36 protein-coding genes (1 of these 36 running past the window's edge) are annotated in these 57,671 nt (G+C 74.0%); 20 read left to right on the top strand and 16 right to left on the bottom strand.

The window, feature by feature from the left end; translation table 11 throughout:
• The 3 genes in view from QP089_RS11475 to QP089_RS11465 are tightly spaced (at most 8 nt apart) and all read right to left on the bottom strand, a layout consistent with a single transcriptional unit that may run on beyond the window.
• Window positions 1-8,718: the 5' portion of a WXG100-like domain-containing protein gene (locus QP089_RS11475; protein WP_285911508.1), read on the bottom strand. It extends 1,680 nt beyond the left edge of the window; only the first 8,718 of its 10,398 coding nucleotides appear in the window; the start codon lies at window positions 8,716-8,718; its stop codon lies beyond the left edge, outside the window.
• Between the two features lie 8 nt (window positions 8,719-8,726).
• A complete protein-coding gene (locus QP089_RS11470) occupies window positions 8,727-9,029 on the bottom strand; it encodes a WXG100 family type VII secretion target (protein ID WP_285911507.1) in 303 nt (100 codons plus the stop codon).
• Window positions 9,026-9,433 carry a YbaB/EbfC family nucleoid-associated protein gene (locus QP089_RS11465; RefSeq protein WP_285911506.1) on the bottom strand — a complete coding sequence of 136 codons (408 nt, stop codon included), beginning with the start codon at window positions 9,431-9,433 and terminating at the stop codon, window positions 9,026-9,028. Before QP089_RS11465 ends, QP089_RS11470 begins: the two co-directional genes overlap by 4 nt.
• 269 nt (window positions 9,434-9,702) lie before the next feature.
• Between QP089_RS11465 and QP089_RS11460 the strand changes: the two genes are divergently transcribed.
• The gene (locus QP089_RS11460) at window positions 9,703-9,948 is read left to right on the top strand and encodes a hypothetical protein (RefSeq protein WP_285911505.1); all 246 of its coding nucleotides are present in this window, start codon (window positions 9,703-9,705) and stop codon (window positions 9,946-9,948) included.
• Window positions 9,949-10,025: 77 nt separating this feature from the next.
• Here the strand turns inward: QP089_RS11460 and QP089_RS11455 are convergent, their stop codons facing one another.
• Window positions 10,026-10,742: a flagellar basal body-associated FliL family protein gene (locus QP089_RS11455; RefSeq protein WP_285911504.1), complete on the bottom strand. Its 717-nt coding sequence runs from the start codon at window positions 10,740-10,742 to the stop codon at window positions 10,026-10,028.
• A 336-nt stretch (window positions 10,743-11,078) separates the two neighbouring features.
• Between QP089_RS11455 and QP089_RS11450 the strand changes: the two genes are divergently transcribed.
• Both QP089_RS11450 and QP089_RS11445 read left to right on the top strand, forming a co-directional pair.
• Complete coding sequence (locus QP089_RS11450) at window positions 11,079-12,785, top strand: CpaE/TadZ family protein (protein WP_285911503.1); 1,707 nt, start codon at window positions 11,079-11,081, stop codon at window positions 12,783-12,785.
• Window positions 12,782-13,261, top strand: a complete 480-nt coding sequence (locus QP089_RS11445; RefSeq protein WP_285911502.1) for a hypothetical protein — start codon at window positions 12,782-12,784, stop codon at window positions 13,259-13,261. Before QP089_RS11450 ends, QP089_RS11445 begins: the two co-directional genes overlap by 4 nt.
• Window positions 13,262-13,301: 40 nt before the next feature.
• On the opposite strand, the gene QP089_RS11440 is transcribed toward QP089_RS11445, so the two are convergent.
• Together QP089_RS11440 and QP089_RS11435 are read right to left on the bottom strand one after the other, a co-directional pair.
• Window positions 13,302-14,729, bottom strand: coding sequence for a DUF1266 domain-containing protein (locus tag QP089_RS11440; RefSeq protein WP_285911501.1), 1,428 nt, complete (start codon window positions 14,727-14,729; stop codon window positions 13,302-13,304).
• A gap of 134 nt (window positions 14,730-14,863) precedes the next feature.
• The gene (locus QP089_RS11435; RefSeq protein WP_285911500.1) at window positions 14,864-15,808 is read right to left on the bottom strand and encodes a DUF6177 family protein; all 945 of its coding nucleotides are present in this window, start codon (window positions 15,806-15,808) and stop codon (window positions 14,864-14,866) included.
• 137 nt (window positions 15,809-15,945) lie between these two features.
• Between QP089_RS11435 and QP089_RS11430 the strand changes: the two genes are divergently transcribed.
• Both QP089_RS11430 and QP089_RS11425 read left to right on the top strand, forming a co-directional pair.
• A complete protein-coding gene (locus QP089_RS11430; RefSeq protein WP_285911499.1) occupies window positions 15,946-17,385 on the top strand; it encodes an LCP family protein in 1,440 nt (479 codons plus the stop codon).
• A gap of 260 nt (window positions 17,386-17,645) precedes the next feature.
• Window positions 17,646-18,740, top strand: coding sequence for a glycosyltransferase (locus QP089_RS11425; protein ID WP_285911498.1), 1,095 nt, complete (start codon window positions 17,646-17,648; stop codon window positions 18,738-18,740).
• 76 nt (window positions 18,741-18,816) lie between these two features.
• Here the strand turns inward: QP089_RS11425 and QP089_RS11420 are convergent, their stop codons facing one another.
• From QP089_RS11420 to QP089_RS11410, 3 genes are all read right to left on the bottom strand, one after another.
• Window positions 18,817-22,110 carry a beta propeller repeat protein gene (locus QP089_RS11420; protein ID WP_285911497.1) on the bottom strand — a complete coding sequence of 1,098 codons (3,294 nt, stop codon included), beginning with the start codon at window positions 22,108-22,110 and terminating at the stop codon, window positions 18,817-18,819.
• 112 nt (window positions 22,111-22,222) lie between these two features.
• Entirely contained in the window at window positions 22,223-23,347 is a 1,125-nt protein-coding gene (locus QP089_RS11415) for an alpha/beta hydrolase (RefSeq protein ID WP_285911496.1), read from the bottom strand.
• A gap of 55 nt (window positions 23,348-23,402) precedes the next feature.
• A complete protein-coding gene (locus tag QP089_RS11410; protein WP_285911495.1) occupies window positions 23,403-24,965 on the bottom strand; it encodes a sulfatase family protein in 1,563 nt (520 codons plus the stop codon).
• A 242-nt stretch (window positions 24,966-25,207) separates the two neighbouring features.
• On the opposite strand from QP089_RS11410, the gene QP089_RS11405 reads away from it, so the two are divergent.
• Window positions 25,208-26,629 (top strand): family 43 glycosylhydrolase, encoded by a 1,422-nt coding sequence (locus QP089_RS11405; RefSeq protein ID WP_285911494.1) that lies wholly within the window; start codon window positions 25,208-25,210, stop codon window positions 26,627-26,629.
• On the opposite strand, the gene QP089_RS11400 is transcribed toward QP089_RS11405, so the two are convergent.
• Genes QP089_RS11400 through QP089_RS11385 form a run of 4 tightly spaced genes read right to left on the bottom strand, consistent with a single transcriptional unit; the run spans window position 26,626 to window position 31,778 of the window.
• Complete coding sequence (locus tag QP089_RS11400) at window positions 26,626-28,305, bottom strand: glycosyltransferase family 39 protein (protein WP_285911493.1); 1,680 nt, start codon at window positions 28,303-28,305, stop codon at window positions 26,626-26,628. The two genes, QP089_RS11405 and QP089_RS11400, sit on opposite strands and share 4 nt — an antisense overlap.
• Window positions 28,283-29,284, bottom strand: a complete 1,002-nt coding sequence (locus tag QP089_RS11395; RefSeq protein ID WP_285911492.1) for a glycosyltransferase — start codon at window positions 29,282-29,284, stop codon at window positions 28,283-28,285. Before QP089_RS11395 ends, QP089_RS11400 begins: the two co-directional genes overlap by 23 nt.
• Window positions 29,281-30,477 carry a hypothetical protein gene (locus QP089_RS11390; RefSeq protein WP_285911491.1) on the bottom strand — a complete coding sequence of 399 codons (1,197 nt, stop codon included), beginning with the start codon at window positions 30,475-30,477 and terminating at the stop codon, window positions 29,281-29,283. The genes QP089_RS11395 and QP089_RS11390 overlap by 4 nt, the downstream gene beginning before the upstream one ends.
• A 2-nt stretch (window positions 30,478-30,479) precedes the next feature.
• On the bottom strand, window positions 30,480-31,778 hold the full coding sequence (locus QP089_RS11385) for a hypothetical protein (RefSeq protein WP_285911490.1): 1,299 nt from the start codon (window positions 31,776-31,778) through the stop codon (window positions 30,480-30,482).
• Window positions 31,779-31,912: 134 nt separating this feature from the next.
• Here QP089_RS11385 and glf point away from each other — a divergent pair, with 134 nt between their 5' ends.
• From glf to QP089_RS11335, 10 genes are all read left to right on the top strand, one after another.
• Window positions 31,913-33,082: a UDP-galactopyranose mutase gene (gene glf, locus QP089_RS11380; protein ID WP_285911489.1), complete on the top strand. Its 1,170-nt coding sequence runs from the start codon at window positions 31,913-31,915 to the stop codon at window positions 33,080-33,082.
• Entirely contained in the window at window positions 33,079-35,163 is a 2,085-nt protein-coding gene (locus tag QP089_RS11375; protein WP_285911488.1) for a glycosyltransferase, read from the top strand. The genes glf and QP089_RS11375 overlap by 4 nt, the downstream gene beginning before the upstream one ends.
• On the top strand, window positions 35,160-36,029 hold the full coding sequence (locus QP089_RS11370) for an ABC transporter permease (protein ID WP_285911487.1): 870 nt from the start codon (window positions 35,160-35,162) through the stop codon (window positions 36,027-36,029). The genes QP089_RS11375 and QP089_RS11370 overlap by 4 nt, the downstream gene beginning before the upstream one ends.
• A gap of 3 nt (window positions 36,030-36,032) precedes the next feature.
• Entirely contained in the window at window positions 36,033-36,797 is a 765-nt protein-coding gene (locus QP089_RS11365; protein ID WP_285911486.1) for an ABC transporter ATP-binding protein, read from the top strand.
• 73 nt (window positions 36,798-36,870) lie between these two features.
• A complete protein-coding gene (locus QP089_RS11360; protein ID WP_285911485.1) occupies window positions 36,871-39,531 on the top strand; it encodes an HAD family hydrolase in 2,661 nt (886 codons plus the stop codon).
• A complete protein-coding gene (locus tag QP089_RS11355) occupies window positions 39,521-41,398 on the top strand; it encodes a class I SAM-dependent methyltransferase (RefSeq protein WP_285911484.1) in 1,878 nt (625 codons plus the stop codon). Before QP089_RS11360 ends, QP089_RS11355 begins: the two co-directional genes overlap by 11 nt.
• Before the next feature lie 261 nt (window positions 41,399-41,659).
• Window positions 41,660-43,720 carry a hypothetical protein gene (locus QP089_RS11350; RefSeq protein WP_285911483.1) on the top strand — a complete coding sequence of 687 codons (2,061 nt, stop codon included), beginning with the start codon at window positions 41,660-41,662 and terminating at the stop codon, window positions 43,718-43,720.
• A gap of 79 nt (window positions 43,721-43,799) precedes the next feature.
• On the top strand, window positions 43,800-46,934 hold the full coding sequence (locus tag QP089_RS11345) for an ATP-binding protein (protein ID WP_285911482.1): 3,135 nt from the start codon (window positions 43,800-43,802) through the stop codon (window positions 46,932-46,934).
• 110 nt (window positions 46,935-47,044) lie between these two features.
• Complete coding sequence (locus tag QP089_RS11340; protein ID WP_285911481.1) at window positions 47,045-48,934, top strand: AbeC-like domain-containing protein; 1,890 nt, start codon at window positions 47,045-47,047, stop codon at window positions 48,932-48,934.
• Between the two features lie 16 nt (window positions 48,935-48,950).
• Window positions 48,951-49,307, top strand: a complete 357-nt coding sequence (locus QP089_RS11335) for a DUF5955 family protein (protein WP_285911480.1) — start codon at window positions 48,951-48,953, stop codon at window positions 49,305-49,307.
• 69 nt (window positions 49,308-49,376) lie between these two features.
• Here QP089_RS11335 and QP089_RS11330 read toward each other — a convergent pair whose 3' ends face one another.
• Together QP089_RS11330 and QP089_RS11325 are read right to left on the bottom strand one after the other, a co-directional pair.
• Window positions 49,377-50,336 carry a hypothetical protein gene (locus tag QP089_RS11330; RefSeq protein WP_285911479.1) on the bottom strand — a complete coding sequence of 320 codons (960 nt, stop codon included), beginning with the start codon at window positions 50,334-50,336 and terminating at the stop codon, window positions 49,377-49,379.
• Between the two features lie 249 nt (window positions 50,337-50,585).
• A complete protein-coding gene (locus QP089_RS11325) occupies window positions 50,586-52,331 on the bottom strand; it encodes a hypothetical protein (protein WP_285911478.1) in 1,746 nt (581 codons plus the stop codon).
• A 430-nt stretch (window positions 52,332-52,761) separates the two neighbouring features.
• Between QP089_RS11325 and QP089_RS11320 the strand changes: the two genes are divergently transcribed.
• The 4 genes from QP089_RS11320 to QP089_RS11305 all read left to right on the top strand — a co-directional run bounded on the left by QP089_RS11320 (window position 52,762) and on the right by QP089_RS11305 (window position 56,751).
• Window positions 52,762-54,012, top strand: coding sequence for a Mur ligase family protein (locus QP089_RS11320; protein ID WP_285911477.1), 1,251 nt, complete (start codon window positions 52,762-52,764; stop codon window positions 54,010-54,012).
• A complete protein-coding gene (locus QP089_RS11315) occupies window positions 54,002-54,712 on the top strand; it encodes a type 1 glutamine amidotransferase (RefSeq protein WP_285911476.1) in 711 nt (236 codons plus the stop codon). The genes QP089_RS11320 and QP089_RS11315 overlap by 11 nt, the downstream gene beginning before the upstream one ends.
• A gap of 87 nt (window positions 54,713-54,799) precedes the next feature.
• On the top strand, window positions 54,800-56,236 hold the full coding sequence (locus tag QP089_RS11310) for a purple acid phosphatase family protein (RefSeq protein ID WP_285911984.1): 1,437 nt from the start codon (window positions 54,800-54,802) through the stop codon (window positions 56,234-56,236).
• Window positions 56,237-56,337: 101 nt separating this feature from the next.
• Window positions 56,338-56,751: a hypothetical protein gene (locus QP089_RS11305; protein ID WP_285911475.1), complete on the top strand. Its 414-nt coding sequence runs from the start codon at window positions 56,338-56,340 to the stop codon at window positions 56,749-56,751.
• Here QP089_RS11305 and QP089_RS11300 read toward each other — a convergent pair.
• Complete coding sequence (locus QP089_RS11300; protein WP_285911474.1) at window positions 56,736-57,410, bottom strand: TetR/AcrR family transcriptional regulator; 675 nt, start codon at window positions 57,408-57,410, stop codon at window positions 56,736-56,738. The genes QP089_RS11305 and QP089_RS11300 overlap by 16 nt on opposite strands.
• Window positions 57,411-57,671 lie beyond the last annotated feature (261 nt).

Below are 57,671 nucleotides of genomic sequence, written 5' to 3'. Positions count from 1 at the left end.
GCCCTCGCGCGGGTGGCCGGGGGCGTATCCGTCCTGGCCGCCGGGCGTGGTGGCGCCGTCGGGGTGGTGGACGGTCCAGGAGCCGTCCGGCGGCAGGCCGGGACGCAGCTGGCCGTCCGCGCCGGCATGGCCCGACGAGGCGTACACGTTGCCGTCGCCGTCCGACCAGGCGAGGCCGTGCGGCGCGATGACCGGGACGCCGAGCCGCTCGGCCAGCCGGGCGGCGAAGTCGCCGTCGCCGGTGTGGCAGCCCAGCAGCAGGACCTCGCGGCGGCCCCACGCCGGGTCGTTGCCGATCAGGTCGGCGAGGTCGTCCACGCCGAGCCGGCGCCCGCCGCCGAGCCGCAGCCCGTCCGCGTCCGCGTGCCCGTCGATGACGAAACGCTGCGGATCGGCCGGGACCCGGCGCGCCAGGTCGCGCATCGCCGGGTCGGACGGATCGTGGAACGACCGGCCCGCCGGGGTCTCGTCGCTGCCGCGGAACACCTCGTGCAGGTGCGGGGGCAGGCCCTCCGGGATCTCGACGTCGTGCGGCGAGCCGGACTCGTGCTCCTGGTCCCGGTCGTGCGCCGGCCCGTCCTCGTGGCCCGGTCGGTGTTCTTCTCCGGCGGGCTGCCTGACTTCGTGTCCGGTGCCGTCGGCAGGCGCGTGCTCGGGCGGTGCGGTGCCTCGGGAGGCGGTGTCCGGGCCGTCCGTACGGTGCGGGGCATCCGGTGGGGCCGCCGCGTCGCCGCTCCGCGGAGGCGGCGCCAGCGCCTGATCCAAGGCCTCGTTGAAGCGCTCATTGAGGCGTGCGTTGATCGCGAGCCGGACGGCTCGCTCCTCCGGCGTCAGCCGCGGCTCGCGCTCACCTCGGGCGGCCCCTTCTTCGGCCACGTTCGGGAGGTCGCGCGAGACCTCGTACAGCGAGTGCTCGTGGTCGGCGACCGCGTCGAACGACTTCAGGTGCAGGCGGAGCTCGCCGATGTGCCCGTTCGGCATCCGCACGGTCATGCGGATGTCCCGGTAGCCGCTCGGCTGCGGGCTCCGCAGCCGGTCCTTGATGGACACGACCTGCACGCCGTGCCGGCGGGTGACCTCCTGCACGCGGTCGAGCGCGCGGTACAGGTCCGAGACGCTGCCGAACTGGACCTTGCCGCCCAGCAGGTCGTTGAGCGTGGAGGCGTCGCCCTCGTTCTCGTTGATGATCTTGTCGAGCGCGCGGACCCGGTCCTTGCGGCCCGGCCGCATCTTGGCGTCCTCGGGTTCGTTGGCCAGTTCCCTGAGGACGGCGTGCAGCGTGTCCTTGTGCTCGTCGGCGGCGCGGTAGAGCTCGTCCAGGTAGTCGTTGACGAACTGGTTGTCCTTCGCCAGCGGCCGGTCCTCGCCCGCCCGTGCCCGCTCGGCGGCGAGGGCCTCGTGGTCGAAGCCCGGCTGGCCGGGCGCCTGGGACGTGCCGATCTCGCGGATAAGGCGGTCGCTGATCTCGGTCTGCCACTCCTCCAGCGGCGTCTCGGCGGGCCGGGTGGGACCCTCGTCCACGATGACCTCGGCGCCGCGCTCGTTCACCTCCCGGATGGACTCCTCCAGGATGTGGACGGCCTCCGGGTGGGTCAGCAGGCTGTGCAGCGTCCGGGGCCGGGCCAGCAGCGAGTCGTGGATCGCCTGCTCGGCCTTGGTCAGCGGCGGCGGGCCGTTCCCCTCGATGATCCGCGCCAGCTCCGGATGGTCGGGCAGCCGGGTGCGCAGGTCGTCGTCCAGGAGGTCGCCGAGCCGGTCGCCGCGGTCGTTGACCACGGTGTCGCGCGCCTGGTCCACGATCTGCCGGATCTGCTCGTTCTCGTGGACGCGGCGCATCAGCTCCGGATCGGCAGTGCGAGGACGCTCGCCCTCCGGCTCGGCCGCCCGCGCCCTGGGCGCCGCCGCCTCCGTGCGCGTCGCGGTCTCCGGATGCGGCGCGGCATCGGATCGGGACGCCGCGTCCGCCAGCCGCGTCCCGTCCTCGCCGGGCGTCGTCCCGCGCGTGGGCGGCGCGTTCTCCGCGGGCCGGGGACCGCTGTCGGCGCGCGTCCCGTCCCCGACGGAGGACGGCGGAGTCTCCGGACGCGGGCCTCCCGTCCCGGTGACCGGCTCGGAGGCGGGACGGGCGCTCTCGCCGCGGACGTCCCCCTCAGGCCGGGGCGCGGTCTCCTCAGGAGCACCGAGCGTGGCGTCCCGCCGAGGCCCCGTCTCCCCACCCGCACCGCTCTCGGTACGGGGCGCCGTGCCCTCGGCGCGCGGCGTGGTGCTCTCGCTGCGCGGCGCGGTGCCCTCGGCCGGCGCGTGGCTCTCCGGGCGGGGAGTGCCGACCGTGTGCTGTCCGCCAGTGGCGGGAGCGGCCTCCGGGCGCGGCGCGGTGGCCGGTCCCTCCGACTCGTACCAGCCGTAGTGCGAGCGGGCGTCGGGGCGGGCGGCCTCCGTCGTCCCCGCCTCGCGGCCGGTGGGCGTGCCGGGCGGGGGCGCAGTCTCGGCGGGTCGCCCGTCGGCCGCCGGTGCCTCCGGTTCGGGGGTCGTGGTCGGTTCGGGCGACGGTGTTGGTTCGGGGGCGGGGGTGCGCTCGGGGGTCGGGGCCACTCGCTCGTCGCCCGGTTCGGGGCGCGGGGCGCGCATGCGGCGTTGCGGCTCGTCCGGCCCCGGGGACGTCGGCGTGGACGGTCCGGAGCCGCTGCCCGGCGGGATCGATCCCGGCGGGGGAGGGGTGCCCCGCAGCGACGGGTCGACGTTGTGGAAGCTGCGGTAATGCGTGTACAGCTCGGGTTCCCCGTCGGGGGTGCGCGGCGGGACCATCTCCGTCCAGCGGACGTGGACGACCTCCGGCGTGACCCGCGGATCGTTCGGTTCGGGGAAGAAGTCGATCCGCTGGATCGTGTGGCCGGCCTCCTGCTGGGCGTAGAGGTGCGCCTCGAACGAGTGGCGCCAGGTCTCGCTCGGCGTGAAGCCCGTGCCGTGGTTGCCGCGGTTGGTCCTGCTCTCCTGGGGGAAGTAGTTGATCTTCTCGCCGGGTCCGCGCGCCTCGTGCGGGAAGATGTGGCCGCCGTCGAATTCGCCGCCGTGGTACTCGCCGACGCGCTTGGGGTCGGTACGTCCGGGCGGGTGATGGCCGCCGCCGGTGCGGCCGACGTCCGTCTGGACGCTTTCGTTCCGCTGCGCCTTGCCCGCGTCGTACTCCGGGCGTCCGCTGGCCGTCTGCGCCTGGCCGCGGTCGTTCGTGTGGTAGGCGAACGTGCCCGGCTTGACGCTGCCGTCACCGAAGTCGCCGGTGCGGGCGCCGCTGGGCGGATCGAGCTGGGTGTTGTTCTCCACCCTGAACCGCTCGTGCGGTTCGATCAGGTAGTGGGTGTTCGGCTTGGGGACGCCCGCGGCCTTGGCCTTCGCCGGCTTGTCGCCGAGTTCGGGGTTGAACCCGTGCGTCTTGTCGCCGTACCAGGTCCGGACGTGCGTGACGTTGCCGTTGCCGTCGGTCCAGAAAACGCCGTGGAGCTTGCCTCCCGGGCCGAGGACCTCGATGCGCGCGTTCGCGGGCCTCTGCAGGTCCGTCCGGGTGGCGAAGGGCCCTTCCCTGCGGACGTCGTACGTGTCGGGCCACGTGTGGTGGACGGCGTCGGCCGGCGGATCGAACCTGGTGGCCGACGGGGCGGCGCCGTGACCGGTGGAGACCTCTTCACCGGGGAAGATGTGCGGGTTGTCGTGGCCGAGGTCGACCCTGTGCGTGACGCCCGGTTCCGGACGGGTGACGTCGACGTTGTCGTTCGGCGGGACGACGCGGACGTTCGGGTCGTCCGAGGTGAAGTTCGTGACGTGCGTGACGCGGCGGTCGCCGTCCGTGTAGACGACGCTTCGGGGAAGCCGCTCACCCGTGACCGGATCGGTCTGGTACACCGTGTACCGGGTGTTGGCGGCGAGGTCCGGATGGTCCGCCACCCGCTCGTCCGGGGCGAGCGAGAGGTCGCCCTCGCGGGTGTGCTGCGGTGGGTTCCAGTCGGCCTGCTGGTGCGGCATCCGGGGAGCGGGCGGCTCCTCACCCGGGGTCGCGGCGGGCGAGTCGGGCGGCGGCGGGTTGGAGTCGTCACCGCCGGTCGGGTCGGGGTCGTCATCGCTGGAGCGGGACCGCCGGTACTGCGGCCCTTCCTCGCCTTCGCCGGGACGCGTGTGTTCGTCCGGGCGCGGACGGCTTTCGTCGGGGCGTAGTTCGCCGCTGTCGTGGCGCAGGGGCTCCTCGCCCCGGGTGTGGGTCGGCTCGCCTTCGCGCGGACGGCCGTCGTCCGGACGCGGTTCCGTTTCGTTGGAGCGCGGACGCCCGTCGTCGGGACGGGGTTCGGTCTCGTTGCGCGGGCGGCTTTCGTCGAGGGGGAGTTCGCCGCTGTCGTTACGGCGTGGCTGCTCGCCTTCGCCGGGCTCGCGGTCGTCGCGGCGTGGTGCGGTTTCGTCCGAGCGCGGCTGTCCCTCGTCGGTTCGGGGTTCGGTTTCGTTGTGGGGGCGGGTTTCGTCGAGGGGGAGTTCGCCGCTGTCGTTACGGCGGGGCTGTTCGCCCTCGCCGGGGGCGCGCTCGTCGGGGCGCAGTTCGCCGCTGTCGTGGAGTGGGGGTTGCTCGCTTCGGGCGTGGCTCGGCTCGCCTTCGCGCGGGCGGGCGTCGTCGGGGCGCATCTGGCCGTCGTCGTGGCGAGGCGGGCCCTCACCGGGCGTGCGCGAGGGCTCGCCGGGCGTCCCGTTGTCGTGCGGCTGGTGGGGGAGCGTCGTGCGGCTGTGGGGTGCGCCGTCGTTGCCGGTGGACGGGGTGGGTTCCGGGGTCTCGGCGCGGAGGTGGCGGTCCATGACGCCGCCGATGGCGCGGGCCAGGTCGCGCGGGTTCTCGGCGAGGCGGTACTCGGTGAACGCCTCCGCCATCATCTCGTGCGGCGTCGTCGCGCCGTACTGCGAGAGGGCGTCCTCGATGCGGGCCTTCATCGCGGCGTCGTGCGGCTGGGTGGCGTCGTAGGGGACGCCGAGCGCGTCGGAGATCGCCTGGTTCAGGTCGGCCCGCATCTGCGGGTCCTCGAGGAGCCGCTGCCCGAGCTGGTGGCCGAACTCGTGGGTGAAGACGCCCTCGGTCGACCCGCCGCCGGGGACGGTGAACCCGTCCTCCTCCTCGGCCACGCCCTCCTCGTTGCGCGCCGCGTTGTCGTCGAACTCGGACGCGTTGATGTAGATGCCCTGGTCGTCGCCGTGCAGCCGCGCGTAGGCGAGGGTGTCGCCCTCGCCGGGCATGTCGATCGACGCGATGCGGTTGAGCCGCTGCATCGTGCCGGGGTAGTCGGCGGCGAGCTGCCCGAGGGCGCGGTTGATCTCCTGGACGGCGGCCGGGTCGATCGGCCGGGAGGAGAAGTCGACGGCGGGCGCGTCGTCGCCGAACCGGTCGAGGATCTCGCGCGCCTGCTGCTCGGCGTCCGCGAGGTTCTGCGGCTCGTCGTGGCCGCCCGGCGTGTCGTCGCCGGACGGCTGGTCGTGGTCGCCCGCGTCGCCGCTTTCCTTGTTGTGCTGCTCCGGCTCGCCGTCCTGCGGGGCGGCCTCGCGGTGCTCCGGTTCCGTGTCGCCGTGGACGACGCCCTGGTCGTCCACGTCCTGGATGGGGCTTTCGCCCGGAGCGTTGTCCTCGGTCAGCGGACGTTCCGGCGGCGCGTTCTCGCCGCTGGACGGCGTCTGCTCCGGCTGTCCCGGCTCGGCGGGCGGGGCGTCTGATCGGACGACGCCCTGGCCGTCGACGTCCTCGATCGGCCGGTGCGCCGGGTCGGCGGCGGCGTTGTCGTCGGTCAGCGGACGCGACGGCGCGGACCGTCCGCCCTCGTCGCCCGGCGTACCCGCGTTCTCGGTCGGGGTCGGTGTCTCGTGCGCGGGCTGCGGCCCGTTCTCCGTGTGCGGTGCCGGGGTGCCGGTGTGCGGCTCGTTCTCGCGGACGGAGCCGTCGGACGGCCTCGGAACCCTGCGCCCGTTCTCGTTGGGAGAGCGGGTCGTGGTCTCGGGACGTCCCGACCCGGGGGTCGACGTGCGGACCCTGGTGCCACCGGACGGCGCGGGCGACCCGCCGCCGCGCACGCCGGAGCCGCCGCCCATCGAGCCCATTCCGCCCATCGGCATGGGCACGCCCGCGATGATGCCGGGCTGGCCGCCGTCCGACGTCCCGGACCCGTCGTGCTGCGGTTCCGCCATGGCGTCGGGCTGGTCGGCGGCCGTGTGGTCGGACGCGCCGGCCGTGCTGGTCGGCGGGGCCTCGCCGCCTTCAGGCGCCGGGGATCCGGTGCCCTCGGGAATCGAGCCGCCGTCCGCCGAGGTGGAACCGCCGCCTCCGGAATCGGTGCCGGTTCCGTCGGTCGAGGCCGACGGGGAGCCGCCGCTGGACGGTTCCGTACCGGCGCTCTCGGGTGCCGTGCTGCTGCCTTCGCCGGTGGCGGGCGCGTCGGTGCGACCCGTCGGCGGCGTGCCGTCGTTGCCTGCGGAAGGCGCGTCGGTGCGGCCTGCCGGAGGCGTGCTCTCGCCGCCCGTTGCAGGGGTGTGCTCGCTGCCGGTGGACGGCGTGGTGCTCTCGCCTGCGGGTGGCGTGTTGTGGTCGCGGGTCGGCGCGGTGTTGTTCTCGCTGGTGGACGGCGTGTGCTCGCCGGGCGGTGTGCTGCCTTCGCGCGGGGCGGACGTGTCGCCGCGGGCCGCCGGGGCGCTGCCGTCGCCCGCGGTGGGGGTGTGCTCGTCGCCGGTGGACGGCGTGCCGCCTTCGTGCAGCGGGGACGTCTCGTTGTTGCCGCCCGGAGCCGGAGTGTGCTCGTCGCCGGAGGGCGTCGTGCTGTCGCCGGGCGCGGGGGGCGTTTCGGTGTGGGCAGCCGGGTCGGTGTGGCCGCCCGCTGCGGGGGTGTGTTCGTCGCCGGTGCCTGGGGTGGTGGGCGAGGAGGACGGGCCGTCGCTGCCGGTGGAGGACGGCGTCGCGCCCTCGGTGGGGGCGCCGTCGCGGCCTCGGCCGGAGCCGCCGCCGGACGAGCCGGAGCCGGTGGACGGGCTGCCACCCACCGGGGAGGACGGTGTGCCGCCGGGAACGCCGCCGCCCGCCGCGGGGCGCGCGCCCGGGGCGCCGCTGCCAGAACTGCCGGAGCCGCCCGAACCGCCGGAGCCGGTGGAACCCGAGCCCGCGCCGGAGCCTGGGGAGCCGGTCCCACCGGCGCCCGTGGACGGGGCCGGGGCCGCGCCGCCGGGGACGCCGGCGCCGCCCGCCGCGGGCGCGCCACCGGGGGCCGTCCCGCCGCCCATGGGGACGGCGCCGCTCGGGGCACCGCCGCCCAACGGCGAGGACGAGCCCGGGCCGCCGCCGTCCGCGCCGGAGGGAGCGCCGCCGCTGTAGGCGGCGGGGTTGGAGCCGAGGCCGCCGCCGGACGAGCCGCCGCCCGAGTAGGACGAGCCGCCGCCGCCTTCCGGGGCCGCCGATGCGAGCGTGGCGCCGTGGCTGGAGCCGCCGCCGCCACCGCCGCCGGTGTCGCCCAGCAGCGTGGAGATGCGGTTTCCACCACCGCCGCCCCCCGAGCCACCGCCGTCGTTGGAACCGCCACCGCCGTGGGAGCCGCCGCCACCACCCGACGAGCCGCCCCCGTAGGAGCCACCGCCGCCGGTGGCGTGCGTCCCGCCACCACCGCCCGAGCCGCCGCCCGAAGAACCGCCGCCGTCGGAACCACCGCTGCCACCGCCGTCGCCGCCGTCGCCGACTGACGGCGTGTGCGTCGTCGTCGGGGTGACGTTCGTGGTGGGTTCGACGCCCGGGGTCGGGACGTCGAAGTCGTTCAGGCCGCCCTTACCGCCGCCGACCGCGCCGCCGAACGCGCCGGAGGTGGCGCCCTTGGCGATGGCGTCCCAGGTCAGCGGGTCGCCGTGGATCGCGGACGTGGCGACCGTGCCGGCCACGCCGCTGATGGCCTCGGACGCGCCCTCGCGCGCCATGCCCTTGAACATGTTGCCGAGCGGGGTGGCGGCGGCGTCGCCGACGCCCGGGATCTTGCCGGCGCCGTGCGCGATGCCGCCGGAGAAGGCGCCGCCGATCGCGCCGTCGAAGGTGGCGCCGGCGGTCTTGCCCCAGTCGACGCCCTTGCGGTTGCCCTCGGCGATCTGGACGCCCTGGACCAGCAGGTCGAGCCCGCCGCCCTGCAGCGCGCCGAACGCGGCGCCCTTCAGCACGGAGGCGAGCAGCTTCTCCCCGAGCTTCTCGCTGAGCTTCTGCATCAGCTCCTTGAAGATCAGCCGTGAGGAGGTCTGGGCCGCGGCCTCCGCCACCGGGATGCCCGCCGTGGACGCGCCGAACGTCTCGAACGCCGCCGCGATCAGCATCGCGATCTCGATCGCCGTGACGATCAGCAGCGCGATGAACATGTACTTGGCGTACTCGATGTCCAGCGCGCCGTTGTCGAGGACCTCGGCGAGCTTCTCGCAGGACTCGGCCATGCTGGGCAGCAGCCGCGGGTCCGTGGTGATCCACTGCTCGACGTTCTTCTGGAACTTCTCGGCCGCCTCGGCGTCCAGGGTGCCGCGGACGTTGTTGACGGTTCCGGTGACGTCGCCGACGAGCTCGTTGATGGACGTCGCGGCCTGCCGCCAGGCCGCCGCGCAGCGCCGCATCGCGGTCTCGTCGCCCTCGGGCCAGTCGGAGCCGACGATCCACGACAGCCACTGGACCTCGGCGGGGATTTCCAGACCCACGGATCAGCTCACTTCAGCCTCGAGGCGTCTTCGGCCTTCTTGTATTCCTTGGCCATCTCGTCGACGCCCTTCTTGATGCCGTTCAACCCCGTCTTGAGCTTGGGGAAGGCCTCCAGGACGCTCTTGCTGGGCTCGCCGTAGCCCTCTTCGAACTTCTGTCCGGTCTCGTCGGCGCCCCAGCACTTGCCCTCCGCCTGCAGCGCCGAGTTGAGGGTGTCGAAGATCTGCTGCAGCGTGTTGGCGTTGGTGTCGAATCCGCCGCCGGCGCGTTTGAGGGCCTCGGTGTCGACCTCGTAGCCGTCGAACGTCATAGCGGCGGGATCCCGAGGCGCTGCCGGACGGCCTCGATGTCGTCCGGCCGTTCGGGAAGCAGCTTGGCGAGGTCGAACCCGCCGCCCTGACCGGACCCGCCCTCGGGCGCGAGGCCCTGCATCGCCTCGCGCACCTGCTCCGCGACGTCCGACTGGGCCTTCTTGGACGCCTCCATGACGGCGCCGGCGAGCTCCTCGCTGCCGAGCTTGCGGGACGCCCGCGGGTCGAACTCCAGCGACGTCAGCCGGCCCTGCCGGTCGACCTTGACGCGGACCATGCCGTCGGCGGCCTCGGCCGACGCCTCGATGGTCTCCAGCCGGGACTGCATCTCCTGGATCTGCCGGCGCTTCTCCTGGTAGGTCTGCAGGAGTTCGTCGATATGCGCCTGCCATTCAGCGCGCACAGGGGACCCCTCTGTTCGTCGGGAGCTGAACGAGCCCGCGACCGCGCACGATCACAGACACACAGAGAGCGATCATTATGATGATTTCCTCGCTCATGTCGCAACCCGTTCCATGGTGATCGCGGACGGGCCGGAAGGCGTTACCGCGGGTGTGGAACACTGCGGCGTGGCCGCGGGCGGCGCGCCCGGCGGCGCGAGCGGACGGCAGGGCGAACAGCGGAGAGGACGGCCGGACCATGCGCAGGAGACCCAGCATCTGTGACGCGTGCGTGCGTCTCCAGCAGCGGGCCAACCCCGACGCGACGACGTCGATGGACACCTGGATCCCGTACTGCGACGCCTTCCCCGACCGGGTGCCCGCCGAGATCTACACCGGCGGCTTCGACCACCGCGAGCCGTTCGAGGGCGACCGCGGCGTCCGCTTCGAACTGCGGCCCGGCGGCGAGCGCGCGCTGGCCTCCTACGAGCGGGCGCAGGCCCGCAAGCGCGAGGCGGCGCAGCGCCGCGAAGGCTGACCGCTCCGCCGCCGCGGGACGCGGCGGGCCGGGACGGGGGCTCGCGCGCCCGTCCCGGCCCCGCGCGGAGCGCTCCATCAGTTCGACCAGAGCAGGGTGTTGGTGACCTCGACGCCCAGCTCGCCGGCGGTCGCGAAGACCTGGCCGGTGCGGCCGCCGGTCGGGCCGCCGCTCTTCCAGTACGACTGCGCGTAGATCACGTTGCGGCCCTGCGACCAGGTCCGCGTCCAGTACGCCGGGTTCGCCCGCGGCTGGGGGAGCCCGCTGGCGTCCGACGGGGTGAGCAGCTTCGGCCAGCCGCTCTGGTCGGTGACGCCCTTGACGCTGATCGCCGCGGAGCTGCTGCCCAGCGTCATGATCGACACCGAGGTGATGATCGTCCTGCCGGGGTTGGCGTAGACCGCGGAGTGCATGAGCCCGACGCACGGGTGCCGGCGCAGCGCGGTCAGCAGCTTGGTGTTGGCGCGGGTGACGCACGACTCGGTCCGGGTGCCCGCCTGGGTGAAGGTGTTGCCCTTCGCCGTCCGGATCGTGCGGGACAGGACGCTCGCCGGGTCACCGGTGCCGCCGCCCCCGACGGACGCGCGCGGCGACGGCAGGGAGCTGGTCTCCGTGGACGGGGTGATGTGGGTCAGCGTCGGCATGGCGACCGGCGGGTCGTCGGTCTCGTCGTCGCCGCTGAGCAGGAAGAACGCGCTGACGCCGACGATGGCGAGCACCGCGACCACACCGATGATCAGCAGCGGCACGAGCGCGCCGCCGCCGCTGCGCCGCGGCGGGGGCGGGAAGCCCATCGGGGGACCCGGCGGGCCGGGCATCGGGGGGCCGGGCATCGGCGGGCCGGGCGGGGCCGGCGGGAATCCGGGCCCGCCGGGAGGCTGGCCGGGCCATTGAGGGGGGTTCATGCTCGCTCCGGGCGGATGTTCACAGGGCGGGGTGCCGTTTGAGGTCCGGCAAGACTAGCGGGCAGGTCATGGTGATTTCAGGGGAGATCGCCGGTCTGGTGCCGTCTGTGCCGGTGAGGGCGGTGTGCACGGTGCCCCGGCCCCCGCCGGACAGGCCCCGCCGGACCCGTGGCGGTGCGTGGGGCGACGGGCGTCTCGTAGGCTTGGCGGGGAGAGAGGAGGCAGGTGTCCGACTCCAGCTGGCAACAGGCGGTTTTGCGCGAGATCGGCGTTTCCCGGCGGGGCCTCCAGGTCCTCGACGCGACGCCGTCCGGCCCCGCGCAGGGGTCGTGGGGCGCCGACGCGCCGCCCCGGCCTGCCCAGGAAAGGGCGCCGTCCGCGTCCGTCCCGCCGCAGGTGGCCCAGGCCTCCGCCGAACCCGTCCAGCCCGTGCAGCAGTCGGCCCAGCCGGTGGCGCAGCAGCCCGCCACCCAGCCCGCCGCCCAGCCCGCCCAGCCGGCGCCCGAGACGTCGCCTCCCGTCCCTGAGGCTCCGCCGTTCCCGCAGGTCGCGCAGGTTTCGCAGGACGTGCAGGACGAACCGGCGCCGCTGCTCCCCGAGCCGCCGGCGCCTGACCCGGTGCCGTCCCCCCAGCAGCCGCCCGTCCAGCCGTTCGCCGCCCAGCAGCAGATGTCCGCCCAGCAAGCGGCGGCTCAGCAGGCAGCGCAGCAGGCCCTTCAGGAGCAGGTGGCCGCACAACAGGCGGCGGCGCAGCAGCAAGCGGCGCAGCCGGGAGCGGACGCCCCCGCCGAGCCGCAACAACAGCAGCAGGCCGACCCGCTCGTCCACTCCGACTTCGACTGGGAGGCCGCGGTCAACCCGGTCCTCGGCGCGATCCCCGCGGCCGGTGACCAGGCGGCGCAGCAGGGACGGCAGACCGGGCAGCAGGCCGCGTGGCCCGACCCGGCGGCCGCCGCGGGGCAGCCCGCCGCGCCCGTCCATCCCGGCGTGACCGGCCAGCCCGCCGCCCCCGGCCCCGCGGGCGGCCAGCAGATCCCGCCCACCGACCTCGTCCGCCGGAACCAGCACGGCGACGTGCTGGCCCGCCGGGTCGGGCGCGGCGTGCTGAAGGCGGTCGGCGGCGGCGCCCGCGAGGCCCGGCTGCTGGCCGCGTTCGCCGAGCTGATGCAGCGGTCCGTGGCGAGCTCCCGGCAGATCGCGGTGGCGAGCGTGCGCGGCGGCGCGGGCAAGACGACGATGGCCGCGCTGGTCGCGACCGAGCTGGCCCGGCACCGCGCCGACCGGGTGCTGGCCGCCGACGCCGACGCCGAGCTGGGCTCGCTGCCGCTGCGGCTCGGCGTCCGCTCGCAGCTGTCGCTGTTCGACCTCGCCGGGCAGCAGCCGCAGTCGTTCGAGGAGGCGGCGCGGTTCCTCACCCGCACGCCCGACGGCCTGTGGGTGCTGTCGTCCACCCGCGGCGGCCGCATCGCCGGCGAGTTCACGCTGGAGACGTTCGAGGCGGCGCTGAGCGCGGTGAGCCGGTACGTCGCGGCGACGGTCGTCGACTGCGGCGCGGGCATCCTCACCGAGGTCAACCGCGGGGTGATCGCGGGCTCGCACGGCCTGGTGCTGGTGACGCCGGGCACGGTCGACGGGGCGCTGAGCGCGCGCGGCGCGCTGGAGTGGTTCGTCTCCAACGACCAGCAGGACGTGCTGCGCCGCACCGTGATCGCGATGGTGTCGCACGCCCCGCAGGTCGGCGCCGACCTGCAGCGCGCCCACCAGATGCTGGCCGCGTGGGGGCTGCCGGTGGTGGCGGTGCCCTACGACCGGCACCTGGCGACGGGCAGCTCGCTGGAGCTCGGCCGGGTGTCGGCCGCCGCGCGGATGGCGGGGATCCAGGTGGTGCACGAGGTGTTCGCCCGCTCGCTCGGCGCGGGGGTGGCCCGGTGAGCAGTGACCTGGTCGCGCTGGTGCGCCGCCGCCCGGACGTGCACGCGGTCGCCGACGGCATGATCGCGATGGGCGAGCCGCTGGAGCTGCGCGGCGGCGAGCCGGAGCCGACGCTGCTGTACGACGCGGAGGGCCGGCTGCTCGTCGCGATCGAGGACGCGGTGCAGGTGTCGGTGCAGGGCGAGATCGGCCGGCTGCTCGGCGCCGAGTTCGCGGCGCGGGTCGTCGCGCCGGTGTGGTGGGTCGACATCCGCGCGGTCACCGACCTGCCGGACGCGCCGCGCGTCGCCCGCACGTTCGCCGACTCCCTGGTGCACTGGCTCGGCGGCACCGTGTACCCCGACGGGGAGAGCGACGCCCCGGCGCGGAGCTGGAGGGCGTCCGGCGAGGACGGCGGCGCGGCGGCCGAGGTGCCCGGAAGCGGGCGGAACGCGCCGGACGGCGCCGCCTACCAGGGCGGTGTCATCGGCGGCTGAGGCCGGCGCCGCGGGTCAGTGCACGGATCGGGGCCGCGGGTCAGGGCCAGTCGCGGGTGAGGTCGAGGTCCCACGGCACGAGGTTCCACGGGCTGCGCCGCTCCCCGGCCAGGTGCTCGACGAGCCGGTCGTACTCCGCCTGCGCGCGTCCGCCGCCGCCCGACCACAGCAGCCGTCCCTGCAGGTAGCAGGTCGCCATGTCGTGCCAGGACGTGTAGCGGCGCTGGACGTCCAGGGCGAGCGGCAGCATCCGCTCCCAGCAGTACTCCTCGGTCAACCAGCCGACCATGTGGCCCCACCGGTACAGCATCAACGCGCGCGCGTAGTCCCAGATCAGGAAGCGGCCGACGTTGGCGCGCAGGGCCGGGTCGGCCAGCACCGCCAGCCGGTGCAGCTCCTCGCCGGCGTGGTCGCGGTCGTTGAACAGCCGGTGCAGGAACTGGGCCAGCTCGCCGCCCTCCTCGCTGGCGTCCGCGCCCGGCTCGTCGCGCAGCAGCGGCGGGACGAGCCGGGCGTACGCGGCGCCCTCGTCCCCGTACCGGACCCGGACCAGCTCGATCAGCCGCTCGACGAACGGCGGCTCCAGCCGGTCGGCGGCGATGAGCCCGTCCACCTCGCGCAGCAGCACCGCGTAGCGCTCCTGGAGCTCCGGCGGGCGGGCGGCGATCTCGGCGTCCATGGTGAAGTCGGCGCGGTGGCCCTCCTGGACGAGCCAGTTCACCGCGGCGAGCAGCTGCTCCAGGACGTAGGCGCCCCACGGCTCGCGCAGCAGCTCCTGCGCGGTGCGCCGGTCGGCCGCCGCGGCGGACTCGCCGGGCGCGGCGCCGAGCCGGTCCAGCCGGAACCCGTTGATCGCGCCGTAGGGGGCGCCGGCGCCGATGATCCAGCGCTGCACGGGGGTGAGGTCGCTGCCGTGGGTGAGCACGCCCGGCAGGTCCGGCGCGGAGATCAGCTCCCAGAGCCGCCGCTGGAACTCCTCGGCCTGCCGCTCCTCGCTCTCGAAGAACCCGGCGAGCTGCTTGCGCAGCGACGGGTGCCGGACGTACAGCCGGCGGAAGAACCGGCCGTTCTTCCACACCAGGTGCTCGGGGCGCAGGTCGCCGAACGGGACGCGGGTGCGCCGGTGCACCATCGCCTGCTCGGTGAAGCGCAGCTCCAGCTCGGGCCAGAGCGCGGGCAGCGGCGTGAACCGCAGCGCCAGCAGGAACGCCAGGACGAGCGCGACCATCGCGGCACCGGGGGCGAGCGCCCACGATGCGGCGTCGCGCAGCCCGGTCAGCGACAGCACCGCGCCGAGCAGCAGCAGCACGACGCCGGCGGCGGCGCAGGACAGGAACCAGCCGGTGGTCAGGACGAGGGAGCCCTCGATCCGCAGCACGGCCTCGTCGTCGTCGAACTCCAGCGCGCCCTCGGCGAGGGTCCCCTCGACGGCCCGCTCGAGCGCGCCGAGCTGGCCGTCCGCTCCCATGAAGGGGACCGTACCTCATCCGTTACGGGTAGATCATCGGCTCCGTGCGGCATATGCGGCGGCGAGGGCGTGGAAGGCCGCTTTGGGACGCCGCGTTCCGTCCGGTGCCCTCGCGACACCCCGGCGGGCGGGGGTCAGGACGCCGACTGGAGGTGCTGCATCAGCAGGCTGTGCCGCTGCCAGCCGTCCTGGGAGCGGCCGTCGCCCAGCGGGAACATCGTCAGCGGCTGGCGCGGCGGCCCGACCTGCTGCCCGGGGATCCCGTTCGGGCCGGCGACGGCGCCCGCGACGGCCAGCGCGACCGGGGCGGGCGCGCCCGTCCAGCGCGGCTCGGTGGTGAGGTCGGCGCGTCCGGGGGTGAGCTGCACGAACAGCGACGCGACGGGCTGGTCGGCGGCGAGCGCGCCGACCAGCGACCCGAGGTGGCGCAGCGGCGGCGGGTCGTCCGGGCCGTAGCCGACGGTGACGGTGCTGACCTCCGCCATCCCGCCGCCCTCGGTGGCGGTGAAGTCGCAGATCGCCTGCGCGGGGCGCGGGCCGTCGCCGGCGACGAACAGCCGGGCGGTGGAGCGGCCGCGCGCGTACTCGGTGAGCCGGTCGGGCCGCCACGGGTGCTCCAGCGGCTCGGCGGGGCCGAGGCCGGCCGGCAGCTTGCCGGTCGTCAGCTGCAGCAGCCGCTCGACGGGACCGCCGAGGTGCCCGTCGGCGCCGTGCCGGATCCGGTAGACGAGGGTGAGCTGCGAGCCGATCGGGGCGGTGGGCCGGGTGGTGAACCCGGCCGCGTAGTCGCGCGCCTCCGGGACCGGCACGAACGCGGCGCCGCCCCACTTCAGCGGCCGGCCGGTCAGGCCCTCGTAGTAGCCGTCGCCGTCGCGGACGACCCACTGCAGCTCGGCGCCGGACGCGGCGCTGCGCAGCGGCAGCGACAGCCGGGACCCGAGCGGCGTGACCAGCTGCAGGGTGCGGCCGGTGCCGGCGCATTCGCCGAGGGCCCGGTTCAGCCAGGCGCTCAGCGCCACGACCGGCCGGTCCTGCAGCACGACCATGGCCTGGTCGGTCAGCGCGTCTACGATGCTCATCCTCACCGAAGTCTAGTCACCTCGCCGCCGCGTCCCGGGCGGCCCGCGGCGGCCGCGGGGGCGACCGGGCGCCCGCTGCCGGCCGAGTTTCCCGTGACGGGGGTGACCGCTGTCCAATCTGTGCTGAAATGTTACGGATGCAGCGAGCCGCCTCACCCGCGCCGGTGTACTACAGCGCCCCATCGCCGCCGGAACCGCCGGCGCCGCGGGGGCGCCTGTGGCGCGTGCTCGGGTGGGTCTCGATCGCGATGTCGGTGATCCTGGTCGGCGGCAGCCTCACCGCGTACGGGTTCTGGCGGCGGCTGGACGGCCAGATCCACCGCGAGAACGTCAGGGACAAGCTCGGCAAGAACCGGCCCGCCAAGCTCAACGACTCCATCAACATCCTGATGATGGGCTCCGACAGCCGGCAGGGCGCCAACTCCCAGTACGGCACCGAGCAGGGCGAGCGCTCCGACACCACGATCCTGCTGCACATCTCGCCCGGCGGCGCCGGCGCGATCGGCATCAGCTTCCCGCGCGACTCGATGGTCAACGTCCCGAGCTGCAAGCGCAAGAACGGCTCCGCCATCCCCGCCTACTTCGGCATGCTGAACTCGGCGTTCTCCAACGCCGGCCCGTCCTGCACCTGGCGCACCATCGAGTCCATCACCAAGATCCACATCGACCACTTCGTCGAGGTCGACTTCGCCGGCTTCAAGCAGGTCGTGGACGCCCTCGGCGGCGTGGAGATCTGCGTCGACAAGCCCGTCAACGACCCGAAGGCCGAGCTGCACCTCAAGGCGGGCAAGCAGACCGTGCACGGCGACCAGGCGCTCGGCTACGTGCGCACCCGCTACGTGCTGGGCAACGGCTCCGACCTCGACCGGATCAAGCGGCAGCAGGCGTTCATGGCCTCGGTCGTCCAGAAGGCGACCGACAAGGGGATGCTGACCGACCCGGGCCGCACCTACAGCTTCCTGTCCGCCGTCACCAAGTCGATCCACGCCGACGACGAGCTCACCCTGTCGGTGATGCAGAAGCTTGCGAGCGGCCTGCGCGGGATGAGCGCGGGCAAGGTCCGCTTCGTCACGGTGCCGACGATGGCCTACCCGAAGGACAAGAACCGGGTCCAGTTCAACCAGGCGCTCGCCGAGCCGCTGTTCCAGGCCATCCGCGAGGACAACACCCCGCCCGAGCCGGCGCCTGCGCCGGTGCCGGTGCCGGCGCAGCAGAAGGTCAAGCCGGTCCCGCCCGCGCAGGTGCGGATCGGCGTCTTCAACGGCACCGGCGAGCACGGTCTCGCCCAGCGGACCGCCGACGCGCTCGCCGAGCGCGGCTTCAAGGTCGTCAAGGTCGGCACCGTGAAGTCGGCGGCCAGGACGAAGATCCTCTACGGCCGGGGCGCCGAGGGGCAGGCGGCGCGGACGGCGCTGGCCGTGCCCGGCCACCCGTCGGCCGCCTGGGCCAAGGCGAAGGCCGGCTACGTCTACCTGGTCATCGGCAAGGACGGCGCGAAGCTGAGCGGCGGCGGCGCGGCGGTGCCGAAGGTGGCCGGCGAGATCCGCGCCGACCGCGACATATGCGCGCAGACCTGAACCCGACCCCGCGGGCCGGGCCTCCCGGGGCCGGACGGAGGACGTTCCATCGTCATCAGTCCCACCACACCGGTATCTTGGCGGCGCGCAACCATCAACCACACTAAAGCGTCACATGAAGGGCGACGTTTCCGATCATCGCCCTGACCCGTCCCCGACCAGCACGACCTCAGCACCCCCCGAGGAGCCGCTCCCGAGCCCCGCCCCCCGCCGCGGCTCGCGCTCCGACGGCCGCCACGGCCCCACCCGGAAACGGACCGATGCAGCCCGAACCCTTCACCCTTCTGATGACCGTCTACGGCGGTGACCGGGAAGAGTACGTCCGGGACGCCTTCCGCAGCGCGGTCGACGACCAGACGCTCCGCCCCGACCAGGTGGTGCTGGTCCAGGACGGCCCGGTCCCGCCGGAGATCGCGGTGGCGCTGAAGGAGATCGTGGCGACCAGCCCGGTCGAGGTGACGTTCGTCCACCTGGAGGTGAACCGGGGCCTCGGCCCCGCCCTGGACGCGGGACTCCAGGCCGCCCGCTACGACATCGTCGCGCGGATGGACGCCGACGACATCGCGATGCCGCACCGCTTCGAGCTGCAGGTTCCGCTGGTGCGCGCGGGCGCGGAACTGGTCGGAGCGGGGCTGCTGGAGTTCGGCCGCGACACCGCCGACGTCGTCGGCCGCCGCATCCCGCCGAGCGACCCCGGCGACATCGTCCGCTACTCGCGCCTGCACGACCCGTTCAACCATCCCACGGTCGTCTACCGGCGCAGCGCCGTCATCGCCGCCGGCGGCTACGGCGACCTGCCGCTGATGGAGGACTACTGGCTGTTCGTCCGGATGATCGCCGCCGGCGCCCGCCTGGTGAACGTCGCCGAACCCCTCGTCTACTACCGCGTCGGCGACGGCGCCTACGACCGTCGCGGCGGCCGCGCCCTGCTCCGGTCGGAACTGCGGCTGCAGCGCGAGATGCTCGCCGAAGGCTTCATCTCGCGGCGCCAGTACGTGCGCAACGTCATCGTCCGGGGCGGCTACCGCCTCGTTCCCACCCCGATCCGGCGCCCGTTCTACCGGATGCTCGTCGCTCCGTACGGCGCCCGCCGCAACGCGGCGAAGGCGGCCGAGGCCGCCGAGGCGGCCGCCGCGAATGCTGCGGCCCGGCTGCCCACCCTGGTCGTTCCCGACCCGGCCGTACCTGTGCGCGACCCGCTCGTGTCCGCGGCGGACCCGACGATGACGATTCCCGACCGGCCGGCGTACCGGCCGCGGCACGCCCGTCCGGACGACGACGTCCAGACGGGCTACGACATCTGGCCGGCCTACGGCGCGCAGGACCCGACGACCGCCGACCCTCGGGAAGGCTGACCGCGGCACCGCCCCGGTAGGGAGCGTGCCGAGGCCGGAGCCCGGTGGGGACTCCGGCCCGTAGCCGCCCGCCTTACTACGGGACGGGGCGGCCCCACAGGACGGGTTGCTCACCGCTCTGGCCGACGGTGCTGCCGACGCCGAGCAGGGAGTTCCCGGCCGCGCCCAGCCCGGTGACCCGCTGGTCGCCCTCGCCCGAGAGGCCCTTGCCGGACAGGACCGACGCCTTCCACGACGAGCCGTCCGGGGACGTCAGCGACACCACGTCCGTCGCGCCCGGCTCGCCGGTCGTCCCGGCGGCGGCGAAGCCCTTCGGCGTGGCCGTGAGGGCCGTCACCGTGAGGTTCGGGCCGCCGTCCGGCGCGGGCAGCGGCCGCCAGGTCCGACCGGAGTCGGCCGACACGTAACCCAGCCAGCCCAGCCCCTTCTCGGTCGCCCCGATCCCGGTCGCGACCACCGTGGTGCCCTTGACGGCGACGTGCGTGAAGTGCCCCTCCTTCACGCCGCCGGGGAGCTTGAGCTCCTGCAGCGTCCACTGCCGGCCGTCCGGCGAGGTCCACACGTTCGGATGGTTGCCGTTGCCGTCGCGGCCGCCGCCGACGGCGACGTAGCCCGAGGAGCCGGCGGCGACGTCCAGCATCCAGTGGCCGGCCCCGGCCCTGCCCTCCAGGGCGTTCGGCGCGGCGCTCCTGCCGCGCTCCCAGGTCTTCAGGTCCGCGGAGGACCAGGTCGCCGCCGACGGGCCCTCGGTGCCCACGATCACGTACCCGGCCGGGCCGCTCGCGGCGGCGGCCGTGACCGGCACCCCGTTCCTGCCCGCGGCGAACGGGGCGGCGGCGTCGGCGGCCCGCCAGGACGCCCCGTCCGCCGAGGTGACGACGAGCGGGCGGCGGGGCGAGGCCTGGTCGTAGCCGACCGCCAGCCAGCCGGCCTTCCCGTCGGTCACGTCGGCGAGGCGCTGCGGTCCGGGCCGGGTGAACGCCGCCCCGAGCCCCTGCGCCTCCTGCCAGGAGGCCCCGTCCTTGGACGTCCAGACGTCGGCGTCGCCGGACGCGCTGCCCACGGCGACGGTGAGGCCGCCGGCCGTCCGGACGTCCTGGACCGTGTGGTCGGGCCGCAGGGCGCCGGGCACCTTCGACAGGTCGACCGGGATCGCGTTGCCGCGCGCGTCCCAGACGCCCAGCAGCGGATCGGTGTCGCCGCCGCCGGGCTCGCTGCCGACGACCACCGTCTGCTCGCCGGCCAGCGCCGCCGCCGCGAGCCTGCGGCCGGCCTTGGACTCCGACGTGCCCGCGTCCTGCCAGCTCCGCCCGTCCGCGCTCCGCGACACCAGCACGTCGCGGCCGCGGACGACCACGGCCGCGTAGCCCCGGTCGTCGCCCAGCACCTGGCTGGTCCGCCGGTAACCGCTCGGGCCCAGCGTGCCGGCCTTGGTCCAGGTCTCGCCGTCCTTGGAGACGAACGCCTGGCCGGACGCCTTGACCTCGCGGATCGCGAGGAAGCCGGCCGGGCCGCCGCCGATCACCAGGCCGTGGCTGCCCTTCGGCACCGGCACCTCCGAGACCGCCCAGGTCCGCCCGCCGTCGTCGGAGCGCCACACCTTGCGGTAGGGGCCCTGCTTGCCGCCCTTGGGGGTGATGAGCGCCTCCAGCAGGATCGCCTTGCCGCCGGCGGCCGCCTCGACGAGCGAGAACCTCCCGTTCTCGACGTCGAGGCCGATCTGGTCGCCCGCGCGGGCCTCCCAGCGGCGCCCGTCACCGGACAGCCAGACGACCGGTACCGCGTCGCTGAAGTCGCCCTTCTGGCTCCGCTCGCCGATGGCCAGGAAACCGGAGTCGGTGCCGACGATCCGCTGCACGCGGCTGTGCCGCCCGAAGACGTCCCCGACGGGATCGGGCTGCCTGGTCCAGGTCCGGCCGTCGGTGCTGGTCCATACGGCGCCGCCGCCGGCCCGGGTGCCGACGGCCACCCAGCCGTGGGACGAGCCGCCGACCGCGGCGGGCACGTCGCCGGGCGCGGGCACGGCACCGCCGGCGCCCTTCAGCGCGGCGGGCTTGAACGTGCGTCCGCCGTCGGCGGAGACCAGGAACAGGCCGCGCGCGCTCTCCGGATCGGACTCGCCGCCGACCGCGACGACGGTCGACCCGACGGCCGCGACCCCGCTGATCTGCTGGTCGCGGCCGTCGGTCTGGGCCGAGCGGTTCACCGGGAACAGCGCGCCCGCCAGCTTGGCGCCGCCGCCGTCGCCGGAGTCCGTGTCGTCGCCTCCGCCGGTCAGCCGCGGCACGAGCACGACGCCGCCGCCGACCAGCGCCGCCACGGCCACCGCGGCGACGCCGATGAGCAGCGGCTTCTTGAGGCTTCCGCGGCTCCGGCCGCGCTTGCCGCCCTGCGCGGGGGTGCGCCACGGCTCGTCGATCACCGGCGGGGGCGCGACGGGCTGCCCGCCGTTCGGCGGCTGGGGGAGCGCGGGCGACGGCGCGCCCGGGATCTCCTGCGCCCACGGGAACGGCTCGGGGGCGGCCGGTGCGGGCCTGCTGTCCGGGACCTCCTGGGCGTACGGGAACGGCTCGGGCGCGGACGGCGCGGGCTTGCTGTCCGGGATCTCCTGCGCCCAGGGGAAAGGCTCGGGGGCGGGCGGCTGCGGGCCCGGCTGCGGTGCGGGCTGCGGGGGCGCGGGCTGCGGGGTGGGCGGCAGCGCGGCCTGCGGGGTGCCGGGGATCTCCTGCGCCCACGGGAACGGCTCGGGCGCGGACAGCGGAGGCGGGCCGGGCATCTCCTGGGCGTAGGGGAACGGTGCGGGCGGCTGCGGAGCCGGGGGCTGCGGTGCCGGCGGCTGGGCGGCGGGCGGCGCCGGAGGCTGGACGGGAGGCTGCGCCGGCGTCTGGGGCCTGTGGGCGGCCGGACGCTCGACGCGGGTGACGTCCGCGTCGTCATCGTCGTCGCCGCTCGTGTTCCCGAGCCAGGCGGAGCCGTCCAGGATGGTCCGGTCGCCCACCGCGCCGCCGCCGGGCTCGGCGCCGGGCGCGCCGGGGAAGGGGGGCAGCGGAGGGCGCGCGGACTCGCCGCCCGCGCCGGCGGATCCGGCGCCCGGCGAGAACACCTGCGTGCGCATGGTGCCGCTGATGTCGATGTCGCTGACCGTCCGGTCGGCCTCGTCGTCCTCCGGCTCGGGCAGCGGCTCCCCGAACGGCGGCGGCTGCTCGGCCGGCTCGGGCAGCAGGGGGGCGGCGCCGGACGGCACGGGCCCGCCGGGCTCGTTCAGCCACTGCGGAGGCGGCGGCGCCTGGCCGGGCCGCCCGGGGTCGGAATGCTCGACCCCGCCCTGCCCGGGACCGTGGTCGTCATCCTGCTTTCCGGTCGAAGTCACGCCCGCACTCCCAGCCTCAGGTCACGTACACGTGGCCCGCGTGTCCGATGGTCGTCAGCGATGATAATGGCGCATTCGCGCCGAGGGTCCGAGTTGCGTGCCGCGGCCGCCGTCAGCCGGCCTTCAGCCGCCCGTCCATCCACCTCATGATCTCGGGCGTGAGCCGGGTGAAGGTGCCGAAGTTGTGGCCGCCGTCGTCGGGGAACAGGGTGTCCACCCGCAGCGGCGGCCTGGCCAGCTTGATGAACTGCTGTGCCTGCCGGTACCCCTTCTCGACCTTGCTGGAGGCCAGCAGGACCGAGGTGGGCGGGGACGGCAGGTGCCCGGCCCGCCAGATCAGGTCGTTGTCGTTGCGGACCTGTGCGCTGCCGCCGTACAGCTCACCGGTCGTCGCGTCCTTGACGGCGTGCAGGTAGCCGCCCAGCGAGGCGCCCGCCGCGAACCGGTCGGAGTGCAGCATGGCGAGCTTGACCGCGCAGTAGCCGCCGGTCGACTGGCCCATCACGCCCCAGCCGTGCTCGTCGGCCGACAGCCGGTAGGTCGCGCTCAGCGCCTTCGGCACGTCCTGCGCGAAGAACGCCAGGGACTGCGGCCCGCTCGGCACGTCGGTGCACTCGGTGTCGCGGGGCGGGGCGACCATCGTCCGGGTGATGACGTAGACCGTCGGCTGGATCGTTCCGTTCCGCATGTCCTTGGCGGCGAGCTTCACCATCGCCTGCCGCTCGATGATGCCGCGCGGGTCGCCCGGGTAGCCGGCGAGGACGAGCGCCACCGGGAACCTGCGGTCCTTGAACTGCGGCTGGAAGTACTGCGGCGGCAGGTAGACGAAGGCCTGCACCTGCAGGCCCGTCCGCGCGCCGTGGATCGTCGTCTGCTCCAGCCTTCCGTCCCGTCCCGGGTCGTGCAGTCCCTGCTTCACCGACAGCGGCGAGACGGTGCGGGCCAGCGGGCCGCCGGACCAGGCGCCCTGCCCCGCCCCGGCGCCGTGCACGGCGACCGGCCCGTTCAGCCGCCCGAACAGATCGCTCCAGCTGGCGTAGAACACGAAGTAGGCGTTCATCGCGGTGAGGAGGGCCAGCGAGATGAACAGCTGGCAGCCGGCCAGCAGCCCGCCGCGGGCGGCCTGCGCGCCGAGCCCGCGGCCGCCGATCCTCGGCAGCGCCCACAGCGTCCCCGCCAGCGCCGCCACGGCGAGCAGGCAGACGAGGACCACGAAGGCCGTGCCGGTCAGCTGCATTGGTCGTGCTCCCCCTCATCGGACCGTCCCTTCCCGGTGGGTCGGACGGCTTGACTCACCCGGTCTGCCCCGCTGCGGCGCACCCCTGGCCGGAGCAGTGCACGAAGGCGTACAGCTGGTTCGACAGCTCCCGCCGCCGTTGCTCGGGCAGCTGCGAGGCGATGTTGCGCAGCTCGTTGGGGTCGCGTTTCAGGTCGTAGTACTCGTGCTCGCCGTCGGCGTACTCGACGTACAGCGCGTCGTCGGTCCGGATCGCGTTGTACGTCGTCGGGGCGCCGGGGGCGGAGTCCTGCCGGTCCGGGTCGTCCGGCGAGGGGGCGGGCTTGACGTGCTCGACCAGCGCCGCCTGCCGCCAGCCGTCCGGCTTCTCGCCGCGCAGGAACGGGACCAGTGACCGGCCGTCGGTGCCGGCGGGCGCGGGCAGGCCGGCCAGCCCGAGGAACGTCGGCGCGAGGTCGGTGTTCTGCGCGAACTCGTCGACCCGGCGGCCCGCGCCGACCCCCGGTCCCGTGACGACGTACGGGACGTGGATGTCGACGTCGAACGCGGTCATCTTGCCGCCGGCGAGCCGGTGCTCGCCCATGTGGAAGCCGTTGTCGGAGCCGAAGACCAGGTAGGTGTCGCGGTCGATGCCGAGCGCCGCGAGCTTCCCGCGGATGCGGCGGATCATGTCGTCCACCGACTGGACCATGCGGACCCGGTCGCGGTACCCCTCGTCGATCCGGGCGATCGCGCCCTTGCCGAGCTTGGGGTGCTGGCGCAGCCAGGCAGGCTTGTCGCTGACGTCCTTCTCGTTGAACGAGGGCGACCGCGGCGCCTTCAGGTGGGGGAAGCTCTTGGCGTGCCTGGGCGCGGAGACGAACGGGCCGTGCGGCGCGAACGTCGCGATCTCCATGAAGAACGGCTGGGAAGAGCCGCCCGCGCGCTGCACGAAATCGGTGCCCTTGTTCGCGAGGACGTCGGTCAGGTAGTCCTGCGGCCGGTGGCCGTAGGAGACGAGACGGCCGTTCTCGTTCAGGCTGTAGTCGTACTCGGGGTAGCCGTTCCCGGCGACGTACCACTCGCCCCACCCGGCCGGCACGTACGGCCGCGTCCCGCCCTGCGCGTCGTCCGGCTGGTAGCCGTTCATGTACTTGCCGAGGAACGCGGTCCGGTATCCGGCCTTCTGCAGTGCGGGAGCGAACGTGTTCTGCTCCCCGCCGTTCTGCTTGAAGACCTGGTAGCCGCCGAGCGGGGGGAAGTTCGTGCGGACCTTCGTGTTGTGCGGGTAGCGCCCGGTGAAGATGGTCGCCCGGGACGTGCAGCACAGCGAGTCGGCCATGAAGAACTTGTCGAACGTCAGGCCGTCCCGCTGCATCTTCTGCACCTGCGGCATGTGCGCGACGAGGTTCCACGACAGGTCGTCGGTGAGCACGAAGATGATGTTCGGCTTCTTCGCCGGGGCCGGCGTCGCCGTTCGCTTCCCCTGGACGGCGCCGGGCGCGGCCCGATCGCTGCAGCCGCTCGCCACGAGCGCGGCGAGGAGGCACAGCAGGGCGGCCGCCGCGCGTCCACGCGGGCGCGCCGGCCAGGGCCGGTCCGATCGCGCGCGCGGGCGGGGCCGCCGTTGTCGGGTCAATGTCCGCCTATCCCTCCTGTCCCTCCTGGTGCGCGGGCGTCTCGTGTCCGGCCGCGGTCCCCGTGCGGGGGCACCGTGCCGTGCGACAGATGATCAGAGGTCCGGCCTGCAAGGGTAACCAGCCCTGTGGTGATTCGCGCACTTGACGCCAGTTCGCGGTTCGATGCGGCTTGTTGGCATCATGCGGTGGACGGGCGAGGGAGGGCGGGGTTCTGCGAGAGCGCGGGCTGTCGGCGCCGCTGGTGGGCGGAACCGTGATCAGCGCCGTCGTGGCGCTGGTCGTGGTGATGGCCGCGTCCTGCCTGCCCGCAGCGGTGAGGCCGGAACCGGGGCGCTCGCCCGCCCCGCGGCCGCCCGTGTCGGCCCCGCCGCCCGCCCCCGCCGCCTCCCGGGCGCCGATCGCCCCGCCCGGCTACTCGCCCGTCAAGCCGGTACTCGACGGATGGTTCGCCGACCCGATGGTGATCAAGGCGGCCGGCCGGTACTACGCCTACGGCACCAACAACGGGGACGCGACGATGCCCGTGGCGACCGCGCCCTCGCCGGCCGGCCCGTGGACCCGCTCGCCCGGTGACGGCCTCGCGCGGCTTCCGTCCTGGGCGCAGGAGGGACGGACCTGGGCCCCCGAGGTCGTCCCGCCGCGGCAGGGATCGGGCATGTACGTCCTCTACTTCTCCGCCGCCCGCCGGGACCGCGACGTCCAGTGCATCGGAGCCGCGACCTCGCTCTCGCCCGCCGGGCCCTTCGTCCCGGTCGACGGCCCGCCGCTGGTGTGCCCGCTCGACCTCGGCGGCGCCATCGACCCGTCCTCCTACATCGAGACGGACGGGACGAGGTACCTGCTCTACAAGAGCGACGCCAGGAAGACGGCGGCGATCTACCTCGTCCCGCTCACCGCGGACGGGCTGCGGGTGAACGGGCCGGCCGCACGCATCCTCGGCCATGACAGGAGCGAGCCCGTCCTGGTGGAGGCGCCCGACCTGGTGCGCCGCGGCGGCAAGTACGTGCTGCTCTACTCGGCCGGCTGGTACTTCAAGTCGGACTACCAGACCCGCTACGCGGTCGCGACGTCCCTGCAGGGCCCGTACCAGAAGTCGCCGTGGCCGCTGCAGTCCACCGGTGCGTACCGGGGGGCGGTCGAGGGACCGGGCAGCGCGGACGTCCTCAGCGACGAGACCGGCGACCACCTGGTGTTCCACGGGATCCTCGAGCACCACGGCGGTTCGACGGTGGACCGCGGCATGTACGTGGCCGCGCTCGGCTGGGACGGTTCCCGGCCGGTCGTGCGGGGGATGCCCGTCCGGTACGAGGCCGAACGGGGGCGGCTGAACGGCTGCGTCTCCGCGCTGCGGCGGCCGAAGGCGTCGGGCGGCTCGGCCGTCGGCTCGTTCGACCGGAGCGGCTGCCGCCTCGACGTCCCGGTGTTCGCGCCCGACGGCGGGCGCTACTCGGTGCGGATCGGGTACGCCAACCGGTCGGGCGAGGACGCCCATCTGCAGCTCTCGGCGAACGGCGTCGCGGGCGCGACCTTCGCGCTGCACGGGACGAAGGACGCGGACTGGGCGGCCGCCACGGTCGAGGCGACCTTGAACGCGGGCTGGAACACGCTCAGCCTGATGAGGGTCGACGGGCAGGGCCAGGTCGACTACCTCGAGATCCGCTAGGGCTTCGCCGGGGCGGTGCGGCGCGGCTTCGGCAGGGCCCGCTGCGGCGTGGCGGGCGCCCCCTTCGGGTGCGCCTTCGACGGCGCCCGGTACGGGCCGGTCCGCACGTAGAGGATCAGCCGTCCGCCCTTGAACCCCCAGTTGCCCGCGATCCGCCAGGGGCCGGTGGCCTGGATCATCTGCTGCCGCCGGATCACCAGCGGCCCGGGGTTGGCGGTGCTGGCCCTGGTGCGCATCATCCACACCCGGCCGGAATGGACGAGCGGGCCGCGCAGTTGCCAGGGGGCCTTGTCTCGGCCGGAGAAGTTGCCCGCGCGCACCGGATCCTCGGCCAGCCCGATGTCGCGGAGGCGGCCGAAAGCGTCCGGATAGGCGCCCGCGTCCCAGCGGACGACGCCGTTGAGATAGACGATCGCGTCTCCGTCGTGCGCGTGCTGGTGCAGGATCTCCGCGGCGGCGCGCACGTCGTCGAGCTTGGCGTCGTGCCGCCGCAGGTCGATCTGCGGTTGCACGGACGGCACGACCAGCACCGCGACCGCGGCCGCGAGCAGCGCGCCGCCCGCCCACGGGCGGCCGATCGCGGCGATCGCGGCCAGCCCGGCGCCCATGAGCAGTGACAGGGCGGGCACGCTGAACAGCACGTACCGGAACATGAACATGGGGTCGGCCACCAGCGACGCGAGGAGCAGCAGGGCCGACGGCACGATCAGCCAGGGCAGCGTGAGGACGGTGAGCGGGACGCCGGACCCGTCCGCGCCGCGCCGGGCGCCGTCCGGGCCTTCGGCGCCGTCCGGGCCCTCCACGGCGTCCGCGCCGCGCGTCCGGAGGCGGCCGAAGGCGCCGATGAGCGCCGGCACCAGGGTCGGCCAGACCAGATCCGGGCCGCCGACCATGAACTTCACCAGCTGCCAGACGAGCCTCCGCGACGGCGGGGGCAGCCAGGCGACCTGCTCGGCCTGGGTGTGCGCCGCCAGCGCGAGCGGGAGGAGAAGGACGCAGGCCAGGCCGCCGCAGGCCGTCCAGCGCAACCACGACCGGCGGGCCTTGGAGCGCGCCGCCAGGAGCGTCGCACCGTGCGCCGGCAGCAGCAGGACGCCGTCGAGGTGGAGGAGGCCGAGCAGGAGGATCGCGACGCCGTACCCCGCGAACCAGCGCCACGGATGCCGCTCCCGCGGGTGGACGCCCCGGATGAGCAGGTAGGTGGCCAGCACCGCGACCGCGGTCACCATCGCGTACGAGCGGGCCTCATGCGCGAAGGACGCGACGGGGATGGAGCCCGCGTACACCAGTCCGGCCAGCAGCCCGGCCATCGGCCCGGCGCAGCGCCGCCCGATCAGCGCGACGCCCCCGGCCGCCACCGCGGTCGCCAGCGCGCTCGGCAGGCGCAGCGCCGTCTCGCCGGCGCCGAACACCGTGACCCACACCTTCATGCCCAGGTAGTAGAAGGCGTGCACGAGGTCGAGGTTGTGGAACAGGCGCAGCATCTGCCCGACCGGGCGGCTCGTCGCGCTGAGCGTGGCCGCCTCGTCCAGCCAGAACGAGGGCCGGCCGAGGTAGACCAGGCTGAGGGCGAGCGCGGCGACCGCCGGGACGAGCGGCACCGCCCACCGGGCGAGCCGCCCGTCCCGCCGCGCCGTCTCGCCGCGCGCCGGGCTATCGAGCGTGAGGCTCGTCATCGGAAGGGACCTCCACTCCGACCTCGCGCAGCAGGTCGGCGGTCGGCTTCGGGCGGGTGAGCAGGCCGTCGCGCAGGCCGCGCAGCATGGCGCGGCGCAGCACCGTCCGGTCCCGGGACCCGGCGAAGGTCCGCGTCCAGCGCCGGAGCGTGGACCCCGCGTACAGCACGCGTTCCGGCGGTGCGAGCCCCGGGCTGCCGCTGAACAGCCAGATCTTGTTGCGCACCTCGTAGAAGAAGCGGTCGCCCGGGTCAGCGTCCGCGCCGCCGAACTCCCTGGTCTTGTGGACGACGACGCTGCGCGGGCACAGCACCCCGCGGCGGCCGCGCAGCAGCCGGGTGGTGAACTCGAAGTCGTCGTTCCACAGGAAGTAGTCGGCGACGGGCAGCCCGCGCTCCCGCACCGTGGCCGCGTCGACCAGGACGGAGACGAAGGACGCGGAGCGGACCGGGACGCAGCCGGCCGCCCGCGCGATCTCGCGCTCCGCGGGCGGGGTGCGGGGCTTGGCGCGCGGGGTGTTCATCGGATGGTCGCGGCCGTCGGTCCACACGACCCGGCTGGCCACGAGGGCCGGTGGCCCGTCCGCGGCCGTCGCCCGGTCGCGGGCGGCCAGGAGTTCGCCCAGCGCGTCCGGCTCGGGGACGGTGTCGTCGTCCAGCAGCCAGAGCAGATCGGTGCCGGCCTCCAGCGCGTGCGCCATGCCCGCGCCGAAACCGCCCGCCCCGCCGATGTTGCGCGGCAGGACCAGCAGGTCGGTGTCCGGGAAGTCGCGTGCCACGACCTCCGCGGTGCCGTCCGAGGAGGCGTTGTCCACGACGACGACGCGGTCCGGGGGGCGGGACTGGCCGGCGAGCGCCGTCAGCGCCTCCTCCAGCAGGGCGCGCCGGTTGTAGGTGACGACCACGGCGGTGACGAGCACGGCGGCGCCGGACGGGGAGGCGTCGGACGCGGCGGCGTCGCCCGCCGGATCCGCGGTCACAGGCCGCGCCGGCCGGTGGCGCGGCGGGCGGCCCGCTGTAGCGCGGGCGGCGCCGCGGCCGCCGCCTGCACCAGGCGGTCCAGGTTCTGCCGGACGTCGGCGAGCTCGCCCTGCAGGTGGGCCAGCCCGATGCGCTCGTTCGCCCTGGCCAGTTCCTGGAGCAGCGCGGCGGCGACGCCGACGGACGCCGACGCGATCAGCTCGTCGGGCACGTCGCCGGGCAGCAGGACCCGCTCCGGCTGCCGGGAGGTGGTGAGCTCGTCCAGGTCGCCGGCCACCCGGTACCCGGAGGCGCGCAGCGACCCGGCGAGTTCGCGGGTCCGCTCGGCGGCCCAGGCGGCGTGCCGCGCGGGCAGTCCCATGCGGGTGCGGCCGGTGCCGTCGGTGCCCTCGACGAGCCCGTGCCCGATGAGGTGGTCCCGGACGATCCGCTCGTAGTCGCCGCCCAGCGCCGGGGCGATCTTCTCGTTGAGCCGGCGCAGCAGTTCCGCCTCGATCGCCGAGAGCGGCTCCTCCTCGGCGATCCCGCCGAGGTCGCAGGTGCCGGCGTCGATGCCGGTCAGCGCGCTGAACCGGTTCCACAGCAGGCCGGGGCGCTCGCCGGGCGGCGGCAGGGTGAGGACGTGGACGCGCTCCTTGGGCACCACCGTCTCCCAGGTCCGCAGGACGCGGACGGCGTCGTGCAGTCCCCAGAACATCTCCCCGTACGGTTCCGGGGCCGCCGCGCCGAGGGTGACCAGGTCGTCGACGAACCGCTCGAACGTGATCGTGTGGGTGTGCCTGATCTGCTCCTGCCAGTCGAAGATCAGCTGCCAGCCGAGGTCGCGGGTGGCGAACACCACGTGCACCTCGGCCGGTTCGAGCGCCGCCACGGCCCGCTTGGCCTGGTGCTCGGTCGCGCCGCCGAGCAGGCCCTGGGAGAAGACCGCGGTGGGGCCGTCCCAGTCGTGCACGCGCTCGGCCATGCGGTCCCACGCGCCGTCCCAGGCCGGGTCGCGGTGCCCGCCCCAGCTCATCTCGCGCAGGTCCATGACCGCGCCGAAGTGCTCCATCGGGCCCGCGATGGGGTAGCAGACGCCGGCGTCGCCGAGGCGCCGCCGGTTGGCCCACAGCGCCTCGTGGAGGAACGCCGTGCCGGCCGTCGGCGCTCCGACGTGCAGGTAGACGGTCTTGCCGGGTCGGTCCCCGCCCATGGTCACCCCGTGTTCGTCTCGACGTCGGATCGGCCGGTGCGCTGGATCCGGCGGTAGGCGCCGCGCAGTTGGCGGACGGCAGGGTAGCGTTCCGCGGCCCGTGCGGAGAGCGGCGCCGCGTCCCGGACCATCCGCGCGGTGTGCTCGGACAGCTCCGCGGTCTGCGCGCGCAGCAGGTCGATCCGCTCGGCGACCGGCACCTCCGAGCCGTCGACCGGCGCGCTCTGCTGCTCCAGTTCCAGGAGGCGCTGGAGCAGCGCCGTGACCGCGTCGGTTCCGACGTCGGCCATCTCCGCCCCGGACGGCCCCGCGGACGGGCGGGCGCCGCGCTTTCCCGGGGGAACGGTGGGGACCAGGTCGTAGAGGTCGCCCACCACGTGGTAGCCGGCCGCGCGCAGTCCCTCGACGCTCTCGATGGCCCGCTCCGTCGCCCACATCAGGTCGTCGGCGGACAGCGCGATCTTGGTGGCGGAGCGCCTGCCGGTCAGCACCTGCTGCGCGAGGTACAGCTTGACCTGGTCGTTGTAGACGTGCCACCCCACCCGCTCGTCGAGGGCCTCGTTCAGGTCCCGCAGGAACAGCGTCTCGGCCAGCCCGAGCGACGGGTTGGAGAACGAGCCGGACAGGTCGTACCGCCAGGGGGACAGGCCCACGGCCGTGCAGAAGCGCTGCCACAGCAGGTCGCGGGGGGCGCCGGGCGGGGGGAGCGTGACAAGGTGGATCCGCTCGGGGGGCAGTTCCACGCCCCAGCGGGCGAGCACCGCGACGGGGTCCTGGAGGCCCCAGAACAGCCGGGCGGTCTCGAAGCTGCGCCAGTCCCTGCGCCGCAGCGCGGCCACGAAGTCGCCGAACGGCGTGGTGAACCGGTTCTTGACGTCCTCCTGCCAGTGCGCCGGGATCTGCCGGCCGAGATCGCGGACGGTGAACACGACGTGCACGTCGGCGAAGTCCAGGTCGGCCATGGCCTGCCGCACGTAGCGGACCCGGGCGGGGGCGAACAGCTCCTGCGAGATGATCGTGGTCCCAGGCCAGTCGCGCGCCTCGGCGACCAGCTCGTGCCAGGCGCCGCGCGTCGAGGGGTCCGAGGCGTCGCGGAAGAAGGTCCGGCGCAGGTCGAAGGCCGCCCTGACGTGGGCGGCGGGGTCCCGGCCGGGGTAGCTGAAGCCGTGCCTGCGCAGCCGGTCCCGGTTGTGCCAGAGCACGTTCTGCAGGTACGTCGTCCCGCTCTTGGCGGCTCCGACGTGCAGGAAGACCGCGGGGCGCGCACTCTTCGCCGCGCCGGGGGGACTGGGGGGTGCCACCGCGTTCCTTGATTCCTGCCTCAGTGCCGACCGAACGCCGGGTATCTTAGCCCTATTCCGTACCATTGGCCCGGCTGATGCCTTTCTGTGTAGCCGGGCCTTCCGCTCTCCCACACGGGGATGGACTCCGTCCAGTGAACATAGATCTCGTGGTGGCCGGTTCCGGGTTCTTCGGACTGACGGTCGCCGAACGGTGCGCGGCCGACCTCGGCCTGCGCGTGCTGGTGCTCGACCGGCGCGCGCACATCGGCGGCAACGCCTACAGCGAGGACGAGCCGGAGACGGGCATCGAGGTCCACCGGTACGGCGCGCACCTCTTCCACACCTCCAACCGGCGGGTGTGGGAGTACGCCAACCGGTTCACCTCCTTCACCGGCTACCGGCACCGCGTCTACTCGACGTTCAAGGGCCGGGTCTACTCGATGCCGATCAACCTCGGCACCATCTGCGAGTACTTCGGCCGCGCCTTCAGCCCCGACGAGGCGCGGGCGCTGATCGCCGGGCAGGCCGCCGAGGTGACGGCGCCGTCCAACCTGGAGGAGAAGGCGGTCTCGCTGATCGGCCGCCCGCTGTACGAGGCGTTCATCCGCGGCTACACGGCCAAGCAGTGGCAGACCGACCCCCGCGACCTGCCGGCCGAGATCATCACCCGGCTGCCGGTCCGGTACACCTTCGACAACCGCTACTTCAACGACGTGTACGAGGGACTGCCCGCCGACGGCTACACGGCCTGGCTGGAGCGGATGGCCGACCACCCGCGGATCGAGGTGCGACTCGACACCGACTTCCTCGACATGCGCGACGACGTCGTCGGCAACGTGCCCGTCGTCTACACCGGCGCGCTGGACCGCTACTTCGGCTACGCCGAGGGCGACCTCGGCTGGCGGACGCTGGACTTCGAGATGGAGGTCAAGCCGACCGGCGACTTCCAGGGCACCCCGGTGATGAACTACGCCGACGAGGACGTCCCCTACACGCGGATCCACGAGTTCCGCCACTTCCACCCCGAACGGGACCGCTACCCCGCGGACAAGACGGTGATCATGAGGGAGTACTCGCGCTTCGCCGCCCGCGGCGACGAGCCGTACTACCCGATCAACACGGCCGCCGACCGCGCCCGCCTGCTGGCCTACCGCGAGCTCGCCAGGGGCGAGAACGGCGTGCTGTTCGGCGGGCGGCTCGGGACCTACCAGTACCTCGACATGCACATGGCGATCGCGAGCGCCCTGAGCATGGTCGACAACCAGCTGCGTCCCCATTTCGCCGAGGGTGCGCGTCTCATCAACGGAGGCGAGGACGAGTGACCGAACTGACAGGCGCGGACGGGGCGCGGGGAGCGGGCGGCGAGGACGCGCCGCTGCGCGTCCTGCAGCGCGTCGTGATGCCGGTGGACCGCGACCTGGACGTGCTCAGGCTGTACGTCGAGGGGGAGATCGCGCGCGGCGCCGAGGCGGTCGCCGCCTCCACCGCTGTGGAGGCCGCCGGCACCGACGCGCCGAGCGACGGCGTCGGCCGCCGCAGCCTGGTCGTGCCGGTCGGGCGGCGGGTCTCGTTCGCGACCTACTTCAACGCCTTCCCGGCGAGCTACTGGCGGCGCTGGACGTCGGTCGAGGACGTCGTGCTGCGCGTGCGCGCCCGCGGCGAGGGCACGGTGATCGTCTACCGGTCCAGTTCCAAGGGGCACGTGCAGCGGGTCGCCTCCGTGCGGATCGACTCCGAAACCTCCCAGGAGGAGACGTTCCCGCTCAGCCTCCGCCCGTTCATCGACGGCGGCTGGTACTGGATGGACGTCCTGGCCGGCGAGCGGGACGCCGTCCTGGAGCGGGCCGAGTGGTGCGCGGCTCCGGGGACGGGCGGCGGGCACGTCCGGCAGGGCCGGGTGAGCCTCGGCATCACCACCTTCAACCGCCCGTCGTTCTGCGTGGACCAGCTCCTCGCGCTCGGCGGCGCCGGCGAGGTGCTGGACGTGGTGGACCGGATCTACGTCGTCGACCAGGGCGACCAGAAGGTGCGCGACGACGGCAGGTTCGCGGCGGCCGCCGACGCGCTCGGCGCCCGGCTGCAGGTGATCGAGCAGCCGAACCTCGGCGGGTCCGGGGGCTTCTCCCGCGCGATGGACGAGACGCTCCAGGCCGGGACCAGCGACTACATCCTGCTCCTCGACGACGACGTGGTGACCGAGACCGAGGGGATCCTGCGGGCGGTCGCGTTCTCCGACTTCGCCCGCACGCCCACCATCGTGGGCGGCCACATGTTCAACCTGTTCGTCCGCTCCCAGCTGCACGCCTACGGCGAGGTCATCGCCAAGTACCGCTGGTGGTGGGAGGAGGCCCCGAACACCAGGCGCGAGCACGACTTCGCCAAGGCGCCCGTCGCCCAGGCGCTCGCCGAGGCGGCCGGCGTGAAGGCGCGCGTGAAGACCAGCTCGGGGAGCCTGCGCGATACCTCCTGGCTGCACCGGCGCGTCGACGTCGACTACAACGGCTGGTGGATGTGCATGATCCCCGTCGACGTCCTCCGCAAGGTCGGGCTCTCGATGCCCATGTTCATCAAGTGGGACGACGCCGAGTACTGCGTCCGGGCGGGCGCGGCCGGCTTCCCGACCGTCTCCCTGCCGGGCATGGCCGCCTGGCACGTCCCCTGGCAGGACAAGGACGACGGCATCGACTGGCAGGCCTACTTCCACGAGCGCAACCGGCTGGTGACCGCGCTGCTGCACTCGCCGTACGAGCGCGGCGGGAACCTGGTCAAGGAGAGCTTCATCATCTCGGTGAAGCACGCCCTCGCGATGCAGTACTCGACCGCGGAGCTGATGCTCTCGGCGATCGAGGACGTGCTGACCGGACCGGCGCACATGCACGCCGGCATCGCCGGCAAGCTGGCCGAGATCAACGCGTTCCGGGCGGCCTTCCCGGACGCGCAGAACCGCACCACGCACGAGGAGTTCCCGCCGGTGCGCAGCAGGCCGCCGAAGCGCGGCCGCGCCTTCCGGGCGCCGCGCGGCAAGGTGAACGTGCTGGCGAGCGCGATGCTGGGCACGGTCAAGCAGCTGCGCCCGGTGGATTCGTCCGCGCAGGGCAACCCCCAGGTGGTGGTCCCGCACATCGACCGGCACTGGGGCCTTCTCTCGCAGGTGGACAGCGCGCTGGTCTCCTCGGCCGACGGCACCAAGGTGGCCTGGTACCAGCGCGACCCGGAGCGGTTCAGGCGGATCCTGCGGCGGGCGTCGGTGCTGCACGCCAAGCTCAGCCGGGAGTGGCCGGAGCTGGCCGGCCGCTACCGGACGGCCATGGACGAGCTGGCCTCCCCGGAGGCGTGGCGCCGCACCTTCGAGTCCGCGGGGCAGGACGGCCCCGTCCGGCCGGCGAGGTCCCCGCGGGAATGACGATCACGCGAACGCAGCCGGCGGCCCCGATGCGGCCGCCGGGGGACAGCGGCGGCCTGCGCGAGACCTTCCGGAACAAGTACCTGCTGCGGCTCCTCGTGCGCCGGGAGCTGCGCGCCCGCTACAAGGGGTCGTTCCTCGGCCTCGGCTGGTCCTACGTGCGGCCGGCCGTGCAGTTCGCGGTGTACTTCTACGTCGTCGGCGTCTTCCTCGGGACGAACCGGTCGGTCGAGGACTTCCCGGTCTACCTGTTCTCGGGCATGGTGCTGATCAACCTGTTCACCGAGACGCTGCACTCGACGACCCGGTCGGTGACGGGGAACGCGCCGCTCGTCCGGAAGGTGTTCCTGCCGCGCGAGCTGTTCCCCACGGCCTCCACGCTGGTCTCGCTGGTGCACTTCGTGCCCGGCGTCCTCATCGTGATGGTCGCCTCGCTCGCGTCCGGGTGGCGGCCGTCGCCGGTCGCGCTCGGCGCCGGGGCGCTCGGGCTCACGATCATCGTGGTGCTGGGGTTCGGCGTCGGGCTGGCCTTCGCGGCGGTGAACGTCTTCTTCCGCGATCTGGAGCAGGTCGTGGACATCTCGATGATCGTCATCACCTGGTCGGTGCCGATGATCTACCCGTGGACGCACGTGCGGGACCACGCGCCGGCCTGGGTCCTGGACCTGTACCTGGCCAACCCGCTGGTCAGCGCCATCTCGCTGTTCCAGCGGGCCTTCTGGTACCCGGGGACCGACGGGACCTTCGTCTTCCCGCCGCACCTGTACGAGCGCGCCGGAATCGCGCTCGCCGAGAGCGTGCTGGTGTTCCTCGCGGGCCGTGTGCTGTTCGCCCGCATGCAGAAGCGTTTCGCTCAGGAGCTGTAGCCGTTGATCCCCTCGATCGTCATCGACTCGGTGTCGAAGCACTTCACCCTCCGGCACGCGCACTCGTTCAAGGAGATGAGCGTCCGCGCCTTCCGCGGGCAGCGGCTGTCCGACCGGTTCACCGCGCTCGACCACGTGAACCTCACCCTGCACCAGGGCGAGACCGTGGCGCTGATGGGCCTGAACGGGTCGGGCAAGAGCACGCTGCTGAAGCTGATGTCCGGGGTCATGCAGCCGGACGAGGGCTCGGTGCGGGTGCGCGGCCGCATCGCGGGGCTCATCGACGTGGGCGCCGGGCTGCACCCCGAGCTCACCGGCCGCGAGAACGTCTACCTCAACGGCGCGATCCTCGGCATGTCCCGGGCGGAGATCCAGCGCAAGTTCGATGCGATCGTCGACTTCTCCGGCATCGAGCGGTTCCTCGACGACCAGGTGAAGTTCTACTCGTCCGGCATGTTCATGCGGCTGGCGTTCTCCATCGCGGCGCACACCGAACCGGACGTCTTCCTCATCGACGAGGTGCTGGCCGTCGGCGACCCGCCGTTCCGGGAGAAGTGCCTCGAGCGGATCCGGGAGCTGCGCGGCGAGGGCCGGACGATGGTCATCGTGGCGCACGACATCCAGATGCTCGTCGGGCTCTGCGACCGCGGCGTCACGATGCGGCAGGGCCGGGTCGTCTACGACGGGCCCACGGAGGAGGCCGGGCGGCTCGTCCGCGAGGACCGCCGGGCCCGCCGAGCGGCGGCAATGGGAGAAATCGGTGGATAAGGTATCCCGGGCCGCGGCGCGGCCGTCGGTCCGGACAGGCGACCAGGCGGGAATCCATGGAAGGGAAGCGGCGATGAGCGCGAACGAAGCCGGTCACCCACTGCTCGACAAGGTCTACCGGATCGTCGCCGACGGGACCTGCTCCGTCCTGTCCCTGGACATCTTCGACACCGTGCTCTGGCGCCGCGTGCCCCGTCCCACCGACGCCTTCGCGCTGCTCGGCGCCCGGCTGCGGGAGGCGGGCCTGTGCCCGCCGTGGGTGACCGACGCGACGTTCCGGCGGATGCGGATCGGCGCCGAGGAGGCGGCCCGCCGCAACCGCGACACCCTCGGCACCGAGGTCTCGCTCTTCGACATCTGGCGGGCCATGCCGGCCGGGGTGTTCGGCTCGGCGTCCCTGGACCAGCTCGTCGCCGCCGAGCTGCGCCTCGAACGCGAGATCACCGTGGTGGACCTGGACGTCGCCGAGGTCGTCAAGGCCGCGCGCAAGCAGGACATCGACGTCGTGCTGGTCTCCGACACCTACTTCACCGAGGACCAGCTCGCGCACCTGCTGGACCGGCCGGAGCTCGGCCCGATGGAGGACGTCCGGATCTTCCGCTCCAACCAGCACGGCACCGACAAGGCGTCCGGCCTGTGGGACATCGTGCTGCGCGACCTCGGCCGCAGCCCCGAGCAGATCGTGCACATCGGCGACAACGAGGTCGCCGACGACGAGGTGCCGGCCGAACTCGGCGTGCGGACGGTCCGCTACCTCCGGCTGGACGAGCCCTACACGCAGGTCCTCGAGCGCGAGCACGAGCCGCTCCGCCCGGCCGGCGAGCACGCCCCCGACCTGGACGAGCGGCACGGCGACCTCGGGCTGACGAGCCTGCGGGCCAAGACGGTGCACGCCGGCGGCCCGTTCGCCACCTCGGCGCTGGAGACGGCCTGGCGCTACGGGGCCGGCGTGCTCGGCCCGGTGCTGACCGGGTTCGCCGAGTGGATCGCCGAGCGGGCCGTCGAGAACGGCACCCGGATGCTGTGGTGCCCGATGCGAGAGGGCGAGCTGCTCTCCAAGCTGATCAACGACGCCGCGCGGGCCCGCGGCTGGGACCTGGAGGCCAGGCCGGTCTGGCTGTCGCGGTTCGTGACGTCGCTGGCCGGCCTCGACCCCTTCGACACCGACGCGGTGCACGCGTTCGTCCGCAGCGGCTACCAGCTGACCGTCCGGCAGGCGCTGGCCGTCCTGGAACTGCAGCCCGGCGACGTGCCCGGGCTCGCGACCGAGCTGGACACCGTCGTCGACAACGGCGACATCGCCGACCGGGTCAGCAAGGCGCTGACCGAGACGCCGCACCTGTGCAACCGGCTCGCGGTCACGGTCACCGCCGCGCGCGAGCGCCTGCTCCGGTCGCTGCGGGAGGCGGGGGCGCTCGACGGCACCGAGCTGACCCTGGTCGACCTCGGCTGGGGCGGGACGATCCAGCGCCAGCTCGCCCGGGTCCTGGAGATCGCCGGCATCGACATCGTGCCGTCCGGCCTCTACCTCGCCACCGACAACCGGGCCGAGCGGCTGTACCTGGCCGGCCTGCGCGCCGAGGGCTACCTGGCGCAGGCCGGGCATCCCGCCGCGGTCGCCGCGACCGTCACCCGCAGCCCCGAGGTCGTGGAGCAGTGCGTGAACGCGCTGTGCGGGTCGCTGATCGGCTTCACCGACGAGGGCGGCCCCGTCCTCGGGGACTCCGCCGACTCGCCGTCGCAGAACGCCGAGCGCCGGACCGTCCAGGACGGCATCCTGGCGTTCCAGCGCATGTGGAACCGGTACGTCACCCTCTCCGAGGGTGCCTGGCCGAGCCTCACGCTGCCGGCGGCCCGCGACCGGCTGGCGCGGATCCTCATCTCGGCGCTGCAGTCGCCCACCCCCGACGAGGCCGCCGTCTTCGGCAACTGGGTGCACGAGGACAACTTCGGGTCCACGCTGGTCACCACGCTGCTGCCCGCCGACCTGAAGCCCGCGATCCCCTACCTGTCCCCGGGCGACCTCGAGGACCTGCACATGCGGGACTCGTTCTGGCCCGCGCTGCTCGCCGCGTCCGACACCGGGCTCGGCGCCGCGGCCCGGGCCATCGCGGACGGGGCGATCCGCGCCGCGGCCTTCGACCCGTCCGGCGAGCGCTACGAGACGCGGCTGCGGTACCGGACGTCGGACGACCGGTGGCACGAGCCCATCCGGCGCCGGGTCCGGATCAACCACAACGGGCTGTCGTTCGCGCGGTTCGCCTTCGAGCACCACGACACGGTCGACATCTCCCTGGCCGTTCCGGGCCGGCCCGCGATAGTGCGGGTCGACTGGATCGAGGCCCGGGTCATCGCCGGCGGGCGCCGCCACGAGCAGGTGCTGCGCTGGGACAAGCCCGAGGACTTCGTCGGCCTGCACTATGCCGACTGCCGCTACCTCGGCGGCAACCTGATGGAGTTCGACACCGCCTACGCGGCGGTGTGGCTGCCGCTCGCCCGCCGTGCCGGGGCGCCGGTGGTGTCGTCCGGGCAGATCACCGTCGCGTTCGCGATGCTGCCGCAGTCGATGACGGGCATGGCGCCGCGGATGCCCGTCGACAGGAAGGCCGCCCGCGCCGCGAGGACCGCCCGGATCACCGACCGGCTCCGCGAGGAGTACCGCGCGGCGGGGGTCAAGGGCGTCGCGGCCGGCGCGGGACGAGTGGCCAGGAGGAAGCTCGGCGATGGTTCGTGAGCACGGCGAGGAGATGACCGGATCCCGCGAGGATCCGCACCGGCAGGCCCGGGCGGCCCGCGAGCTGCCGCTGCTGCTGCATTCGATGTCGGTGTTCCGGGAGCTGTTCGCGGCCGTCTTCGGCTGCCGCGAGATCGGCACCGTGGTCGAGGTCGGGGTGGAGTCCGGCCAGGTCAGCTCGGTGTACGCCGACCTCGGCGCCACCGTGTACTGCGTCGAGCCGAGCCCGGACGACGACCTGCGGGCGGTCCTGGACGCCGACCCCCGGCTCACGCTGGTCGAGGGGCACTCCCCGGCGGCGCTGGACGGCCTGCCCGCCGCCGACCTCTACGTGCTGGACGGCGACCACAACTACACGGTCGTCCGCGCGGAGCTCGACTGGATCATGAAGAACGCCCCCGACGCGGTGGTCGTCCTCCATGACGTGCTGTGGCCGTCGGGCCGCCGCGACTTCTACTACCAGCCGTCCACCCTGCAGCCGGAGGACGTGCATCCGGCGACGGCCGACGGCCCGACGGTCTGGCACGACGACGTCACCCCGGCCGGGTTCGTCGGCCGCGGGGCCTTCACCGCCGCGACGCACGCCGGCGGCGAGCGCAACGGGGTCCTCACGGCCGTCGAGGACGCGATGGCCGCCGGCGACGGCGGGTGGCGGCTGGAGATCGTTCCCGCGGTGTTCGGGTTCGGCGTGCTGGTCCGGGAGGAGGCGCCGGGCGCGGACCGGATCTTCGAGGCGCTGCGCCCGTTCACGTCCTCCTCGCTCGTGGCCGCCATGGAGAACAACCGCATCGCGCTGTACTCCCGGGTGCTGCAACTGCAGTACGAGGCGGTGTCGCGCGCGGACGACGCGAACCGGCTGGCCGAGACGATCGCCGTCCAGCAGCAGAAGATCGAGCAGCTGCGGGCCGAGCTCGACCGGGCCACCGCCGGGTCGCCGTCCCGGACGCGCGCGGTGGAACGCCCGAAGGGGCCGGCGGGCAACGACTACGTCACGACCGTCGCCATGCACCTCGAGACCTGGGGGACGTTCCTCGAACAGGATCCGGCGCTGGTCGACGCGGAGAACCTGCACGAGATCCTGGGCATCCCCATCCTCAGCGGGCATCGGGCCGACCTGGAGGCGTTCGCGGGCCACAACACCGTGTTCGACCGCATCGCCGCGAGGGTCGGTGCCGCGAGCCTCGCCTACGAGGACCAGGCCAGCGCCAAGCACTACTTCGACCTGTTCGGCCGCGCCGAGGCCCACCACCAGGAGCTGACGAGGGTCGTCGACCTCGGCGTCTTCATGGGCGGCTCGTCGGTCGTGCTGGCCGGGTGCGTCGAGCCGATGGGCCTGGAGCTGGACCTCGTCGACGCCAACCACGCCTACCTGCAGTTCACCTACGAGCGGCTGCGCCGCATCTTCCCGGGCGCCATGCAGCGGGTCCGCATGTTCCACGGCGACCTGCCCACCTACGTGGAGAGGGTGCTGCTGGAGGAGAACCCGGTGCGCGCCATGATCCACCACGACGGGGCCCACGCCTTCGGCCAGGTCGTGAAGGACCTCAGCGCGCTGTACTTCGCGCGCGACCGGGTGCACAGCCTCGTGCTCAAGGGCACCCATCTGCGCGGCGACATCGTCCATTCCAACTTCGTGGACGCCGCGGCCTACGCCATGTTCGGCGCCGACGTGAAGTACGAGCCGCTCGGGGCCCAGTTCCCGCCGGACGCCCCGGTGACGAATCCGGACCAGTGGGCGGGCAACTACTTCCTGCCCGGCCGGCCGGAGGGCATGTACATCACGTTCGGCGGCCTGGACTGGAAGTATCCGCACCGGACGATGACCCTGGACGCGTTCCTGCCGGCGAAGGCGGAGCCGGAGGCCTGAGCCGGGCCCGCCGGCCCGGGGGGCGCAGTGGCCGCATCCGGCCAGATTGGGGTGGGGGTGCGCGGGGTTCGGTGCAGGTTGGGTGGGTGACCGAAATGGGGGTTCGTGTCGCTCTTTCGGGGTCATGTTCCGCGGAACGTGACACGCGACCCCGGCGGGCTCTTTACTCTTGCGGTGTAGGCGAACCGAGGCGACAGGACAGGCAACCCCCAGGCGTTCCCCCCGTTCCGCGACTCCCAGGGGTCTCTCGACGTGACGGACATGGCGAGCGGGTCCGCGATGGCGCGGCTCACACAGGCCGACCGCGTCTATGTGGGCTGGCGCTACGCGCAGGTGCACCCGGACCCGGGGCCGCCCCCCGGCCTGCCCGAACCGGCCGAGCGGCCGCCGGCCGGGCCGCCCGTGCGGCGCCCCGCCGAGCACATGACGGCGCGCCCGCTGCGGATCGCGACCGGCGGCGCCGTCGCCGGCGTCGGGCTCTTCCTGGCCTGCGCCGTCGCCGGGATGCTGCCGTGGGCGTTCGCGGGCGTGGCGCTGGTGGCGTGCGCGGTCGTCCTCGCCATCACCGGCGGCGCGCTGTGGCGCGACGAGCGGGCCGTCCGGGCGCGGCTGGCCGACGAGCGGGAGCGCGGCGAGCGCGAGCGGGCCGCCCGCGACCGCGAGCGCGAGGAGGCGCGGCGCGCCTACGACGACGCCCGGCGCGAGTGGGAGCGGCGGCACCGCGCGTACGAGAGCCAGCGCGAGTGGTACCCGGTCGCGGTCCCGCCCGGCGTCGACCGGGTGGACGTGGTCGGCGGGACGCTCGCCGGCTGGTCCGCCGCCGTCACCACGATGGGCGCGGCGCGCCTGGCCGTCGGCGCCCGGCTGACCGTCATCGACCTGTCGGAGGGCGCCGTCGCGCACGACCTGCTGCGGCTGGCCGCCGACCGCGGCGACGACCCGCTCGTCTGGGTGCTGCCCGCCGACCTGCCGCGGCTGGACGTCACCCGCGGGCTGAACCCCGAGGCGCTGGCGGACGTGCTGTCGCTGGTCGTCAGCGCCGGCGAGGAGGAGGGCGGCACCCGCGACCTGTCCTTCGACAACTCGATCCTGGAACGGCTGATCGAGGTGCTCGGCCCGGACGCGACGATCCCGCGCATCACCGCGGCGCTGCGCGTCCTCGCCCAGGTCGGCGATCCCCGCGAGGACCTGCGCAAGGGCCTGCTCACCGACGAGCAGCTGGAACGCGTCGCGACGCTGTTCGGCCGGGACGCCACCGACCGCATCGTGGTGCGCCGCGCGTGGGCGCTCGAAGCGCAGCTGCGCAAGCTGGAGAAGCTCGCGACCGAGCCGGTGGGGCTGCCGCCGTCCCGGCTGCACGTGGTGTCGATGGACCGCCGCGCGGGCGTCCTCACCAACCGGATCCTCGGCACGTACGTGACGACCGCGCTGACGCACCGCATCCGCGAGTCGCCGCCCGGCGGCCGCTGGGACCACACGCTGTTCCTGTGCGGCGCCGAGAAGCTGCGCGGCGACGTCCTGGACCGGCTCATCGACGCCTGCGAGGCCACCGGGACCGGCCTGGTCCTGATGTACCGGTCGATCCCGCGGCACGTCCGCGAGCGCCTCGGCCGCCGCGGGCACGCCGCCGTCGGGTTCATGCGGCTCGGCAACCCCGAGGACGCCCGCGTCGCCGCCGAGCACATCGGCACCGACCAGCCGCTGCTGGTCGCGGAGATCACCGACTCGGCGGGCGAGACGCTGTTCGACGTCGCGGGGGAGAGCTACGCCAGCACCGTCGCCTACGCGCGCCCGCGCGGGGACGGGCTCACCGACCCGGTCTGGTCGCCGCTGCCCGCGCCCGCCGCCGACGACTCGGTGCTGGTCGAGGGCATCAGCTCGGCCACCGCGTGGGGGCGGACGGTCACCGCCCGGCGCGCCGAGAAGCAGCGGTTCCGCGAGCTGCTGGTCGAGCCGCCGCAGTTGCAGGAGCTGCCGCCGACCGCCATGGTCTTCACCCATTCCGGCACGACGGGCCGCCGCATCATGCTGGTGGACGCCAACCCGGGCATCATCACGCTGCCGACCGCGCACTCGATGGAGTTCGAGGAGTACCTGCGCGAGCAGGAGGCCCTCGAACGCGCCGCCGGCGAGGAGACCGACGATCGCGATGGGGAACCGGACGGCGACGCCGCGGACTCCGGGCCGGAGGCGCCGCCCGCCGGGCCGCCGCCCGCGCCGCGCGCCCGGCACGCGCTGCCGCGCGGCGCCGCGCCCCGCTCGCCGCGGATCGTCCCGCCCCTGAAGCCCAACGGCCGCCACAAGGCCGACCCCCCGGCCTGACCCGCCCCCTGACCCTCCCGCCTGACCAACGTGGGGCCGGGCGGTGGCGCGGGGCGGGGGCGCGGGTAAGGATGGGCGGGTGACGTACCCCCCAGGTTCCATGCCGCCCGGTATGCCGCCGTACGGACGGGGGGCGGGCGTGCCGCCCGGCCCGCCGCCCCGGATGGGCGGCGCGAGCGGAGCGGGCGGCGCGGGCGGGACGGGCCGCGGGGCTGGCGGCGAGTGGCGCGGCGAGGCGGTCGTCCTGCCGGGGCCCTGGTACCGGATCCAGGCGATCCCGGCGCCGCAGCGGGGCGCGTCCGCCGAATGGGACTTCGTCAGCGTGCTGCCCGCCGCGTTGTCGGCGGCGCGCCGCAACCGCCCGTTCGTGGTCGGGTGGTTGTCGGCGGGCGGCGGCGCGCCGCTGGAGCTGATCACCAACGCGGGGCCGATCGGCGCGCCGGGGCCGGACGGCGAGGCGCAGGGCCTGCTGTTCCCGAGCGGCGCCCGGGGCGTCCGGATCGGCGACGGCTGGCTGCGGCGGGCGTCCCGGATGGCCTGGACGCGCTGCCCCGGACGGCTCGCCCCGCAGACCGGCCCGGCCGACGCCGGGCCCGGCCTGTTCGAGGCGACGCTGGTCACGCTGATGGAGCGGCCGTTCGGCTGGTTCGTGGCCGCCGAGCCGTGCGACGAGCGGCTGATCGACACCGAGATGCGCGAGCTGCACCACGAGCTGCGGATGCTGCGGCGCGGCGAGGACGAGCAGGCCCGGCTCGCCGTCGCCCGCGCCGACCAGCGGCTCGCCGAGCTCGACGCGTTCCGCGAGGCCGGGCTGTGGAAGGTGCGGGTCGTCGCGGGCGCCGCGACGCAGGACGAACTCGGGCAGATCGCCCCGGTGCTCGTCGGCTCGATGGAGCTCGGGCACCACCCGTACCGGCTGCGGTCCGGGCACGGCAGCGGCACGTTCGAGGAGATGCTGCGGCCGGGCGCGGAGCCGGCGCCGCTGCGCCCGGCGGCCGAGCCGGAGCAGCGCTACCCGTTCGTCGCGACGGCCGGCGCGCTGTCGGCGCTGGCCGGGCTGCCGCGCCGCGAGGTGCCGGGCCTGCGCGTCCTGGACGCCGGGTACTTCGACGTGACGTCGGAGACCGACGACGCGGCGCCGGCCCGCCCCGAGGCGCGGATCGAGCTCGGCGCGATCCTGGACGGCCAGGACCGGCAGGTCGGCACGTTCACCGTCCCGCGCTCCACGATCAACCGGCACGTGTTCGTGACGGGCGCGACCGGGGCGGGCAAGTCGCAGACCGTCCGGCACCTGCTGGAGCAGCTGACCCGCGCGGGCGTGCCGTGGCTGGCGATCGAGCCGGCGAAGTCGGAGTACGCGGCGATGGCGGGCCGGATCGAGGACCTCGGCGGCCCGGTCACGGTCGTGAACCCGTCCGACCCGGCGTCGGTTCCGCTGTCGGTGAACCCGCTCGCGCCCGAGCCCGGCTATCCGGTGCAGGCGCACATCGACATGGTCCGCGCGCTGTTCCAGGCCGCGTTCGACGCCGAGGAGCCGTTCCCGCAGATCATGGCGCAGGCGCTCCAGCGCGTCTACGAGACCAACGGCTGGGACGTGGTGACCGGCGCGGGCGTCCCCGGCTCGCTGATCGAACCGGCCGTCCCGACGCTGGAGCAGCTGCAGAACGCGGCGCTCCAGGTGATCCAGGACGTCGGGTACGGGCGCGAGCTGATGGCCGACGTGCAGGGGTTCGTGGACGTCCGGCTCCGCTCCCTGCGGATCGGCTCGGCCGGGCGGTTCTTCGAGGGCGGCCACCCGGCCGACATCGGCGGGATGCTGCGCGACAACATCGTGCTGGCCATCGAGGACGTCGCCAACGACGAGGACAAGGCGTTCCTCATGGGGACGCTCATCATCCGGGTCGTCGAGCATCTGCGGATGCGCGAGCGGCGCCGCGACCGCTCCACCGGCCCGGCGCTGCGGCACGTCATCGTGATCGAGGAGGCGCACCGGCTGCTGCGCAACCGCGGCCCCGAGCGCGGCAGCTCGCACGCCGTGGAGCTGTTCGCCGGGCTGCTCGCCGAGATCCGCGCGTACGGCGAGGGCATCATCGTCGCCGAGCAGATCCCGACCAAGCTCGTCCCGGATGTGATCAAGAACACGGCGCTGAAGGTCGTGCACCGGCTGCCCGCGCACGACGACCGGCACCAGGTCGGCGCGGCGATGAACCTGGACGCCGACCAGTCCCGCGAGGTGGTGTCACTGCGGCCGGGCGTCGCGGCGGTGTTCGCCGACGGGATGGACCGGCCGCTGCGCGTCCGTGTCCCGCTCGGTGAAGGGCGCGAGGCCGAGCTGCCCGGCCCGCCGCCGCCCGTGGACGGCCGCCGCTCGGCCGCGTGCGGCTGCGAGTGCCGGTCGGGCCGCGCCTGCACCCTCTACGAGCTGCGCGAGGCCGACCTCGTCGCCGGCCATCCGGACTGGGCGTGGCTGCGGCTGTGGGCCGACACCCTCGTCCTCGCGCACGTGGTGAACCGGCCGGTGCCCGCCGTCCCGCCGGAGCTCGGACGGGCCTGGTCGCGGCTGGCGCCCCGGCTGCGCGAGTGCGCGCTCGCGACCGTCCTGGAACGCGCCGTGACCCGCCGGTCGTGGGCGCTGCGGACCGTGTACCCGCCGTCGGAGCTGACCGCCACCGCCGCCGGGGTCGCGCAGAAGCTCCTCGGCGGCGCCGCCGGGGGCGCGGCCCCCGGCCCGACCTGGGTGATCCCGCAGCTCCGCTGGCTGCACGAGCTGGACCGGCTGTTCCCCTACGGCGCGGGCGTCCCCGACAAGCACGCGCCCGCCCCGCCGCTGGACTACCCGCTGCCCGGCCTCAAGCAGCCGCCGCAGCCGAGGTTCGGCCACCGGCTGCGCGCGCTGCGCCGCCACCCGCTGTCGATGGAACTGGACCGCAACCGGCCGCTCGCCCTCACCGCACTCGAAGGCGACGACGACCACGCGGGCTTCTACGCCGACCTCGCCGTCATCGCGATCGGCCTCCCCGAGGAGGAGCAGATCGAGCACGCCGCGCGCATGATGCAGGCCGAGGCGTGGCTGGAACCCGTGCTGAGCTGGCCGGAACGCTTCGTCGAGCCGTTCGCCGACCCGTCCGCCGGCCTTCCGTTCCTGTCTCGCGAACCCGAACCCGAACTCGAATCCGAATCCCAACCGGAACCGGACGGCGCCGGCGATGCGTGAGGCGTCCGCGACGATGCGATCACGATTCGGTGATAACTCACCCAATCCTCGCTTCCGCCGCTAGATTCTTCCGTCGGACCGGCCCGCCCCACCCGCGGAGGAAGCGGCACATGGACCCGCAGATCGACGACCGGAGCCACCTGCGGGACACCGGCGGGCACCAGCGGACCCCTCCGGACCCCTTCTTCCGCCACGCGCCGCAGGCCGCCGACGCGGCCGGGCAGCCGCTGCAGAGCGCCACCCGCTACCTGTCGGCCGCCGTCTACCTGGACCAGCGGCTCTGCGACCGGGTCATCGCCGAGTTCCTGGACGACGAGCACCGCGCCGTCGTGCCGTCCTTCGGCTTCGACCTCGGCCCGGTGATCCTGCACGCCGTGCGCGCCCGCCGGTTCCGGCTCGCCCGCGACCTGGCGATCATCGTCGCGTTCGTCGTGGCCTGGATGCTCGTGCCGGCCGTCGCCGCGCTCTACCTCCTGGTCACGATGCTGCTGCACGTCCCGTGGCGGCGGCTGCGGTGGCGGTGGCGGCTGGCGCTCGGCTGGTTCGCGGCCCTGAGCCTGCTGCCGGTGGTCCTGTTCGGGCTGCGGGACCAGCAGCAGGGCTTCGAGGGCTACGAGGAGCAGGACAACACCGGCTTCCTCGACTCGCTGCAGACCGACCACGCGCTGCTGACCATCATGCTGCTGTTCCTCGTGATGGCGACGGTCGTGTTCGTCCACCTCGCGGTCGTCTTCCACACCCTGGCTCGCGACCTGGGGCCCGGCGCCACCGGTCCCGGGCCGCGCACCTACAGCGAACGGGTCCGGCTGGTCATCGACCGGGTGCGCTCGGCGCAGCATGGCAACGTGACGCTCTACTCGGGCGGCAACCCCTTCATCGGCGCGGGCGACGTGACGGCGCCCTGGACGCGCATCTGGTCCATCGCGCTGGAGCTGGACCGTCCCGCGTCCGGGTCGCGCGCCCCCGACGGCGACGGGGCCGCCTCGGACTCCGGCGGCGCCGCGACCGAGCCCGGCCCGCGGCGGGTGGACGCGGTCGCCATGCACGACCGCATCCGCGCCAAGATCCTCCAGATGCGGGACGAGGCGCCCGCGCCGCGTCCCGGCGGGCCCGCCGCGGACCGGTCCCCGCTTCCGCCGAACGAGCGCATCAGCGGGCTGGTCAGCGACGTCCACATCGTCGGCCGCGGCCGGTGCCCGCAGCGGCCCCGCCCGGTCGACGCGGTGAGCGGCCGCTGGTTCCAGGGGCACCCGCTGATCGACGCGACCGCCGGCGTGCCGTTCTCCGTCGCCTCGCCCGAGGCGGTCGAGGCGATGATGCGCCATCCGCAGGGCGACCTGCGCTGCTACCAGCGCGTCACCGTCGCCGGACACGGCCAGGCGATCGACGCGGCGGACGGCCGGCCCGTCGCGCCCGCCGAGGAGAAGGACGTCGTGCTGTCGGCGTTCGTCTACCTCGCGGTCGAGGGGCGCATGCTCTACGGGCAGTTCGTCACGACGGTCCTGCCGCCCGTCCGGGAGGAGTACCGCATCGTCGACCGGCTGCCCGACTGGGACGCGGTGACCCTGCTGTTCCGCACGCTGACCGAGAGCTGGCGGACGGTGCTGGCCGGCACGCTGCTCGCCTGGCCGCGGATGTTCACCACCTGCTGGACGATGGCCCGCAGCCTCGTCGCGGCGACCTCGTCCGGCAACCCGGCGCGCAGGACCTCGCACGACTACGGCGCGCGGATCAGCGTCCGCGAGCTGTTCGCCGAGGAAGGCTTCGCGACGTTCGTCCAGGAGACGGACGTCGACAAGTACATGCGGCTGATCGAGCGGCGGGTGAACGAGGCCGTCCTCGACTACCTGTCGGACGAATGCGGCATCGACGTGTCGGCCTACCGCGCGCAGGCCGGCGCCATCCTGAACCAGGGCGTCATCATGACCGGCGGCACCGTCCACGGGCAGGTCGCCTCCGGACGCACCGTCGACCAGCGGCAGACCCGCATCAACCCCTGACCTCGCGGAGGACGGCATGGCCCAGCACGGAGACCGGGGCATCAGCATCGGCGGGCACGCCAACGTGTCCGGCCAGGTCGCCAGCGGCGACCACGTCACCCAGAACCAGCAGATCGTCGGTGCCGCCGGCACGGACGTCGCCGAGGCGCTCGCCCGCGTCGAGCGGCTGCTGGAGCAGCACGCCGGCGACCTCCCCGAGGCCGGGCGGGCCCGCCGCGATCTCGCCGACGTCCGCGAGGAGGCGCAGGAGGACGACCCGGACCCCGAGCGCATGAACGGCGCCCTCGCCCGCCTGGCCCGCCGCGTCTCGGGTGTCGCGGCGCTCGCCGAGGCCGTCCACGCCCTGACCACCGCCCTCGGCGCAACCGGCTGAACAGGCCCCTGGCGGAGGAACAGGCCGCCAAGGCCCAGCTGACGCGTCTCTGTTACGACGCGCCGGTCGTCAGATGTTGTCGCCGTTGCGGGCGGGGAGGCCGACCTGCTGGGCGATGGGCGCCCAGTAGCCGATGAACTCGTTCTTGGCGTCCGTCGCCTCCTGGTTGGCGCTCGCGACGTCGTCGTCGGACGGGCAGCCCGGCGCGACGTCCAGGTAGCGCTGGTTCGACTCGACCGACGCCCGCAGCGCCCGGACGAGCGCGTCCTTCATCGCGGTGCCGTTGTCGAGCGCGCTCACGTCGAGGGCGTTGGCCCGGTCGAGCTGCCCCTGCCGCTCGTCGCGGATGCGCTGCAGCCCCTCGATGGTGCAGCCCTCCTCGACGACGGTGCCGAGCTCGGAGCGGGTCTGCCCCATCTCCTCCAGCAGCCCGTCGACCGCGCGGGCCTGCGTCGTCGTGTCGCCGCTGGGTGAGGCGTCCGCGGTGGGGGAGTCGGTCGGGCTCTCCTCCTCGGTCGTGACGGTCTGCCCCGTCGGCGACGACGCGGGACCGGCGACGGACCGGGCCGGCTTGCCGGACCCGCTCGGCCAGAACACGATGCCGAGCGCGATCACGACGAGCAGCACCACACCGGCCGCGACCAGGAAGTACATCGCGCCGTTCCGCTTCGCGGGCGCCGGCGGCTGCCAGATCGCGGGCTCCGACCACGGCTCGGGCCCGAGCTGCGTCGACCGCTCGGCCCACGGTTCCTGCCCGAGCTGCGTCGAGTGCTCGCCGGACGGCGGCATGGGCGTGGTGTGGTCGGGCGGGGCCTGCCACGTCCCGGCCTCCGGCGGGTCGGGCACCGGGATCCAGGGAGGCGGCAGCGGATCGCCGTAGCCGCTGCCGAAACCGCCCGGCGCGGCCCCCGGAGCGCCCGGGGACGGCTTGCTGAACAGGTCGCCCGGGGACGCGGGCGGGACGCCGTAGTCGCGGGTCGTCTCGTCCTCCGCGGACGGGTCGCGCGAGGTCTCCTCACCCGCGGCCACGGTATGGCCGGGACCCTCGGACGGGTTCGGGCTCACCGGCGCGTTGCAGCGTGTGCAACGGGGGAGAGCCGGATTGGTGTCGCTTCCGCAGCCCGGACACCGCATAACAGCCCCTTACCCCGTGAGGTGCAACGGTGACAAGATACTGCCCCCGCCCCCGGAGCGGATGGGCCCTCCACGGGTCGCAACCCGGTTGTGATCGGACGGTCACCCTCCCGCCCGGCCGTCAGGCACGCCGCCGCCCGGCGGTCACACCCGCTGCCAGCTGCGCACCGGCTGCCCGGTCTTCTTCGCCACCGGGTTCCACAGCGCGACGAACCGCTGCTTGGCCCGCGTCGCGCGCAGCTCGCCCTGCGCGCGCCCCGGCACGTGCGCGGCGTTCGGCTTCGGCCTGCCGTGGCAGTGCGCCGCGCTCTGCCGCGCCCAGTTCAGCAGCAGCTGGTCGACCTGCAGCGACGCCTGCAGCGCCTGGGCCAGCGACGACCGCAGCTGCTCGCCCTTGGTCAGCTGGGCGACCTGGAGCTTGTGCGTCCGGTCCAACTGGTTCTGGCGCCGCTGGACGGCCTGCTGGAACCCCTGGATCGCGGCCGGCATGTCCTTGCACTTGCCGGTCCGGGAGAGCGCCCCGGCGAGGACGCGGCGGGCGTCGACGCTGGCGTTCAGCACCGCGCTCATCGCCTCGGCCTGCTTCCTCTCCTGCGGGCTGATCTTGGGCTCGTTCTGCGACACCGGCTTGGTGGACGACTCGGACGCCTTCGGCGACGCGTTGTTCTTGCCGCCGGACGGCCACACGACGAACGCCACCGCGACGAGCGCCACGGCGACCAGGGCCGCGACACCGATCAGCAGCGGCTTGCTCGGCCCGCCGCCGGAGCGCGCCGGGGGCGGGTAGCCCGGATGGCCGGGGTCGCCGGGCCCCATCGGGCCCATCTGACCCATCGGCCCCATGGGCATGCCCTGGCCCATCGGGGCGCCGTACCCTTCCGGGCCGCCGGGGCCCATCGGGGGAGCGCCCATGACGGACGTGGCGCCCGCGTCCATCCGGGTCTGGTCGAAGCCGCCGGCCGGGCCGAAGTCCATCCGGGTGTGCCCGTCGAACGGCGGCGGGCCCGCCGGGCCGGGCGCGAGCTGCGTCGCGTCCGCGTCGAGCATCGTCGCCTCGCCCTGCGGCTGCGAGCCGGCGACCGGCAGCGGCGCGCCCCACGCCTGGCCGGCGGGCTGCTGCGGCTGCTGCTGCCCGTAGATCTGGGTCGCCTCCGCGGCCTCCTGCGGGTCGGGCCTGCGCGGCTGGGCGAACCACGAGTCCGGGACGATCGACTCGACCGGCGTCGGCGGCGCCTCCGGAGCGAGCGAGCCGCCGGAGAAACCGCCGCCGGAGAAACCGCCGCCGGGAAAACCGCCGGCGGGCGGCAGTGCGGGCGCACCGGACGCGGGCGGCGCACCGAGCGCCGGCTGCTGCCCTTGGCCGTTCACGCCCTGCCCTTGGCCGTTCGCTGGATCCTGGCCGTTCGCTTGAGCCTGGCCGTTCGCTTGCACCTGCCCGTTGTTGGCGCCCGGCTGGTCGGCCCACGCGGGCGGCGGCGGGGCGTCGGCACCGTTCGCAACGCCGTTCGCCGTGCCGTTCCCGGCGGGAAGCGCCGGCATGCCGCCGGTGGGGGTGTAGCCCTCCGCGTCCGGGTCGAACGTCCACGTCGCGGTGGACTCCGGGTCGCCGGGCGCCGGGCTGGCGGGCGCCCACGCGGGCGTCGGCGGCGGCACCATCATGGTCTTCTCGTCGAGCCCCGCACCGCCGCCATGGCCCGCACCGCCGCCATGGCCCGCGCTGCCACCGTGACCTGCGGCGCCGCCCAGCCCCGCGGTGCCGTCGAGGACGGCGGAGCCCTCCCGCACCGGCGCCGGCAGCGGCCCGACCGAGTACACGTCGATGGGCGCGTCGCAGTTCGAACACTTGCCGAGCGTCCCGGGCGTGTGAGAACCGCACGTCGGACACTGCATCGCTCTGACCTCGCCTTGTCGCCGCTTGCCACGCTTCGCGAAACTCGGCCCGCCGGCTCGGGCGGGCGCCCCCCGCACATCTCCGAGGAACCCCGCAAGCCGGCAGGGCTCCCGACAAAAGTAGTGGGTGATGTCGTTCGAGGGCGCGTGGATGGGAATCTGGACTCACCGCTAACGGGGTCGCACCGAATCACGACATCTCGGTGCCGGTCAAGATTGCCGCCGGTGGTTTACCGGGTTCGCTGTGAGGCTGATCACATCTTAGTGCGGGCGGCGCCGCAGCGCCGGAGAACCGCGCACACCGGCCGCCCCGGCGGGCCCGGCGCGCCGCGAGCGCTGCGCGCAGCGGCTAGGCTCGGAGCGGTTCAGGGCGCGCCCGGCAGGACCGCGCGGTTGAACGAGACAGGCACATCCAGAGAAGACGGAGTCCATGAGCGATCTTCCGCTGCGTTCGCAGCTGGCCGTCGCGCTCGGTCGTACGGCCGCCAAGATGTCCCGGATGGCGGGCCGCGGGGACGGCTCGGTGATCGGCGGCCGGATCGGCCTGCGTCTCGATCCGGAGCTGCTCACCCGCCTCGCCAAGGACCGCAAGCTCGTCCTCGTGTCCGCCACCAACGGCAAGACGACGACGACCCGGCTGATCACCTCGGCGATGACCCCGCTGGGCGAGGTCGCCACCAACGCGTTCGGCGCGAACATGCCCACCGGGCACGTGTCCGCGCTCGCGTCCGCGCCCACCGCCCGCTACGGCGTGCTGGAGTGCGACGAGAAGTACGTCCCGATGGTGCTGCGGGAGACCGGCGCGAACATCGTCGCGCTGATGAACCTCAGCCGCGACCAGATGGACCGCGCCGCCGAGATCTGGCTGCTGGCCGGCAAGTGGCGGCGCGCGCTGGAGGCGTCCCCCAACAGCCACGTCATCGCCAACTGCGACGACCCCCTCGTCACCTGGGGCGCGTCGTCCGCCAAGAGCGTGACGTGGGTCGCCGCGGGCCAGCACTGGCGCGAGGACTCCTGGTGCTGCCCCGAGTGCGGCGGCCCCCTCGACCGGCAGGACACCGACGAGGACAGCGACTGGGCCTGCCGGCAGTGCCACTTCCGGCGCCCCCGCCCCGACTGGGCGCTCAAGGGCGACCAGATCACCGGCCCGGACGGCCGCGCGTTCTCGCTCTCCCAGCTGTCGCTGCCGGGCCGCGCCAACCGGTCCAACGCGCTGATCGCGCTCGCGGTCGTCGCCCAGTTCGGCGTCCCGCCCGAGCAGGCGCTGCCGCTGATGTCGCAGGTGCGGTCGGTCGCCGGCCGCTACACCACCGTCGAGCACGAGGGCCGCACGCTGCGGCTGCTGCTGTCGAAGAACCCGGCCGGCTGGCTGGAGGCGTTCGACGTCCTACAGCCCGCGCCCGGCCCCGTCGCCCTGTCGATCAACGCGCAGGGCCCCGACGGCCGCGACACCTCCTGGCTGTGGGACGTCGACTACCGCATCCTGCGCGGGCGTCCCGTCTGGGTCAGCGGCGAGCGCCGCATCGACCTCGCCGCCCGCCTCGAGGCCGCCGACGTGGCGTTCACCGTCGTGGACGACATCGACCAGGCCGTGATGGCGGTGCCGCCCGGGCACCTGGACGTGATCGCCAACTACACCGCCTTCCAGAGCATCCGAACGAGGTACGGCCGTGTCGTCTGACCGCATCAAAATCGTCTGGATCTACCCGGACCTGCTCAGCACCTACGGTGACCAGGGCAACACCATCGTCCTGGAGCGGCGCGCGGCGCTGCGCGGCATCCCGACCCAGACCGTGAACCTGCGCTCGGACGAGCCCGTCCCCGCCGACGGCGACATCTACCTGCTCGGCGGCGGCGAGGACCGCCCGCAGATCCTCGCCGCGCAGCGGCTGCTCGGCGACGGCGGCCTCGCCCGCGCCGTGCAGTCCGGCGCGGTGGTGTTCGCGGTCTGCGCCGGCTACCAGCTGCTCGGCCACGAGTTCGGCGGCGAGGAGGGCCAGCCCGTCCGCGGCCTCGGCCTGCTCGACATCACCTCCGGCCGCGGCGAGCAGCGTGCCGTCGGCGAGATCGTCGGCGACGTCGCGGGTGAGCTGAACGTCCCGCGCATCACCGGCTTCGAGAACCACCAGGGCGTCACCCGGCTCGGCCCGAACGCCCGCCCGTTCGCGAAGGTGCTGCACGGCATCGGCAACGGCGACGGCTACGAGGGCGCCTACGCGGGCCGCGTGCTCGGCACCTACATGCACGGCCCGGCGCTCGTCCGCAACCCGGGCCTCGCCGACCTGCTGCTGCGCTGGGCCGTCGGCCGCGACCTGCAGCCGATCGACGACTCCTGGGCCGGCCGCCTCCGCGAAGAACGCCTCGCCGCCGTCACCACCTGACCCGTCCCGCCGCCGGTGGACGGCGGTCCGGTGAACGTTCGGTCAGGGGCCTGGCGGGGCGGGCGGCGGGGTGCCACCGTGGCGATCATGATCTGCTGCCGCCCCGGCCGCCGCGAGCTGCTGCGCTGGACCGCGATCGTGGCGGGGGCGGGCCTGCTGCCCGCCCTCGACCCGCCGTCCGCGCGCGCCGCCGGCGACGTCCGCCCGGTGAACCTCGAACTGGTGACGCTGACCGAGACGTCCGCCGTGCTCACCTGGTACACCGGCGCGGCGGGCACCGACGACGGGCTGGGCCGGATGGAGCCCGTCCCGTCCGACGCCGAAGTGGTCTACGGGACGCATCCGTCCCGCCTCACCCGGACCGCTCACGGCCCCTCGGGAACCCCGTACCACTACGTCGAGCTCACCGGTCTGGAACCGGGCCGCACCTATTACTACAAGGCGCGCTCGAACGGCCGGACCGCCGCCGCGACGGGCCTCGCCGCCGGGCAGGCGGCGGGCGTTCCGCAGGGCGATGTGTTCGCCTTCACCACACCGCAGCCGCCGCCGGGCCGGCACCTTTTCTCCGTCGCGCTCTGCAACGACCTGCACCTCGGCGAAACGGTCGCCGGACTCGTCGGCGGGCTTCCCTGGATCAAGGGCATCTCGCAGATCCCCGGACACGCGCCCTATCCCGAGATCATGGCGAAGGCGCTGATCGAGGACGCCCACGCGCGCGGCGCGGACCACCTTCTCGCCGCAGGCGATGTATCGAGCGAAGCGGCTCCCGCCGACCTGCGGGCCGCAAAAAGCATTCTCGACACCTTCGGCACCTACAACGGTGACTATCTCGTCGCCCGCGGCAATCACGACCGCGCCCACGAAGGCGCCGCCTATTCCACCTGCACGGTCGGCCAGTACCAGGGCAACGACTGCTTCCAGGACGCCTTCTTTCCGTCCGGCCGCACCTACTTCTCTCACGATCTGAACGGTCTTCGCGTCATCGGCCTCGACACCTACGACAAGCCCGGCGACGGCGGCGACTCGGGCGGGCTCTCGGCCGAGCAGCAGGCCTGGTTCGAATCCGAGTTGAAGAAGGAACCCGACCGTCCCACGCTCGTCTTCGGGCACCATCCGCTCTTCACCGAGAACGACCCGCTGTCCGTCACCGGCGCCCATTCCCTCGACGCCGGCCAATCGCTCCGTATCCTCGGCGCTTACGCCCGCACACCTGGGGTTTTCCTCCACCACGCGGGCCACACCCACCGGAACCAGCGCTCGGTGTTCCCCTTGGCGCCGCGGGTCGTCCAGCAGGAAGTCGGGGCCGTCAAGGAGTATCCGGGCGGCTTCACGCTGCTCCGCGTCCACACCGGCGGTTACGCGCTGAACTTCTACAAGACCCGCAGCCCCGAAGCCCGCGCTTGGAGCGAACGCAGCCGCCAGGAACTGTCCGGGCTCTGGCCGCAGCTCTCTCTGGGGAACCGCGTGACCGACCGCAATTCCGTCGTCACCCGCGACCTGTCCGGCCTCCAGCCCCCCGGCTGACCCGTCGAATGGCGTCCGCGTGAACTCTCGGTGACACGCCTCGCCGGAAATCCTCGCCGGCACGTACGCTGGTCGCGCTGGCGAGGTGTTCGGGGGACCCCATGCCGTCACGCGGTTGGCTGAGCCGGATCGACGAGGCATTGGGCTGGCTGCTCTATCGGCTGGCGTTCATCGTGGTAGTGGTCCTGGCGCTCGGCCTGCTCGCCTCCGTGGCCATTATCGCGGCCGGATTGCTCCGAGTCGCGCCCGCCTACACGCTGGGAGCGGCTGTCCTTCTGGTCCTGTTGTACGGCCTCGCTCGCCGGTCCGGAGGTAGGAACAACATCCCACCTGAGTGGTACAGCAGTAAATGCGGCGCCTGCACGCACTCGCGGGCAGAACATTGGGCCGGTCAAGGCCACTGCACAATGGAAGTCGCGCCGTTCTACACCGAGACCATCAGCATGTTCGAGTACGAAGAGATCAAAGTCCGACGGGGTCGGCCCTGCGGCTGCGACACCTACCGGCCCGCGTGAAACCCGCGGCATTCCTTAGGCGCGTGCTCCGAGCTTCCGGTGTGGGACGCGGCCAGGGCCTGGGCCGCGTCGGCGAACATGTCGGCCAGCCCGGACGCGGTGGTCCGCAGGTCGCCTTCCAGCCAGGCGATGAGGTTCTCGCTCCATCCGGCCACGAGCATGGTCGCGGTGAACTGGAGTTGCGCGTCCGCGCTGGGCGGGATGTCGTAGAACGTCCGCGCGTAGCCGATGACGAGGTCGACGTAGTGGCGGCGGGTCGCGTGCCTGCGCGCGCGCAGCACCGGGCTCGCGGACGCCTCGATCAGCGCCACCCGGGCCTTGCGCGGGTCGACGCGTCCGATGTCCAGGACCGCGAGCGCGGCGGCGCGGACGGTGGCGCGCAGATCGGCGTCCGGGCCGGCCTCGGCGACGCTTCGCGACGCGGCGTCCGCCGTCTCGGCGGCGATCCGGTCGTAGACCTCCGTCAGCAGCGCGTCCAGGTCGGTGAAGCTCTCGTAGAAGTAGCGCGGGTTGAGGCCCGCCCGCGCGCACACGGCGCGCAGCGTGGCGGCCTGGAGCCCGCCGGTGCCGAGCAGGTCGAGCGCGGCGTCCAGGAGCGCGGCGCGGCGTCCGGCGCGGCGCTGGTCGGCCGTGGCGCCGCCGTAGCGACGGGAGGTCACCCCGCAATCTTGACACAGCCGTTGCCAGAACCTAGTTTTCTGGCAACAGCTGTAGCCAGATCGGAGGCGGTCATGGCCCTCGCCACCGCGTCGGACATGGGACGCATCTTCGCCCCGCTGATGCACGAGCACGACTACGAACGTGTCTCATGTGGGCCGCGTACGTCCTGCGGAATAATGCGGGATCGTGTCGTCGGATCTTGCGTTGCGTCTCGTGCCGGATGAGTTGTGGGAGCTTGCCGAACCGCTGATCCCGGCATT

It is taken from the genome of Actinomadura opuntiae, from assembly GCF_030283205.1.
Classification (GTDB): domain Bacteria; phylum Actinomycetota; class Actinomycetes; order Streptosporangiales; family Streptosporangiaceae; genus Spirillospora.
Note: the sequence above shows the minus strand (reverse complement) of the source record. Positions and strands in the feature narration are given on the sequence as shown.

Bases quoted from the DNA above. Each gene is read 5' to 3' on its own strand.
- QP089_RS11470 (WP_285911507.1), bottom strand. From the start codon at position 9,029: ATGACGTTCGACGGCTACGAGGTCGACACCGAGGCCCTCAAACGCGCC.
- QP089_RS11455 (WP_285911504.1), bottom strand. From the start codon at position 10,742: ATGGGCTTCCCGCCCCCGCCGCGGCGCAGCGGCGGCGGCGCGCTCGTG.
- QP089_RS11440 (WP_285911501.1), bottom strand. From the start codon at position 14,729: ATGGGAGCGGACGGCCAGCTCGGCGCGCTCGAGCGGGCCGTCGAGGGG.
- QP089_RS11435 (WP_285911500.1), bottom strand. From the start codon at position 15,808: ATGAGCATCGTAGACGCGCTGACCGACCAGGCCATGGTCGTGCTGCAG.
- QP089_RS11430 (WP_285911499.1), top strand. From the start codon at position 15,946: ATGCAGCGAGCCGCCTCACCCGCGCCGGTGTACTACAGCGCCCCATCG.
- QP089_RS11425 (WP_285911498.1), top strand. From the start codon at position 17,646: ATGCAGCCCGAACCCTTCACCCTTCTGATGACCGTCTACGGCGGTGAC.
- QP089_RS11415 (WP_285911496.1), bottom strand. From the start codon at position 23,347: ATGCAGCTGACCGGCACGGCCTTCGTGGTCCTCGTCTGCCTGCTCGCC.
- QP089_RS11400 (WP_285911493.1), bottom strand. From the start codon at position 28,305: ATGACGAGCCTCACGCTCGATAGCCCGGCGCGCGGCGAGACGGCGCGG.
- QP089_RS11390 (WP_285911491.1), bottom strand. From the start codon at position 30,477: ATGGGCGGGGACCGACCCGGCAAGACCGTCTACCTGCACGTCGGAGCG.
- QP089_RS11370 (WP_285911487.1), top strand. From the start codon at position 35,160: ATGACGATCACGCGAACGCAGCCGGCGGCCCCGATGCGGCCGCCGGGG.
- QP089_RS11360 (WP_285911485.1), top strand. From the start codon at position 36,871: ATGAGCGCGAACGAAGCCGGTCACCCACTGCTCGACAAGGTCTACCGG.
- QP089_RS11355 (WP_285911484.1), top strand. From the start codon at position 39,521: ATGGTTCGTGAGCACGGCGAGGAGATGACCGGATCCCGCGAGGATCCG.
- QP089_RS11350 (WP_285911483.1), top strand. From the start codon at position 41,660: ATGGCGAGCGGGTCCGCGATGGCGCGGCTCACACAGGCCGACCGCGTC.
- QP089_RS11340 (WP_285911481.1), top strand. From the start codon at position 47,045: ATGGACCCGCAGATCGACGACCGGAGCCACCTGCGGGACACCGGCGGG.
- QP089_RS11335 (WP_285911480.1), top strand. From the start codon at position 48,951: ATGGCCCAGCACGGAGACCGGGGCATCAGCATCGGCGGGCACGCCAAC.
- QP089_RS11325 (WP_285911478.1), bottom strand. From the start codon at position 52,331: ATGCAGTGTCCGACGTGCGGTTCTCACACGCCCGGGACGCTCGGCAAG.
- QP089_RS11320 (WP_285911477.1), top strand. From the start codon at position 52,762: ATGAGCGATCTTCCGCTGCGTTCGCAGCTGGCCGTCGCGCTCGGTCGT.
- QP089_RS11310 (WP_285911984.1), top strand. From the start codon at position 54,800: ATGATCTGCTGCCGCCCCGGCCGCCGCGAGCTGCTGCGCTGGACCGCG.
- QP089_RS11305 (WP_285911475.1), top strand. From the start codon at position 56,338: ATGCCGTCACGCGGTTGGCTGAGCCGGATCGACGAGGCATTGGGCTGG.